General features: G+C 64.5%; 52 protein-coding genes and 1 other RNA gene (2 of these 53 running past the window's edge). 45 read left to right on the plus strand and 8 right to left on the minus strand.

Going from position 1 to position 57,671, the window contains the following annotated elements:
- The 3 genes from B5F89_RS01025 to B5F89_RS01035 all read left to right on the plus strand — a co-directional run.
- A protein-coding gene (locus tag B5F89_RS01025; RefSeq protein WP_087429943.1) for an acetate kinase crosses the window boundary here: on the plus strand, nucleotides 1-891 show its 3' portion. It extends 288 nt beyond the left edge of the window; 891 of the gene's 1,179 nt are visible here — the last part of the coding sequence; its start codon lies beyond the left edge, outside the window; it ends in the stop codon at nucleotides 889-891.
- A gap of 100 nt (nucleotides 892-991) precedes the next feature.
- Nucleotides 992-1,264 (plus strand): hypothetical protein, encoded by a 273-nt coding sequence (locus B5F89_RS01030; protein WP_239286611.1) that lies wholly within the window; start codon nucleotides 992-994, stop codon nucleotides 1,262-1,264.
- Nucleotides 1,257-1,526, plus strand: a complete 270-nt coding sequence (locus B5F89_RS01035; RefSeq protein ID WP_087429944.1) for a type II toxin-antitoxin system RelE/ParE family toxin — start codon at nucleotides 1,257-1,259, stop codon at nucleotides 1,524-1,526. The genes B5F89_RS01030 and B5F89_RS01035 overlap by 8 nt, the downstream gene beginning before the upstream one ends.
- A 226-nt stretch (nucleotides 1,527-1,752) precedes the next feature.
- Here the strand turns inward: B5F89_RS01035 and pta are convergent, their stop codons facing one another.
- Nucleotides 1,753-2,736, minus strand: a complete 984-nt coding sequence (gene pta, locus B5F89_RS01040) for a phosphate acetyltransferase (RefSeq protein ID WP_087429945.1) — start codon at nucleotides 2,734-2,736, stop codon at nucleotides 1,753-1,755.
- Nucleotides 2,737-2,955: 219 nt separating this feature from the next.
- Here pta and glf point away from each other — a divergent pair, with 219 nt between their 5' ends.
- The 10 genes from glf (at nucleotide 2,956) to B5F89_RS01085 (ending at nucleotide 12,426) form a co-directional block, all read left to right on the plus strand.
- Complete coding sequence (glf, locus tag B5F89_RS01045; protein WP_087429946.1) at nucleotides 2,956-4,158, plus strand: UDP-galactopyranose mutase; 1,203 nt, start codon at nucleotides 2,956-2,958, stop codon at nucleotides 4,156-4,158.
- A gap of 1 nt (nucleotide 4,159) precedes the next feature.
- Nucleotides 4,160-5,212: a glycosyltransferase family 2 protein gene (locus tag B5F89_RS01050; protein WP_087429947.1), complete on the plus strand. Its 1,053-nt coding sequence runs from the start codon at nucleotides 4,160-4,162 to the stop codon at nucleotides 5,210-5,212.
- 231 nt (nucleotides 5,213-5,443) lie between these two features.
- Nucleotides 5,444-7,375, plus strand: a complete 1,932-nt coding sequence (locus tag B5F89_RS01055; protein ID WP_239286612.1) for a BglG family transcription antiterminator — start codon at nucleotides 5,444-5,446, stop codon at nucleotides 7,373-7,375.
- Nucleotides 7,372-7,671, plus strand: coding sequence for a hypothetical protein (locus tag B5F89_RS01060; protein WP_087429949.1), 300 nt, complete (start codon nucleotides 7,372-7,374; stop codon nucleotides 7,669-7,671). The genes B5F89_RS01055 and B5F89_RS01060 overlap by 4 nt, the downstream gene beginning before the upstream one ends.
- Nucleotides 7,664-8,035, plus strand: a complete 372-nt coding sequence (locus tag B5F89_RS01065; RefSeq protein ID WP_087429950.1) for a PTS lactose/cellobiose transporter subunit IIA — start codon at nucleotides 7,664-7,666, stop codon at nucleotides 8,033-8,035. The genes B5F89_RS01060 and B5F89_RS01065 overlap by 8 nt, the downstream gene beginning before the upstream one ends.
- A 26-nt stretch (nucleotides 8,036-8,061) precedes the next feature.
- Nucleotides 8,062-9,345, plus strand: coding sequence for a PTS transporter subunit EIIC (locus B5F89_RS01070; protein ID WP_204230535.1), 1,284 nt, complete (start codon nucleotides 8,062-8,064; stop codon nucleotides 9,343-9,345).
- A gap of 62 nt (nucleotides 9,346-9,407) precedes the next feature.
- Entirely contained in the window at nucleotides 9,408-10,175 is a 768-nt protein-coding gene (locus tag B5F89_RS01075) for an HAD-IIB family hydrolase (RefSeq protein WP_087429951.1), read from the plus strand.
- Between the two features lie 78 nt (nucleotides 10,176-10,253).
- The gene (locus B5F89_RS01080) at nucleotides 10,254-11,759 is read left to right on the plus strand and encodes a DUF4127 family protein (protein ID WP_087429952.1); all 1,506 of its coding nucleotides are present in this window, start codon (nucleotides 10,254-10,256) and stop codon (nucleotides 11,757-11,759) included.
- Nucleotide 11,760: 1 nt separating this feature from the next.
- A complete protein-coding gene (locus tag B5F89_RS10070; RefSeq protein WP_204230536.1) occupies nucleotides 11,761-11,985 on the plus strand; it encodes a hypothetical protein in 225 nt (74 codons plus the stop codon).
- A gap of 3 nt (nucleotides 11,986-11,988) precedes the next feature.
- Entirely contained in the window at nucleotides 11,989-12,426 is a 438-nt protein-coding gene (locus tag B5F89_RS01085; RefSeq protein ID WP_204230537.1) for a GDSL-type esterase/lipase family protein, read from the plus strand.
- A gap of 99 nt (nucleotides 12,427-12,525) precedes the next feature.
- On the opposite strand, the gene B5F89_RS01090 is transcribed toward B5F89_RS01085, so the two are convergent.
- The 5 genes from B5F89_RS01090 to ppk1 form a co-directional block, all read right to left on the minus strand.
- Nucleotides 12,526-13,530 carry a P1 family peptidase gene (locus B5F89_RS01090; RefSeq protein WP_087429953.1) on the minus strand — a complete coding sequence of 335 codons (1,005 nt, stop codon included), beginning with the start codon at nucleotides 13,528-13,530 and terminating at the stop codon, nucleotides 12,526-12,528.
- 53 nt (nucleotides 13,531-13,583) lie between these two features.
- Nucleotides 13,584-14,201 (minus strand): Maf family protein, encoded by a 618-nt coding sequence (locus tag B5F89_RS01095; RefSeq protein WP_255375142.1) that lies wholly within the window; start codon nucleotides 14,199-14,201, stop codon nucleotides 13,584-13,586.
- 9 nt (nucleotides 14,202-14,210) lie between these two features.
- Nucleotides 14,211-14,756, minus strand: coding sequence for a DJ-1 family glyoxalase III (locus B5F89_RS01100; protein WP_087429954.1), 546 nt, complete (start codon nucleotides 14,754-14,756; stop codon nucleotides 14,211-14,213).
- A 199-nt stretch (nucleotides 14,757-14,955) separates the two neighbouring features.
- A complete protein-coding gene (gene rlmD / locus B5F89_RS01105; RefSeq protein ID WP_087429955.1) occupies nucleotides 14,956-16,275 on the minus strand; it encodes a 23S rRNA (uracil(1939)-C(5))-methyltransferase RlmD in 1,320 nt (439 codons plus the stop codon).
- A gap of 177 nt (nucleotides 16,276-16,452) precedes the next feature.
- Nucleotides 16,453-19,026: a polyphosphate kinase 1 gene (gene ppk1 / locus B5F89_RS01110; RefSeq protein WP_087429956.1), complete on the minus strand. Its 2,574-nt coding sequence runs from the start codon at nucleotides 19,024-19,026 to the stop codon at nucleotides 16,453-16,455.
- Between the two features lie 300 nt (nucleotides 19,027-19,326).
- On the opposite strand from ppk1, the gene arcA reads away from it, so the two are divergent.
- The 30 genes from arcA (at nucleotide 19,327) to B5F89_RS01260 (ending at nucleotide 52,194) form a co-directional block, all read left to right on the plus strand.
- A complete protein-coding gene (gene arcA / locus B5F89_RS01115; protein WP_087429957.1) occupies nucleotides 19,327-20,568 on the plus strand; it encodes an arginine deiminase in 1,242 nt (413 codons plus the stop codon).
- Between the two features lie 169 nt (nucleotides 20,569-20,737).
- On the plus strand, nucleotides 20,738-21,733 hold the full coding sequence (gene argF, locus B5F89_RS01120; RefSeq protein WP_087429958.1) for an ornithine carbamoyltransferase: 996 nt from the start codon (nucleotides 20,738-20,740) through the stop codon (nucleotides 21,731-21,733).
- Between the two features lie 174 nt (nucleotides 21,734-21,907).
- Nucleotides 21,908-23,389 (plus strand): DUF1846 domain-containing protein, encoded by a 1,482-nt coding sequence (locus B5F89_RS01125; protein ID WP_087429959.1) that lies wholly within the window; start codon nucleotides 21,908-21,910, stop codon nucleotides 23,387-23,389.
- A gap of 138 nt (nucleotides 23,390-23,527) precedes the next feature.
- Nucleotides 23,528-25,195 (plus strand): CTP synthase, encoded by a 1,668-nt coding sequence (locus tag B5F89_RS01130; protein ID WP_087429960.1) that lies wholly within the window; start codon nucleotides 23,528-23,530, stop codon nucleotides 25,193-25,195.
- A 1-nt stretch (nucleotide 25,196) separates the two neighbouring features.
- Nucleotides 25,197-26,144 (plus strand): site-specific tyrosine recombinase XerD, encoded by a 948-nt coding sequence (gene xerD / locus B5F89_RS01135; protein WP_087429961.1) that lies wholly within the window; start codon nucleotides 25,197-25,199, stop codon nucleotides 26,142-26,144.
- A 338-nt stretch (nucleotides 26,145-26,482) separates the two neighbouring features.
- On the plus strand, nucleotides 26,483-26,920 hold the full coding sequence (locus tag B5F89_RS01140) for a division/cell wall cluster transcriptional repressor MraZ (protein ID WP_087429962.1): 438 nt from the start codon (nucleotides 26,483-26,485) through the stop codon (nucleotides 26,918-26,920).
- A 27-nt stretch (nucleotides 26,921-26,947) separates the two neighbouring features.
- The gene (gene rsmH / locus B5F89_RS01145; RefSeq protein WP_087429963.1) at nucleotides 26,948-27,913 is read left to right on the plus strand and encodes a 16S rRNA (cytosine(1402)-N(4))-methyltransferase RsmH; all 966 of its coding nucleotides are present in this window, start codon (nucleotides 26,948-26,950) and stop codon (nucleotides 27,911-27,913) included.
- Between the two features lie 92 nt (nucleotides 27,914-28,005).
- Complete coding sequence (locus B5F89_RS01150; RefSeq protein WP_087429964.1) at nucleotides 28,006-28,467, plus strand: hypothetical protein; 462 nt, start codon at nucleotides 28,006-28,008, stop codon at nucleotides 28,465-28,467.
- Nucleotides 28,468-28,476: 9 nt separating this feature from the next.
- On the plus strand, nucleotides 28,477-30,357 hold the full coding sequence (locus B5F89_RS01155; RefSeq protein WP_343206315.1) for a penicillin-binding protein 2: 1,881 nt from the start codon (nucleotides 28,477-28,479) through the stop codon (nucleotides 30,355-30,357).
- A 91-nt stretch (nucleotides 30,358-30,448) separates the two neighbouring features.
- Nucleotides 30,449-31,897: a UDP-N-acetylmuramoyl-tripeptide--D-alanyl-D-alanine ligase gene (murF, locus tag B5F89_RS01160; RefSeq protein WP_087429965.1), complete on the plus strand. Its 1,449-nt coding sequence runs from the start codon at nucleotides 30,449-30,451 to the stop codon at nucleotides 31,895-31,897.
- The gene (gene mraY / locus B5F89_RS01165) at nucleotides 31,887-32,918 is read left to right on the plus strand and encodes a phospho-N-acetylmuramoyl-pentapeptide-transferase (RefSeq protein ID WP_087429966.1); all 1,032 of its coding nucleotides are present in this window, start codon (nucleotides 31,887-31,889) and stop codon (nucleotides 32,916-32,918) included. The genes murF and mraY overlap by 11 nt, the downstream gene beginning before the upstream one ends.
- Nucleotides 32,919-32,930: 12 nt before the next feature.
- A complete protein-coding gene (murD, locus tag B5F89_RS01170) occupies nucleotides 32,931-34,334 on the plus strand; it encodes a UDP-N-acetylmuramoyl-L-alanine--D-glutamate ligase (protein ID WP_087429967.1) in 1,404 nt (467 codons plus the stop codon).
- 9 nt (nucleotides 34,335-34,343) lie between these two features.
- The gene (locus B5F89_RS01175) at nucleotides 34,344-35,999 is read left to right on the plus strand and encodes a putative peptidoglycan glycosyltransferase FtsW (protein ID WP_087429968.1); all 1,656 of its coding nucleotides are present in this window, start codon (nucleotides 34,344-34,346) and stop codon (nucleotides 35,997-35,999) included.
- Nucleotides 35,989-37,116, plus strand: coding sequence for an undecaprenyldiphospho-muramoylpentapeptide beta-N-acetylglucosaminyltransferase (gene murG, locus B5F89_RS01180; protein ID WP_087429969.1), 1,128 nt, complete (start codon nucleotides 35,989-35,991; stop codon nucleotides 37,114-37,116). The genes B5F89_RS01175 and murG overlap by 11 nt, the downstream gene beginning before the upstream one ends.
- A 164-nt stretch (nucleotides 37,117-37,280) precedes the next feature.
- Complete coding sequence (gene murC / locus B5F89_RS01185; protein WP_087429970.1) at nucleotides 37,281-38,699, plus strand: UDP-N-acetylmuramate--L-alanine ligase; 1,419 nt, start codon at nucleotides 37,281-37,283, stop codon at nucleotides 38,697-38,699.
- A gap of 5 nt (nucleotides 38,700-38,704) precedes the next feature.
- Nucleotides 38,705-39,616, plus strand: coding sequence for a UDP-N-acetylmuramate dehydrogenase (murB, locus tag B5F89_RS01190; RefSeq protein ID WP_087429971.1), 912 nt, complete (start codon nucleotides 38,705-38,707; stop codon nucleotides 39,614-39,616).
- Nucleotides 39,552-40,805, plus strand: coding sequence for an FtsQ-type POTRA domain-containing protein (locus tag B5F89_RS01195; RefSeq protein ID WP_239286614.1), 1,254 nt, complete (start codon nucleotides 39,552-39,554; stop codon nucleotides 40,803-40,805). The genes murB and B5F89_RS01195 overlap by 65 nt, the downstream gene beginning before the upstream one ends.
- 197 nt (nucleotides 40,806-41,002) lie before the next feature.
- Entirely contained in the window at nucleotides 41,003-42,139 is a 1,137-nt protein-coding gene (gene ftsZ, locus B5F89_RS01200) for a cell division protein FtsZ (protein ID WP_087429973.1), read from the plus strand.
- A 71-nt stretch (nucleotides 42,140-42,210) separates the two neighbouring features.
- Nucleotides 42,211-43,008, plus strand: a complete 798-nt coding sequence (locus tag B5F89_RS01205) for a polyphenol oxidase family protein (protein ID WP_087429974.1) — start codon at nucleotides 42,211-42,213, stop codon at nucleotides 43,006-43,008.
- A gap of 293 nt (nucleotides 43,009-43,301) precedes the next feature.
- The gene (locus tag B5F89_RS01210; protein ID WP_087429975.1) at nucleotides 43,302-44,171 is read left to right on the plus strand and encodes a PhoU domain-containing protein; all 870 of its coding nucleotides are present in this window, start codon (nucleotides 43,302-43,304) and stop codon (nucleotides 44,169-44,171) included.
- Nucleotides 44,172-44,305: 134 nt separating this feature from the next.
- Nucleotides 44,306-45,061: a YggS family pyridoxal phosphate-dependent enzyme gene (locus tag B5F89_RS01215; protein WP_087429976.1), complete on the plus strand. Its 756-nt coding sequence runs from the start codon at nucleotides 44,306-44,308 to the stop codon at nucleotides 45,059-45,061.
- 74 nt (nucleotides 45,062-45,135) lie between these two features.
- Nucleotides 45,136-45,852, plus strand: coding sequence for a cell division protein SepF (locus tag B5F89_RS01220; RefSeq protein ID WP_087429977.1), 717 nt, complete (start codon nucleotides 45,136-45,138; stop codon nucleotides 45,850-45,852).
- A gap of 24 nt (nucleotides 45,853-45,876) precedes the next feature.
- Nucleotides 45,877-46,131 carry a YggT family protein gene (locus tag B5F89_RS01225; RefSeq protein ID WP_255375145.1) on the plus strand — a complete coding sequence of 85 codons (255 nt, stop codon included), beginning with the start codon at nucleotides 45,877-45,879 and terminating at the stop codon, nucleotides 46,129-46,131.
- Between the two features lie 55 nt (nucleotides 46,132-46,186).
- Nucleotides 46,187-46,831, plus strand: a complete 645-nt coding sequence (locus B5F89_RS01230; RefSeq protein ID WP_087429979.1) for a DivIVA domain-containing protein — start codon at nucleotides 46,187-46,189, stop codon at nucleotides 46,829-46,831.
- A 213-nt stretch (nucleotides 46,832-47,044) separates the two neighbouring features.
- Nucleotides 47,045-48,157, plus strand: coding sequence for a hypothetical protein (locus B5F89_RS01235; RefSeq protein ID WP_143758316.1), 1,113 nt, complete (start codon nucleotides 47,045-47,047; stop codon nucleotides 48,155-48,157).
- Nucleotides 48,158-48,261: 104 nt separating this feature from the next.
- Complete coding sequence (locus B5F89_RS01240) at nucleotides 48,262-48,942, plus strand: PspA/IM30 family protein (RefSeq protein WP_087429981.1); 681 nt, start codon at nucleotides 48,262-48,264, stop codon at nucleotides 48,940-48,942.
- A 91-nt stretch (nucleotides 48,943-49,033) separates the two neighbouring features.
- An RNA gene (gene rnpB, locus B5F89_RS01245) (RNase P RNA component class A) lies at nucleotides 49,034-49,389 on the plus strand.
- 248 nt (nucleotides 49,390-49,637) lie between these two features.
- On the plus strand, nucleotides 49,638-50,690 hold the full coding sequence (locus B5F89_RS01250; protein WP_087429982.1) for an inorganic phosphate transporter: 1,053 nt from the start codon (nucleotides 49,638-49,640) through the stop codon (nucleotides 50,688-50,690).
- Between the two features lie 77 nt (nucleotides 50,691-50,767).
- Entirely contained in the window at nucleotides 50,768-51,391 is a 624-nt protein-coding gene (locus B5F89_RS01255; RefSeq protein ID WP_087429983.1) for a DUF47 family protein, read from the plus strand.
- A gap of 167 nt (nucleotides 51,392-51,558) precedes the next feature.
- Nucleotides 51,559-52,194, plus strand: a complete 636-nt coding sequence (locus B5F89_RS01260) for a YigZ family protein (protein ID WP_087429984.1) — start codon at nucleotides 51,559-51,561, stop codon at nucleotides 52,192-52,194.
- Nucleotides 52,195-52,339: 145 nt separating this feature from the next.
- Here the strand turns inward: B5F89_RS01260 and B5F89_RS01265 are convergent, their stop codons facing one another.
- Both B5F89_RS01265 and adhE read right to left on the minus strand, forming a co-directional pair.
- Nucleotides 52,340-53,104 carry an aminoglycoside phosphotransferase family protein gene (locus tag B5F89_RS01265; protein ID WP_087429985.1) on the minus strand — a complete coding sequence of 255 codons (765 nt, stop codon included), beginning with the start codon at nucleotides 53,102-53,104 and terminating at the stop codon, nucleotides 52,340-52,342.
- An 86-nt stretch (nucleotides 53,105-53,190) separates the two neighbouring features.
- Entirely contained in the window at nucleotides 53,191-55,836 is a 2,646-nt protein-coding gene (gene adhE, locus B5F89_RS01270) for a bifunctional acetaldehyde-CoA/alcohol dehydrogenase (protein WP_087429986.1), read from the minus strand.
- Between the two features lie 201 nt (nucleotides 55,837-56,037).
- Here adhE and glp point away from each other — a divergent pair, with 201 nt between their 5' ends.
- Both glp and B5F89_RS01280 read left to right on the plus strand, forming a co-directional pair.
- Entirely contained in the window at nucleotides 56,038-57,300 is a 1,263-nt protein-coding gene (gene glp / locus B5F89_RS01275) for a gephyrin-like molybdotransferase Glp (protein WP_087429987.1), read from the plus strand.
- A 3-nt stretch (nucleotides 57,301-57,303) separates the two neighbouring features.
- On the plus strand, nucleotides 57,304-57,671 hold the 5' portion of the coding sequence (locus B5F89_RS01280) for a MogA/MoaB family molybdenum cofactor biosynthesis protein (protein ID WP_087429988.1). The gene runs 106 nt beyond the window's last position; only the first 368 of its 474 coding nucleotides appear in the window; its start codon is at nucleotides 57,304-57,306; the stop codon falls past the right edge of the window.

The following is a 57,671-nucleotide window of genomic DNA, read 5'->3' on the forward strand; positions in this document are numbered from 1 at the left end:
CTTGTGACCGACGACGTCATGGCAAAGATCTTGGAGGTCGCACCCCTCGCGCCCCTGCACAACTACGGCGAGGCCGCGGCCATCGACGCCTGCCGCGCGCGCTACCCCGAGATTCCCAACGTTGCCGTTTTCGATACGTCGTTCCACATGTCCATGCCCGAGGTCGCCTACACCTACGCCCTTCCCAAGGACGTGTGCGAGAAGTATCACATCCGCAAGTACGGCGCCCACGGCACGAGCCACCGCTACGAGTGGATGGTCGCCAAGGAGATGCTCGGCGATTTCTGCCACCGCCTGCTGTCGTGCCACCTCGGCAACGGCGCGTCGCTCTGCGCGATTGAGGACGGCGTGTGCCGCGACACCACGATGGGCCTCACGCCGCTCGACGGCCTCATGATGGGCACCCGCTGCGGCTCCATCGACCCGGCCACCGTCTGCTACCTCCAGCGCGAGGGCGGCTACACCTATGACGAGGTCGACGAGATGATGAACAAGCAGTCCGGCCTGCTCGCGGTATCGGGCATCTCGAGCGACGCGCGCGACATCCGCAACGGCGCCAACCACGGTGACGAGAACTGCCTGCTCGCCTTCGACATGTTTGCCTACAAGGCGATGCTCCAGGCGGCTTCCATGATCGCCTCCATGGCGGGCGTGGACACCATCACCTTCACGGCGGGCATCGGCGAGAACGACTGGACTATCCGCCAGGCGTTCTGCGAGTGCTTCGACTGGCTCGGCGTGCGCATCGACCGCGAGCGCAACCAGGCAGCCGTGGGCGCAGGTCCTCAGGTCATCAGCGCCGCCGGCTCGCCCGTGACCGTTATGGTCATCCCCACCGATGAGGAGTACATGATTGCGCTCGACGTGAAGCGTCTGGTTGAGGGCGCATAGGACACCTGTAATCATGGTGCAAAACATCTCATAATCATCTGCTAAAATGTCAGATGATTATGAGATGTTTGGAGGGACTGCCATGGAGCCCATTTTTTCTATGACCAGCTTGCAGCGAAATCCCTCTGAGGTGAAGGCTGCGGCACGTGATTCTGTGGTGCGCATTACCGAGCAGGGTGCGGGTGCATATGTGTTCTGCAGCGAGGATGCTTTTGAGGCCCGTATCGCGCGAGAGCGCGATGATGCGGCATACGAGGCTCGTCTTATTGAGGCGGTGGGGCGCGGGCTCGCCGATATCGATGCGGGGAGATACGTCACATCCGTTGACGAGGCGTTTGAGCGCGCCCGTTCTATGAGGAGAAAGAGTGCCTAGCGTCGAATTGCGTATCGCCGACGAGTTTGTGGAGGCACTGGCTGAGGTTTACTCTGAGCATGTACTCGCCGGCATTGAGATGGCGCTGAACAGCCTGAAATTGTTTCCAGAAAGCGGTTCTCCGCGGGTACGGCAGAGCTTAATTGCTCGATACGGCGAGGGATTGCGCCAGTTGGTCGTTTCGCACTTTGTGATCGTTTACCGCTATCGGAGCAATACTGTAGACGCCCTCGCACTCGTGTACGGACCTACGATTGTATAGCGCGTTCCTGAAGGAGCGTGCGCATGGGCACATTGCTAGAGAGTGGCTGGATTGCAATCGTCCTATGAGGGCGATAGCGAGGTTGGTCTGCCGCTCACAAGATAGAAAGCTGAAGGAGGCCCCGGAAGGATTCCTAAGCGAACATTCCGCAGCCGCGAAGCGGCGAGGACGTTAGCGTGGAACCTTCCGGGGCCTCCGATCGGTTCGCGCTAGGACACAGCGGCTATTACGCCATCTGTGCCTGGACGGCGGTGATGGCCACGACGCCCACGATGTCGTCTGCGGAGCAGCCACGGGAAAGGTCGTTCACCGGCTTGGCGATGCCCTGGAGAATCGGGCCGTAAGCCTCGGCGCGGCCGAAGCGCTGGACGAGCTTGTAGCCGATGTTGCCGGTCTCGAGGTTGGGGAAGACAAGGACGTTGGCGCTGCCGGCGACCGTGGACTCGGGGGCCTTGAGCTCGGCCACGGACGGCACGATGGCAGCGTCGAGCTGCAGGTCGCCATCGATGGCGAGCTCGGGCGCCTTCTCCTTGGCAAAGGCCGTGGCCTCCTGGACCTTCTTGGCGGTGTCGCCGCCGGCGGAGCCCATGGTGGAGTAGGAGAGCATGGCCACGCGTGGCTCCACGTCACCCATGAAGGTCTTGAAGGAGTTTGCGGAGGCGATGGCGATCTCAGAGAGCTCGTCGGAGGTCGGGTCGATGTTGAGGCCGCAGTCGGCAAAGACGAGCGTGCCGTCGGCGCCAAACTCGGGCGTCTGGGTGCACATGACCATGAAGGCGGAGACGAGCTTGGTGCCAGGCGCGGTCTTGAGGATCTGCAACGCCGGGCGCAGGGTGTTGGCGGTGGAGTGGCACGCGCCGGAGACAAGACCGTCAGCGTCGCCCATCTTGACCATCATGGTGCCGTAGTAGGTGGCGTCCATCATCTGGGCGCGCGCCTGCTCGATGGTGACGCCCTTCTTGGCGCGGAGCTCGGCGAACTTCTGCGAGTAGGCCTCGTGCTTGGGCGCGGTGGGGGAGGTCGGGTCGATGACGGTCACGCCCTCGACGTCGATGGTCGCCGGATCGCCCAGGATGACGAGGTTCGCCAGGCCCTCGGCCACGATCTTCTTCGCGGCCTCGATGGTGCGCGGGTCCTCGCCCTCGGGCAGGACGATCGTCTTCTTGTCCGCACGGGCAGCATCTTTCATACGGGTAAGGAAGTCGCTCATGTAAGCTCCTCGAAAACGCGCCCGACCGTGCGCATGCTGGCGTTTTGCCCGGTAGACACCGAATTTGCGGGACCAGCGCGCGCATGGTTGAGCTTTCCTTGTGTGACATTCCCTATTATAGGCACCTGAGCGCTATAATCGGTCTGATTATTCGGCCCTTGGCAGGGCTGGAACAGCGAATGAGGGGCCGGCGGTACCGGCGCCTCGTGAGGAGCATCGATGGATATCACATCTGGTCTGCCCGAGTCGTTCAACCCCGCTTCCTACGACATGATCGTCGTCGGCGCGGGATACGCCGGATCGGTCTGCGCTCGCCGCCTTGCCGAGAGCGCCGGCTTCCGTGTGGCGGTGCTTGAGAGGCGCGGCCACATCGCGGGCAACGCCTACGACTGCACCGACGAGGCGGGCATCCTCATCCACGAGTACGGCCCGCACATCTACCACACCTTCGATGAGCGCGTGCACAACTTCCTGTCGCGCTTCACCAAGTGGACCGACTACCAGCACAAGGTGCTCGCCAACATTCACGGCACGCTCATGCCTGTGCCCTTCAACCACACCTCGCTCAAACTCGCTTTTGGAGAGGTGCGCGGCGAGGAGCTCTACCAGAAGCTCGTGGAGGCCTTCGGCGAGAACAAGAAGGTCCCCATCATGGAGCTCCGCAAGAAGAACGACCCCGACCTGCAGGAGGTCGCGGACTACGTTTACGAGAACGTCTTCCTCTACTACACCATGAAGCAGTGGGGCCAGACGCCCGATGAGATCGACCCCTCCGTCACCGGGCGCGTGCCCATCTTCATCGGCGACGACGACCGCTACTTCCCCCAGGCACCCTTCCAGGGCATGCCGGCCGAGGGCTACACCAAGCTCTTCGAGCACATGCTCGACCATGACCTCATCGACGTCTACGTGAACGTCGACGCGCGCGACATCCTCGAGATCACGGACACCAACGTGCACGTCTGCGGGAAGTGCTACGGCGGCGAGATCATCTACACCGGTCCCCTCGACGAGCTCTTTAACCTCGACCTCGGTGCGCTTCCGTACCGTACGCTCGACATGGTGTTCGAGACGCTCGATGTTGACCAGTATCAGCCCGTGGGCACGGTCAACTACACCACGAGCGAGGACTTCACGCGCATCACCGAGTTCAAGAACATGACCGGGCAGGTGGTGCCGGGCAAGACCACCATCATGAAGGAGTACAGCCACGCCTTTGAGCCGGGTAGCGGCCAGACGCCGTACTACGCCATCATCGACCCCGAGAACCAGGCGCTTTACGAGCGCTATCTGGAGCGCGTGCAGAACCTCACGAACTTCCACCCGGTGGGACGCCTCGCTGAGTACCGCTACTACGATATGGACGCGGTGACCGCCTCTGCCCTCGACCTGTCCGACGAGATCATTGCGACCCATGCCTAATATGTCTGATACCAGCCACACTCTGTTCAAAATCTGCTCGTTCGGCATCCCCTGCTACAACTCCGCAGCGGATATGGACCGGTGCATCACCTCGATCCTCGAGGGCAGCGGTTACGCGCCGGACGTGGAGATCATCATCGTGGACGACGGCAGCGTGGACGAGACGCCGGCCAAGGCCGACGACTGGGCGCGCCGCTATCCCGGTATCATCCGCGCCGTGCACCAGGAGAATGGCGGCCACGGCACCGCGGTGCTGACGGGCCTCAAGAACGCCACGGGCGTCTACTACAAGGTCGTCGACTCCGATGACTGGCTCGACACCCAGGCGCTCGCCACGATGCTCTCGTGCCTGCGCGGCTTTGTGGAGCGCGATACGCGCGTGGACCTCTTTATCTCGAACTACGTTTACGAGAAGGTCCACGAGGGCACGCACACCACCATCGACTACCGCTTTGCCATTCCGCGCAAGAAGATCATCACCTGGAACGAGGTGGGCTACTTCCGCCCCGACCAGCACCTGCTCATGCACAGCCTGTGTTACCGCACCGACGTGCTGCGCGCCGGCGACCTGCCGCTGCCGCCGCATACGTTCTACGTGGACAACATCTACGCCTACGTGCCGCTGCCGCGCTGCAAGACGCTCTACTACGCCGACATCGACCTCTATCGCTACTTCATCGGCCGCGAGGGCCAGAGCGTGAACGAGTCCACCATGGTCAAGCGCATCGACCAGCAGTTCCGCATCACGCGCATCATGATGAAGGCCTACCACCTCTACGACGACATCGAGGAGAAGCCGCTCGCCTCGTGCATGATGGGCTACTTCACCATGATGATGGTCGTGTGCTCCATCTTCTCCAAGCTCGCGCACGACAAGAGCAAGGTGGACGAGGTCATCAAGATCTGGGCCGAGCTCAAGGCATTCGACAAGAAGATGTACAACCACGCCCGCTGGGGGCTCCTTGGCTTCTGGACGAACCTGCCCACGCCCGTGGGCGAGAAGGTGTCGGTGGGGCTCTACCGCGCCGCCCAGAAGATCTTTAAGTTCAACTAGGCGCTGATGGTTCCGCGCGGGGATGTGCCCGCGCCCCATATAAACCTGTATACGAAGGCCCTCCGGGGCCTTCTTTGCTATCCGGGTGAAACGCAAACGATTTGTTAGATATTGCCGCCGGTGCGCGGGGTATTGATTCGTAAACTTCCTTTCGCGCAAACCGTGCACCTATTGCATATGGAAACAATGTGGAGCGCGCCGTACAGTTGTAGTCAGAAGGAGGTGCATCCCGTGGCATCCAAGAACTACGAGCTCGTCAGCTTCATACGCGAGAGCGGCACGGCTTCCCCGGCAGAGATTGCCGAGCGTTTCTCCGTGGGTACGCGCACGGTGTACAACCGCATCAACCGCGCCAACGACGATCTCACCGGTATCGCGCAGATCGAGCGTCGGGGCGAGGGGTTTGCCCTTGCGGTCGCTGACGACGAGCGCTTTGCGGAGTGGTTGCGCCGCCGCGGCGACGCCCTGCGCACGGGGATGCCCACCACCTCGGCGGAGCGTGTTCGCTACCTGCTGAACGATCTCCTCTTCCGCACGGACTGGGTTACGCTCGATATGCTCTCGAGCATCCTCTATGTCTCGCGCGTCTCCATCTCCAAAGATCTCCCGCGGGTTGAGGAGCGCCTCGGCGCCTATGGCCTCACGCTGGTTCGTAAGCCCCACTACGGCATCCGCGTGGAGGGCCCCGAGATCGGTCGCAGACTCTGTCTAGCGTCGCTCGTTACCGACGGCGGGGGAGAGGCGGGCCTCGATGCTCGCACGGCGCCCATCGCCCGCGCGGACCTTGACGCTATCTCGCAGTGCATCGATACGGTTCTTGATGAGAACGATATGCACATCAACGCCGTTGCCTACCAGAACCTGCTCGTGCACATTGCTATCGCGCTTGTGCGCATCAAAGACGCCTGCTACCTGCCCGCGCAGGAGGACTACACCGAGCGCGTAAAGAAGTCCTCCGCCTATCCGGTGGCGGGCGCTATCGCGCGGGCTATTGAGGAGCGGATGGGTGTTGCCCTGCCGGAGGGCGAGGTCGCCTACATCGCGATCCACCTGGCGGGCAAGCGCACGCTGGACGTGTCTGTAGAGGACGCCGATGACGCAGCGCTCGTTATCTCCGACGAGGTGTGGGACGTGGTCTCGCGCATGCTCGAGAAGGTGTGGGAGGCGTTTCGCTTTGACTTCCGCGATGACCTTGAGCTGCGCATGAACCTCGCCAAGCACGTTGCCCCGCTCGCGGTGCGCCTCACCTACCACCTGAGCTACAAGAACCCGCTTCTGGCCGACGTGAAGGAGCGGTTCCCCCTCGCGTACTCCATGGCGCTCGAGAGCGCACCGGTGCTTGCCGATGCGTACGGTGCGCACCCCTCCGAGGACGAGATCGGCTACCTGGCGTTCTCCTTCGCGCTTGCCCTCGAGCGCAAGCAGTCGGGCGCCGTGAAGAGCAACATCCTCGTGGTATGCGCCTCGGGGCAGGGTAGCGCGCGCCTGCTCGAGTACCGCTACCGCAAGGAGTTCGGCGCGCACCTCGATCGCATCATCGTCTGCGATGTGTCAGAGATCGACGAGGTCGACTTCAGCGAGATTGATTACGTCTTCACCACGGTGCCGCTCAACCGGCAGCTTCCGGTGCCCGTGCGCCTGGTGAAGTACTTCTTGGACGATGCGGACATCTCGCTTTTGAACGAGCTCTTCTCCGCACCCGTTGACAAAGGCCTCTCCTGCTATGACAGGCGTCTGTTTGAGGCGCACCTCGCCGCCGCCACGCCGGACGAGGCGATTGAGGCGCTCTCGGCGCTCGCCGCGACGGTGGAGGACCTGCCCGGTGACTTTGCCGAGCTCGTGAAGGAGCGCGAGCGGATCGCACCCACAGCCTTTGGCAATCTTGTTGCGCTCCCGCACCCCATGCGAGCGGTAAGTGCCCGCACGTTCGTGGCGGTGGGCTTGCTCGACGAGCCTGTCACCTGGGCGGGGCACGAGGTCTGGGGTGTCTTCCTCATCTCGCTCGCCACCGAGCGCGACCTCGACCTCAACGCGTTTTACCACACGCTCCTGAGGGTTCTTATGGACACGGACGCGGTCCGGGAGCTTTTGGAAGATAGAAGGTTCGAAACGCTGCTTGCGCTCGTACGCAAACAGCAGAGACGGGAGGTGGGAACGGTATGAGAAAGATCGCGCTGCTCTGCATTGCGGGCATGTCCACAAGCATGCTCGAGCTGAAGATGGTGGACGCCGCCAAGAAGGAGGGCTACGCCTGCGAGATCCGCGCATACCCGCTGTCTGATCTGAAGAAGATTCCCGCTGACGTGGACATCGTGCTGCTCGGTCCCCAGGTGATGTACGAGCGGGACAACGTCGAGGCCAAGCTCGGCTGTCCCACGTACGCCATCACCATGGCCGAGTACGGCGCCATGGACGGGGCGGGTGTTCTCAAGAAGGCGAGGGAGGTGCTCCATGACTGATCGCGACGAGCTGAACAGCATCAGCTTCCAGATCATCGCCGCGGTGGGCAGCGCCCGCAGCCTCTATCTGGAGGCGGTGCGCGCGGCCAAGGAGGGCAACCTCGTCCGCTCACAGGAGCTGCTCGACGAGGGCGATGAATGCTTTAGCCAGGGGCATCACGCGCACGCCTCCATCATCCAGCGGGAGGCGGCGGGCGAGCCCACGAGCATGACGCTCATGCTCACCCATGCCGAGGACCAGCTGATGAGCGCCGAGAGCATCGGCCTTGTGGCGCGTGAGTTCATCGAGGTCTACCGCGAGCAGCAGGAACTGCGCGCGCTTATTGGGCGTTTCTCCGTCGGGGCCACACCGACGGCGGCTTAAAGGCCATACAAAGGAAAGGAAGGGTCATGAAAGCTAACGCTATGGAATCGTTCGCCGAGAAACTGATGCCCATCGCATCGAAGATCGGTGGCAACCGCTACCTGAGCGCCGTGCGCGACGGCTACATCGCGCTCATGCCGCTCATCATCACCGCGTCGCTCTTCACGCTCGTGAACAGCGTCATCTTGGGCGACGGAGGCATCCTGAACGCGCTTTTTGGCACGCCGTTCACCGAGGCGCAGCAGCTCGGTGCCGCCATCAGCTCCGCCTCGATGTCGGTGCTCGCGCTCCTGCTCTCCTTCACCGTGGCGCGCGTGCTTGCCGAGAACTACGGCCTCGATACCTCCATCGCCGGCACCTGCTCGGTCGTCTGCTTTTTGTGCCTCACGCCGTTTGTGACAAGCGATGACTGGGGCGAGGTCGTGGCCACGAGCTACCTCGGCTCGACGGGCATGTTCACCGCTATCATCACCTCGCTTCTCGCCGTCGAGGTCTACCGCTTCTTTATGGGCTTCAAGGCGCTCATCATCAAGATGCCCGACGAGGTTCCGCCCGCGATCGCCCGCTCGATCAACGCCATCATCCCCGTCACGCTCACCGTCATTGTCTTTGGCCTCGTGCGCGTTGTCACCAACCTCGCCGGCACCCCGGTGAACGACCTCATCACCACCTTCGTGCAGGCGCCGGTGCTCTCGCTCGTGTCCTCGCCCGTGGGCGTTGCGGTCATCTACTTCTTCTACATGCTGCTGTGGGGCTTCGGCATCCACTCCGCCGGCATCATGAACGGTGTGCTCGAGCCGCTCTACCTGATCTCCCTTAACGCTAACGCCGAGGCCATCGCCGCCGGCGAGGCCGCCACGAACGTGCTCACCAAGCCGTTCCTCGACTCCGTGGCCTTCATGGGCGGCGCGGGCAACATGCTCGCCCTCGTCGTCGCCATCCTCATCATCTCCCGTCGTCAGGACTACCGCACGATGGCCAAGATCGGCTTCGTCCCGGGTCTCTTCAACATCTCCGAGCCCATCATGTTCGGTCTGCCCGTCGTCATGAACCCGATTCTCATCGCCCCCATGATCATGGTCACGCTCGCCGGCCTCGGCATCGGTGCGCTCGCCACCGTCACCGGCTTCATGGGCTACACTTACGTCCTCACCCCCTGGATCACCCCGCCCCTGCTCGGCGGCCTGCTCTCGACCGGTCTCAACATTGGCGCCGTCATCACCTGCGCCGTGATCTTTGTGGTGTCCGTCCTCATCTACATGCCCTTCGTGAAGGCCATGGACGCCGCTGTCACCACCGAGGAGAAGTAGGAACGCATCCCGAGTCTTACGGTTTCATCCCTTACGTCTGACAGAAAGGTAGGTCGAAGAGCGTGAACAGGTCTGTTGTCGTCTTTGATATGGACGGCACTCTGCTTGACGCCGACAGCAACGTGATCGGGGGAGAGCGCACCGTCGAGCTCCTGGGGCGCCTGCAGGACGCCGGCTGTACGATGGCAATCTGCACGGGGCGACTCGATCACGATATCGTCCGCGCAGGGGCTCGTTTTGGGCTCGACTTCAAGAACCGCATCTCGCAGCACGGCGCCGTCATGATCAGCGGCTCCACGCTCCGTGCGGAGCTGATGGATAAGGACGAGGCCCGCGAGATCCTCACCTACATCGAGGCCTCGGGCGCGCCCATCCGCGTGGAGATGAACACGGTCGCCAATCGCTACTGGCATACCGATCGCGACCCGGATTTCCCCAAGGAGCTCTACGACTCGCATGTCATCAAGAGCGACTTCTTCGAGTTGATCGAGTGCCAGCCGGTGGTGCTGTTTTTGCTCATCGGCGAGGAGCGCGACCTCGCGCCCATAGCCGAGCACGTACGTGCCACTTGCGCGCGCACGCAGGCGGTCATGAGCTCTTCGACCTCGCTCGAGCTCATGTCGGTCGATGTCTCAAAGGGGCGGGCCATCGAGAACCTCTACCCGGGTTGCGACGTGTACGCCATCGGCGACGCCCCGAACGACTACGGTATGTTCGACGTCGCGCGTGTGGGCTACCTCGTCTCCGATGCCGAGTGCCCCTACGATGTCGTGCGCTGCCCGAGCATCGCCGAGGCGCTTGAGGATATTGCCTCCCGCGTGCTGGGGTAAGCTGGATGTAGTGGAACCGGTGCGGCCGCCCGCCCGTCCGAGCGTGGCGGTCGCACCCTATCGATAGGAAGTGTGACCATGAAGGTCCTGCTGCTGCCGCTCGATGAGCGGCCCTGCAACCGCGTGTTCCCGCAGATGATCGCCGAGTCGAACGACGAGATCGAGCTCGTTGTCCCGCCGCTCGAGCTGTTAGGCAACAAGAAAAAGCCTGCCGACGTTGCGGGCATCTCCGCATTCCTTACGGAGCAGGCTGCCGGCTGCGACGCCGCGGTGCTCTCGCTCGACATGCTGCTCTATGGCGGCCTCATCCCCTCGCGCCTGCATCACCTGGAGCGCGCGGAGCTCGATGAGCGCTTGGATGCGGTGCGCTCCCTCAAGCGGGCGAATCCGGCGATGCGCGTGTACGCCTTCCAGTGCATCATGCGCTGCCCGTCGTACGATTCCGCCGAGGAGGAGCCTGACTACTACGAGGACTACGGTTACGCGCTTTTCCGCCGGAAGTACCTTCTCGATGTGCGCGAGCGCACCGGCGAGCTCTCCGCCGACGAGGAACGCGAGCTTGCCGCCATCGAGGTGCCCGAGGAGATCCTTGCCGATTACGAGCACCGCCGCGACCTCAACTGCGATATGAACATCGCCGTTCTCGACCTCATCGGCGAGGGCGCTATCGATTTCCTTGTGATCCCGCAGGACGATTCGGCTCCCTTTGGCTACACCGCGATCGCGCAGAAGCGCGTCATCGCTGCGCTGAAGGAGTGGCGCCTCGACGACCGGGTGATGATCTACCCCGGCGCTGACGAGGTGGCCATGTCGCTTCTCACGCGTGCTTGGGTGGAGAATGAGGGTCTGTGCCCGAGCATCTGGCCCTTCTACGCCTCGGTGCTCGGCCCTACGATCGTGCCCAACTACGAGGACCGGCCTATGTTTGAGAGCCTGAAGTCCCATGTGCGCGTGGTGGGTGCACGCTTTGCGGACGTGCCCTCCGAGGCGGACGTGATACTTGCCATCAACGCTCCGGGCAAGGTCATGCAGGAGTCGTTCGTGGCACCCGAGGAGGTTGACCTCACCTACACGAGCTATCGCAATCTCGCCGACTTTACGCAGCGCATCGCCGAGCACCTGGCGCGTGGGCGCCGCGTGGCCCTTTGCGACAGCGCCTTTAGCAACGGCGGCGACCGCGCCTGCATCGAGCAGCTTGATCGTCTGGGGGTGCTGAGCTCGCTTGCGAGCTACGCCGGCTGGAACACCAACTGCAACACCCTCGGCACCACGCTCGCCCAGGCCATCGTCGGGCGCCCCGGGCAGGCGGCTACCCGCAACCTCTGCTACCGCGTCATCGAGGACGTCTTCTATCAGGCGGAGGTGCGGCCTGCGGTGGTCGACCGCGACCTGCCTGCGATGGGGCTCTCGTATTACGATTTTGGCGACCGCCAGGCGGATGTGGAGGAGCTCATTCGCGGTGAGCTCCAGCAGCGCTTTGACGCGCTCGGCCTGGCACAGGAGCACCCGGTGCGCATCGAGAGCGTCTATATGCCCTGGCGCCGCATGTTCGAGATCGGTATGGAGATAGAGCTGGAGGCGTGATATGCGCGAGGAAATGATCTACAACCCGCACTACTACCAGCTGCGCGAGGGACAGCTCGAGCGCATGCTCACCATCGTGCGTGGCAACCGCGGCGCCGAGCCGGGCGGGGTGGTGTTCTTTGGCGATTCGCTCACCGAGACCTACCCCATAGAGCGGTGCTTCCCCGAGCTGCCCGTGAAGTACAACTGCGGTCTTGGCGGCGCCACCGCGGAGGAGCTGCTCTGAATCGTGGACGAGGGCGTGATCAAGTACCGCCCCTCGCTTGTGGTCCTTATGGTGGGAATCAACGACCTCGGCAACACGGCGATGGCGAGCCCCAAGGAGATCGCCTGCCACGTGAAGGAGCTCATCGACGTCATCTGCGGCAACCTGCCCGATGTGCGCGTGCTCCTCTGGTCGACGCTGCCCTGCGTGGAGGCGCTGCGTAGCTACCACCAGGTGCCAGGCATCCGGAACAACGACTTGGTACGGATGATCTTTGACCAGGAGCGCGAGCTCGTGCGCGATCGCAACGTTACGTTTGTGGACGTGTTCCCGGAGTTTGTGGACGAGCAGAACGAAGCGCGCACGGAGTACTACCGCGACGGTCTGCACCTGAACGATGCGGGGTTTGACCGTCTGACGGAGCTTCTGGCGCCGGAGATCCATAAGCTGCTCGAGGCGTAGCATCCGTGCCAAGGCGAAGCACAAGCTAATAGCGTAAGGAGGGTCCTGCGGGGCCCTCCTTCTTGTATGAGAAGTCTCTTGTATGGAATGGCCGCGCGCCTACGCGAAGTCGCGCGCTGCAGGGATGCCGTGGGAGCCGGTCGCTTCGGAGACGCCGGCCACGAGCGCGGCCTCGAGGGCGCGCGTAGCGGCGAGGCCGATGACGTCGAGCGGGGGTTGGTCGCCCTCGAGCTCTCCGGTTGCCATCACGTAGACGGTGTCGCCGTCGTTGGTGGTGTGTGTGGGGCGAATGACGTGTGCATAGGCGTCTGCCGCCATCTGGGCGACCTTGGTGGCTTCTGCCTTGGTGAGGCGGGCGTTGGTGACAATACAGCTGATGGTGGTGTTCGTACGGTCGAGTGGCATCTGGGCATGGGCGCCAGCAGCGAACAGGGCGTCCTCCATGTCGGCGATCTCGCGCGCGTCGGGCGCGGTGCGCATGCCGGCAATCGTAGCGCCCGTTGCCGGGTCGCAGGCGTTGCCGCAGGCGTTGACCACGGCTATGGCGCCCACGCGGAGGTTGCCGAGGGAAAAGGCGCGCGCACCGAGGCCGCCCTTCATGGCGCAGGCGGGTCCGTTGAGTTTGCCCACGGTCGCACCCGCACCGGCGCCGACGGAACCTTCTGCAAGCGGAGCAGTTTGGTCGCCGTCGAGCGCCGCGACAGTTGCCGCGCTGCCCGCCGCCACGTCGGGGCGGACAGCGGCATCGCCAAAGGCAAGGTCGAAGATGCAGCTCGAGCAGACGATGGGGACGAGCGCCGCGCCCGTATCGAGCCCGATACCGCGCTCCTCGAGCTCGCGCGCCACGCCGGAGGCGGCCTCAAGCCCAAAGGCGGAGCCGCCGGAGAGGCATACGGCGTGGATCTGCTGGACGGTGTTCTCCGGGCGCAAAAGGTCGGTCTCGCGCGAGGCGGGGGCGCCGCCGCGCACATCGACACCACCGGTCGCCCCGTCGGGTGCCACGATTACGGTGCAGCCCGTGCCGGCTGCGGCGTCGGTCCAATGACCGAAGCGAAGCGATGCCACGTCGGTGAGCGGGATGGGGAAGAGCGCGCTTGCGGTCATGGGAACTCCAATCTGCGAGGGAAGGGCGGCGTCCGGTTAGACGCGGCGTCAGGTTACGCGGTGAGGGCGCGGATGTGCCGTACGACCTCGGCGATGGGAAGGCCCACCACGTTGTAGAAGTCGCCGTCGATGCCGCGCACGAGCATGCGGCCGCCCCCGCCCTGGATGCCGTAGGCGCCAGCCTTGTCGGCCGGTTCCCCTGAGGCAACGTACGCATCGATTTCGTCCTCGGTAAGGTCGTAGAACGTGACATCGGTTACCACCGAGAACACGTCTTGCACTGCGGGCACGCCGCCGCTAGCACGCAGGAGGCATACGCCGGTCGCGACCTGGTGGGTTCTACCCGAGAGGCGACGGAGCATGGCGTGCGCGTCGGCGTCGTCGGCGGGCTTGCCGAGTGCCTCGCCGTCCACGGTCACGATGGTGTCCGCTGCGAGCACGATCTCGCCCGCCTGCGCATGCGCCGCTGTCACAGCTTGCGCCTTGGATGCGGCGAGGCGTTCCACGAGTGCGAAGGGCGACTCGCCGGGCATGGGGGTCTCGTCGATATCGGCGGGGATGACATCCACGTCAAAGCCCGCCTCGCGCATGAGCTCGATGCGGCGCGGCGACTGCGAGGCAAGAATGAGGTGCGCGCGGGGCGAGGGCGCGCTGGTAGAGGTCTCGCTCACGGGCACCGCCTAGAGCTGGATACTGTCGCGCACCTTGGCGACGGCTTGCTCGCCCGCGATGTCGCCCAGAACGGCGAGGGCGAAGGGCAGCGCCTGCCCCATGCCCGACGCGGTGATGATGTTGCCGTCCACCACGACAGTCCGGCGCCCCGCGAGGGTGCCGGCGGGAAGATGGCTCTCAAAATCGGGGAAGCACGTCGCCTGGCGGCCGACAAGAAGGCCCAGATCGCCCAAGATCGACGGCGCGGCGCAGATGGCTGCCACATGGCGCGTTGCAGCGAACTCGCAGACGAGGTCGCACACGCGCTCGTCCTGGCGCAGGTGCAGGGTGCCGGGCATGCCACCGGGGAGCACGAGGTAGTCGTAGTCGTCGAAGTCAACCTCTGCCATGGTGTAGTCGCAGGTGATGTCGATCTGCTGCGAGCTCACGGCGTCGCGCGTGGTCATAATGGAGATGAGGTCGACGCGCACGCCGCCTCTCCGCAAGACGTCGACGATGGTTAGGCACTCGATCGTCTCAAATCCATCGGCAACTAGCACGGCGACAGCAGACATGGGCCATCCTTTCGACACGGCTCCTAGCGGGCCTTTCCCCAAAACTTCTGGTTTTGTACCCCGTTTTATGCGCATTCGTCACGGCATCTGCGCAAGAAACCGAGTTGACCCAGCAGGCGCCCGCGACGCGCATAGGCCCAACAGGCGTCCGCGCCGCGGACGGGCGCGGAACAGATGGCCGCCAATTATCGGTGCGCGATTAACTGCGGGTGAGGTGCACGACCGTCTCGCAGTGGAAGGTCTGGGGGAAGAGGTCCACCGGCGTTGCCGACACGAGCGAAAAGACGCCCTGCTCGCGGAAGCGCTTGAGGTCGCGCGCGAGCGTGGCGGGGTCGCACGAGACGTAGGCGACGTCGCGGGCCGAGGTCTCGGCAATAAGGTCGATGGCCTCGGGCGCGAGACCTGCGCGCGGCGGATCGACCACGAGCACGTCGGCGTCGGCGTCGGGGAACTCGCGCACCGCGTCGCCTCCGATGACGTCCACGTTGTCCAGGCGTGCACGTTCGAGGTTGCGGCGCAGGTCGCGGACGGCGGGACCGTAGGACTCCACGGCCGAGACGTAGTCGCAGCGGCGGGCGAGCGGCAGCGTGAAGGTGCCCGCGCCGCAGTAGAGGTCCATGGCCATCTCGTGGGGTTTGGGGTCGAGCGCCTCGAGCACGAGCTTGATCAGAATCTCCGCGGCGGCGGTGTTCACCTGGAAGAACGACGGTGCCGAGATGAGCATCTCCTCGTCGCCGATCTTCTCGTTCCAGCAGCTCTTGCCGGCGAGCACCTCGGTGGCGCTCACGCGGCGGGCCTTCTTCTCGCCCTTGCTCATCACGCGGATGACGCCGGCGCGGTCGGAGACGGCGTCTGCCAGCACGCGTGCGACCTGCGCGCGCGGGAAGCCGCCCGTAGGCGTCCAGAGGGCGATCTCGATGGCGCCGGTGCGGCGGCTCGCGCGGATACCCACGCGCTCGAGCGCAAGATCGCGCGAGTTGGAGAGGTAGGAGAGCGCGCCTGTCACGGATTTAACGAGCTTGGGGTACTTCTTCTCAAAGAGCGGGCAACGGTCGACCGTGATTACCTGTGCGGCATCGCGCCCGTGCATGCCGAGGCGGATCTTGCCGTCCTGCCCGCGCGTGGGGGCGAGCTCGATCTTGTTGCGGTAGCCCCAGGCGTCCTTGGCATGTCGAATGGGGCGCACGACGCGCGCGACCTCGTCGGCATCTATGCCGCCGATGCGCGTGAGCGCACTTTTGAGGTTCTCCTCCTTGGCGGCGCGCTGCGCTTCGATGGAAAGGCCGCCCCAGGGGCAGCCCCCGCAGACGCCTGCGAAGGGGCAGGGGGAGTCGACGCGGTCGGGCGAGGGGGAGATGATCTCGTCGGCGACGGCACGCACGAGCGACTTCTCCTCGGCGACCACATGGGCGCGGACCGTGTCGCCGGCGACGGCCCCTGCAACAAAGACCGTCTTGCCCTCGGGCGTGTGCGCGAGGGCGTCGGGGCCGTATACCATTCGTTCACAGGTGAGCTGCATCGGGTGCCGTGCCTTTCATCAAGCGGGATTGCGGCCTATCAGTGTAGGGGATGCACGGGCGCCGCTGTGCTCGCCTGCGCACTGCGCACCAAAAAAGCGCCGAGGGCACGTTTGGGGACGGGGTCGTTTCGTGCGTCGCGCGGCGCACGAAACGACCCCGTCCCCAAATAGACATTGCTACTTTGTTTTGGTTCCGCGCACGAGCGTGCGGATGCCCAGGCCAATGAGCGCAAGGCCCGTGCGCAGGCGGCCGGCAGGGCGTTTGGCAAGCGTTGTGCGCGCGGTGCCTTCTGCGGGTGCCTCAGCCGGCTGCTTTGCCTCGGCGGCTGCGGGCGCCTCCTCGGGGGCCGCGTTTCCCGCTGCGGGCTCGATGAGCTCGGCGGCGACGGCGGTCTCAGCGGTGACGGCAGCTTCGGCGGCGTGGGCTCGCGCCTCGGTTTCGGCAAGAGCGGTCTCAAAGGCGGTGCGGGCGTTCTCGTCCGCCGCGGTCTCGTCTACGGTGGGCTCGGCGGGGGCGGCAGCTTGGTCGCCGTCGGCCTTGGGTGCGGGTGCCCCTGCCTCAGCGCGAACCTCCGCCATGGCGCGCTTGGGGTGCGCGGCACGGCGGTACGCCTCGGCAAGCAGGAACTCCTGCGCGTTGAAGTCTGCCTCGCCCCCGGCGCGCGGCACACTCTCCCAGGCGCCCTCGGTCGAAAGCGTGCGGGCCTTCACGTTGTCGCGCAGCTGGGCCTGCATGTAGCTCTCCACAAGTGCGCGGCACGTGGGGTCGAGCACGGGGTAGGCGATCTCCACGCGGTGCTCGGTGTTTCTCGTCATCATGTCGGCGGACGAGAGGTAGACGATATCGTTCTCCACGCCAAAGGCGTAGACGCGGGCGTGCTCCAAAAAGCGCCCCACGATGGAGCGGATGTGCACGTTCTCGGTCTTGCCGGGGATGCCGGGCACCAGGCAGCTGATGCCGCGGATGATCATGTCGACCACAACGCCTGCCTGCGAGGCCTCGGCAATCTTGTCGATGATCTCGCGGTCGGTGAGCGAGTTCATCTTAAAGAACACGCGTGCGGGCTCGCCGGCAAGGGCGCGCTCGATCTCGCGGTTCAAACCATTCATGATGAGCGGCTTGAGGCCGGCGGGCGCCACGCCCAGGTAGCGGTAATCGCCCCGGAGGTTGCCGAGGGCGAGGTTGCGGAAAAACGCGTTCGCGTCCTCGCCGATGCCGGGGTGGGCCGTCATGAGCATGAAGTCGGAGTAGAGGCGCGCCGTCTTCTCGTTGAAGTTGCCCGTGCCGAGCAGCGTGATGCGCGTGAGCGCCATGCCCTCGCGGTAGGTGATCTGGCAGATCTTGGAGTGCACCTTGAAGCCCTCCGCGCCGTAGATGACGGTGCAGCCCGCCTCCTCGAGGCGCTCGGCCCACTCGATGTTGTTCTGCTCGTCAAAGCGCGCACGGAGCTCCATGAGCACCGTGACCTCTTTGCCGTTCTCGGCCGCGTCGATGAGCGCCTCGCAAAGACGGCTCTGCTTTGCCACACGGTAGAGCGTGATCTTCATTGAGATGCAGTCGTCGTCAAAGGCCGCCTCGTGCATGAGGTCGAGCAGCGGGTTCATGGACTCGTAGGGGTAGAAGAGCAGCTTGTCGCCCTCGATGACCTGTTCGCGCAGGGGGCGTCCCGCGGTGAACATGGGGCTTGCCTGCGGGCGGAACGGGTTGAACACGAGCGCCGCCTTGCTGTGCTCGGGCAGGTGTCCCTCGATGCCGTAGACGTAGTCGAGGTCGAGCGGGGTCGTGTAGGTGAGCACGGCGCGCCCCGCAAGGCCGAGTGACTTGCGGATGCTCTTTAACGTGGCGGGCTCGAGCGCGCCCTCGACCTGAAGGGCCACCGGCTGCAGGCGCAGGCGCTTCTTCAGGATCTTCTTCATGTGCTGACGGTAGTCCTCGTCCTCCTCGACGCCCTCGCCGTCGGGGTCGATGTCGGCGTTGCGCGTCACGCGCACCACGGCGCGGTCGAGCGGCTCATAGGAGCCAAAGCAGCTGCCAAGGCAGGTGAGGATAACGTCCTCCAGGAGCATGTAGCGGTACGTGCCCTCGTCTGCAGGAAGCGCCACCACGCGGTTCATGGAGGAGGGGACTTCGATGAGGCCGAGGAGGTTCTCCTCGTCGGCGCTCTCGAGCGCGCAGACGATGTAGAGCGCGCCGTTGCGAAGGTTGGGGAAGGGATGGCGCGGGTCGATCACGAGCGGCGAGATGACAGGCGACACGTAGCTTTGGAAGTAGCGCTCCGTGAAGGTGCGGTCCGCGCCGGCGAGCTCGTCTGCCGTCAGGCGGAAAACCCCATGGTGCTCGAGCTCGGATTCGATGGTGTGCACGATGTCGTTCTGGCGCTTGACGAGCGGCGGCAGCGCCTGGAAGACGCGGTCGATCTGCTCGCTCGGCGTAAGGTTGCTCTTGTTGTCGACCGGCTGGTGCTTGAGCGTGGCGAGGTCCGAGAGACCGCCGATGCGGATCATAAAGAACTCGTCGAGGTTCGATTGGAAGATGGCGGCGAATTTCAGGCGCTCAAAAAGCGGCACCGACTCGTCGTAGGCCTCGGAGAGCACGCGGTCGTCAAAGCGCAGCCAGCTGAGCTCTCGGTTCTGGGTGTAGGTGAAGTCGTAGCGCTCGGAGCGGGCGAGCTCGCCCAAGGGGGCCTTGCCGCCCTTCTTGGCCTTTGTTTGCTTCTTGTCCTTAAGGTCCTTGTCCTGCTTGGCAGCCATGGTCTCACAACCTCTATTCTCTCGCCGTCAAGGCGGTATCGACATACACCTCCATCTTAATCGCTGCCCGCGCCGCGGTCGCCGGCTTGCAAGGGGCTTTATGAACTCCTTACGTTGTGCATGCAAAATATCCCCAGATGCTCGTTGTTGATGGCAACGGGCGGCACACTGCGCGACGAGGTGCGCCGGAAGTGCGCCCACCCGGTAGAGCGCGTATACTAACGTAGATTTACACAGCATCGAGGCGCAGCGCTTGCGGCGTGCGGCGGCTGCGGGGTGTCAGATGGGGAGGCGGGTTCCGTGGCAAACGGGCTCAATGTGAGAAGCGAGATCGGGCAGCTCAAGAAGGTCATGCTCCACCGCCCGGGCGAGGAGCTCACCAACCTGCCCCCGCGCGACCTTACGCGCCTGCTCTTTGACGACGTTCCCTTCTTGCCCGAGGCGCAGCGCGAGCACGACGCCTTTGCCGACACGCTGCGCGCCGCCGGTGTGGAGGTGCTCTATCTGGAGCAGCTCGTCGCCGAGGCGCTCGACGCGGTCGAGGGCGCGCGCGAGGAGTTCCTCTCCCAGTGGATCTGCGAGGCGGGCATCAAAGGCGACGTTGCCACCACGGCCGTGCGCGAGCTTCTGGACGCCATCACCGACACCCGTGAGCTCGTGAAAAAGACCATGGCGGGCATCGCGCGCCGCGAGGTGGATCTTCCCTTGGGCAGCAGCGCCACCTTGAACGCGCTCGTGGCCTCAGAGTCGGAGTCCCACCTGCTGGTGGACCCCATGCCCAACCTCTACTTCTGCCGCGATCCCTTTGCCGTGGTGGGCGACGGCGTGCTCCTCAACCGCATGTACTCGCCTGTCCGCAATCGCGAGAGCATCTACGGCAAGTACCTGTTCAAGTACCATCCCGCCCACCGGGACGCTTCGCTCTACTACCGGCGCGGCGCGTCATTTCATATCGAGGGCGGAGACGTGCTCGTGCTCTCGCGCGACACCATCGCCGTCGGCATCTCCGAGCGCACCGAGGCCGCTGCGATCGACGTCCTCGCCCAGAGCATGTTTTGGGATACCGATAGCCCCGTCGAGCGGATCTTGGCCTTCAACATCCCGGTCTCGCGCGCGTTCATGCATCTGGACACCGTCTTCACCCAAGTGGATGTGGACGCCTTCACCATCCATCCCGCCATTGTGGGGACGCTCCAGGTCTTTACGCTCACGCCCGGTGCCGTGCCGGGTGAGGTGCGTATCCGCGAGGAGGTCGACACCCTCGAGCACATCCTCGCCCGTACCCTTAGGCTCGACGCGGTGCGGCTTATCCCCTGCGGTGGGGGAGACGCCATCGCCGCCGATCGCGAGCAGTGGAGCGACGGCTCCAACACGCTTGCCGTGGCGCCGGGGCGCATCTGCGTCTACGACCGCAACGTGGCCACCAACGAAGCGCTTGCGCAGGCGGGCATGGAGCTTTTGGTGGTGGAATCGGCCGAGCTCTCGCGCGGGCGGGGCGGCCCGCGCTGCATGAGCATGCCCTTTGAACGGGCGGACGTGTAAACACTTGGCGTCGCGCCCGCGCGGTCAGCGTGCCCTCGCGCGCGCATCCGCTACGATGGGGCGACCGACCACCCGGCCCCGGCACAATGCTGCATTTGGGTGCATTTGGGGACGGGGTCAAAACGTGCATCTGGTACCTGCGGCAGCGCCGCGGCGAGAAAGGACTTCCATGGGCGTCAACATCTCCGGTAGGAGCTTCCTCAAGCTACTCGACTTCTCCACGCAAGAGATCGAGTACCTGCTCGCCCTCTCCCGCAACTTCAAGGATATGAAGCGCGCCGGCGTGCCGCACCGCTACCTCGAGGGCAAAAACATCGTGCTGCTCTTCCAAAAGACCTCCACGCGCACGCGCTGCGCCTTTGAGGTCGCCGGGCACGACCTTGGCATGGGCGTGACCTATCTTGACCCGAGCGGCTCACAGATGGGGCACAAGGAGTCCATCGCCGACACGGCGCGCGTGCTCGGGCGCATGTTCGACGGCATCGAGTTCCGCGGTTTTGCGCAGGACGATGTGGAGGAGCTCGCCAAGTTTGCCGGCGTGCCCGTATGGAACGGCCTGACCGACCTGTGGCACCCCACGCAGATGCTCGCCGACGTCCTGACCATTCAGGAGAACTTCAACTACGACATCAAGGGCAAGACCGTCGTCTTTATGGGCGACGCCAAGAACAACGTGGCGCGCTCGCTCATGGTGGTGTGCGCCAAGCTCGGCATGAACTTTGTGGCGTGCGGGCCCAAGACGTGCATGCCCGCACGCGACGTCATCGACGCCTGCGAGCCCATCGCCGCTGCAAGCGGCGCGACCATCACGCTCACGACCGATCCGGTTGCCGCCTGCACCGGGGCCGATGTGGTCTACACCGACGTGTGGGTCTCGCTCGGCGAGCCGGCAGAGATCTGGGGCGAGCGCATCCGCGAGCTTTCGCCCTACCGCGTGACCGAGGAGCTCATGGCCATGACCGCGCCGGGCGGCATCTTCATGCACTGCCTGCCGGCGTTCCACGACACCAAGACTTCCACGGGCGCCAAGATCGCCGACGAGTTTGGCCTTACCGAGATGGAGGTCTCAGACGCGGTCTTTGAGGGGCCGCGCTCGCGCGTGTTCGACGAGGCGGAGAACCGCATGCACACCATCAAGGCGGTCATGTACGCAACGCTCAAGTAACCGAGGCACGTGCTTCTAAGCAAGCCGAGGTTCGCAACCCCGCAGCATCCGTGCAGCGATATGAGATTGTGCGCAGATGGGGATGTGCGGGCATTCCGCCGCGCCGCTCCGCTATACTGGCTAGGTTGAAACGGGGCGGCACCGCTCCGAGGACAGAGCCGGAAGGAGCGCCGCATGCGCGAGGGGTTTAGCAACGATCGGTACATCGAGCTGCAGGCGGCGCGCATCAAGGAGCGTATCGCGCAGTTTGGTGGCAAGCTCTACCTCGAGTTTGGCGGCAAGCTCTTTGACGACTACCACGCGAGCCGCGTGCTGCCGGGCTTTGCGCCGGACAGCAAGTTCCGCATGCTGCAGAGTATCGCGGACGATGTCGAGGTCATCATCGCCATCAACGCGAACGACATCGAGAAGAACAAGGCCCGCGGCGACCTCGGCATCACCTACGATGAGGACGTCCTGCGCCTGGCGGACATCTTCCGCTCCAACGGCTTTGCCGTCGCTGCGGTGGTGCTCACCCAGTACGCCGGCCAGCCTGCGGCAGACGCGTTCCGCCGTCGCCTCTCCATGCTCGGCATCACCTGCAAGCTGCACTATCCCATCGAGGGGTACCCGCACGACATCGACCTTATCGTGTCGGAGGAGGGCTACGGCAAAAACGAGTTCGTGGAGACCGAGCGCCCGCTCGTGGTGGTGACGGCCCCCGGCCCCGGCTCGGGCAAGCTTGCAACGTGCCTCAGCCAGATCTACCGCGAGCATCAGCGCGGCGTCAAGGCGGGTTACGCCAAGTTCGAGACCTTCCCGGTGTGGAACCTGCCGCTCAAGCACCCCGTGAACATCGCGTACGAGGCGGCGACCGTCGACCTCGACGACTCCAACATCATCGACTCCTTCCACCTCGAGGCCTACGGCGAGACCACGGTCAACTACAACCGCGACGTCGAGGCGTTCCCCGTGGTGAAGGCCCTTATGGAGAAGATCATGGGGGAGAGCCCCTATCAGAGCCCCACGGATATGGGCGTCAACATGGTGGGCTTTGCCATCACGGACGACGAGGCCTGCCGCGAGGCGGCCCAGATGGAGATTGTGCGCCGCTACTTCACCGCGGCGGTGAACGTCAAGCGCACGGGCACGGGCCAGGAGTTCGTCGACAAGCTGAAGCTCATCATGAAGAAGGCCGGGGTGGGGAAGGACTTCTCGCCCGCGCGCTCGGCGGCGCTGCTCAAGGAGGAGACGACGGGGGCGCCCGTGGGGGCCATGGTGCTGCCCGACGGCTCTGTGGTGGCCGGTAAGACCTCCGAGCGGCTCGGCGCGGCGAGTTCGCTCATGATGAACGCGCTCAAGAGCGTGACGGGCGTGGACATGGAGCTCGAGGTCATCAGCAACGAGGCCATCGAGCCCATCAGCCGCCTCAAGACCCAGCAGCTCGGCAGCAAGAACCCGCGCCTGCATCCGGACGAGACGCTCATCGCGCTCTCCATCACCTCGGCCACAAGCGACGTGGCCGCGCAGGTGCTCGCCGGCCTGCCGAAGCTCCGCGGCTGCGACGCGTTCTTCTCGGTCATCATCTCCGCGACCGACGAGTCGCTCCTAAAGCGCCTTGGCATCAACGTGTGCTGCGAGCCCAAGTTCGAGCGCAGCGGCTACTACCACAAGTAACCGTTTTAGGCTGTTGTTACCGTTCACGGGTTTCGCTTCCGTGAACGGTAAATCTTCAGCGTTTGCCTGCGCGTTGAGTGCTACGATTAAGTCCCGTAAGGACAGTAGGTTCCAAGCGGGAAAGCGCAGGTACAACATATGACAAAGCACATTTTTGTGACCGGTGGCGTCGTATCGTCTCTGGGTAAGGGCATCACGGCGGCGTCTTTGGGGCGCCTTCTCAAGAGCCGCGGTTACAAGGTGACCATGCAGAAGGCCGACCCGTACCTAAACGTCGACCCCGGCACCATGAGCCCGTTCCAGCACGGTGAGGTCTTTGTCACCGAGGACGGCTATGAGTCCGACCTCGACCTCGGCCACTACGAGCGCTTTATTGACGAGAACCTCACCCGTGACTCCAACTTCACCACCGGTGCCATCTACAAGAGCCTCATCGCGCGCGAGCGTCGCGGCGACTTCTTGGGCGGCACCGTGCAGGTCATCCCGCATGTGACAAACGCCATCAAGGACAAGTTCCGCCGCATCGAGGAGCAGACCGGCTCCGACGTGGTCATCACCGAGCTCGGCGGCACCATCGGCGACATCGAGAGCCAGGCCTTTCTCGAGGCCATCCGCCAGTATAAGAAGGACGCCGGCCCCGAGAACGTTCTCTACATCCATGTGTCGCTCGTGCCTTACATCTCCGCCGCGCACGAGGTCAAGACCAAGCCGACGCAGCACAGCGTGAAGGAGCTCCGCTCGCTCGGCATCCAGCCCGACATCATTGTGCTGAGAAGCGACCACGAGATCGACGACGGTATCCGCGCCAAGATCGCGAGCTTCTGCGACGTCGACGTGGATTGTGTCTTTACCAACGAGGACTGCTCCTCGATCTACGACGTGCCGCGCATGCTCGCCGACCAGGACTTTGACCTGCGCGTATGCGAGCGCCTCGGCCTGGAGCCGCGCGAGCGCCACATGGAGGACTGGTACCGCTTCCTCGAGAAGCAGGACCACGCCAACCGCCACGCCGACACGGTCAAGATCGCCGTGGTGGGCAAGTACACGCAGCTTCCCGACGCCTACCTCTCGGTGATCGAGGCGCTCCGCCACTCGGGGATTTTCTTCGACCGCCATGTGGACGTGCAGCTCGTGGACGGCGAGGAGCTCAGCTGGGAGACGGCCCCCGAGGTGCTCGGCGACGCGTCGGGCATCGTGGTTCCGGGCGGCTTTGGCGTCCGAGGGCTCGAGGGCAAGATCGCCGCAGCCCGCTTTGCGCGCGAGAACAAGATTCCCTACCTGGGCCTCTGCCTTGGTATGCAGGTGGCGGTGTGCGAGTTCGCGCGGCATGTTGCAGGGCTCGCGAACGCCAACTCGACCGAGTTTGTGCCCGATTGCACCTATCCCGTGATCGACCTCATGAGCTCGCAGGAGGACGTGACCGAGAAGGGCGGCACCATGCGCCTGGGCGCCTACCCCGCCCGCCTTGTTGAGGGCACGCTCACGCGCGAGGCCTACGGCGAGGAGCTCGTCTACGAGCGCCATCGCCACCGCTACGAGTTCAACAACGCCTACCGCGAGACGCTTGAGGCGGCCGGTCTGGTGATTGCGGGCGTGAGCCCGGACGAGCGCCTGGTGGAGATGGTCGAGCTTCCCGAGGACGTGCACCCGTGGTTTGTCGCCACGCAGGCCCATCCCGAGTTCAAGAGCCGCCCGACCAAGCCGCAGCCGCTCTTCCGCGAGTTCATGCGCGCCTCCGTTGCGCGCCACGAGGGTACGGACCGCCATGAGGTCACCCCGCTGAACGCCCCCGCGGACGCCGAGTAGCATGGGCGCGCCGCACCGCGCGTCGGACAATCCCCCCGCCACACCGCTCTCGCGCGCGGCGGGGGAGTACCTGGCCTATCTCGCCGTCGAGCGGGGCCTCTCCGACAATACCGTTGCGGCCTATCGGCGCGACCTGTCCGCCTATCTCGACTTTCTTTCTGAGCGAGGCATCGCAGACCCCGACCGCGTGAGCCGCCGCGACGTGGACGACTTTGTTGCGGCGCGGCGCGACGGCGGCTATGCGGACGCCTCCATCGAGCGGGCGCTCTCCGCCGTCAAGGGCTTTCACGCCTTTATGGTGCGCGAGAATATGGCGACCGAGCATCCCACCTCGGCGGTGAAGCTCCCCAAGAAAGAGGAGCGCCTGCCCGACTTCATCTCAATCGACGCCGCCGCGCGCCTGGTGGAGCAGCCCTTTGCGCCCACGGCTACCGGCGCGCGCGACCGTGCGGTGCTGGAGGTCCTCTACGGCTGCGGCCTGCGCGTGAGCGAGCTCGTCTCTCTCGATGTGCGTGATCTCTATCTTGACGAGGGTTTTGTGCGGGTCTTTGGCAAGGGGTTCAAGGAGCGGCTCGTCCCTCTGGTGGGGTCGGCGCGCCGCGCGCTCACGGCCTACCTCGACGGGCCCCGCGCCGAGCTCGCCGCCCACGCCCGCCGCTCCGCCACGCCCTCGGCGGTCTTTCTCAACAAGAACGGCGGGCGCCTCTCGCGCCAGACGGTCCATGCGCTCTGCGAGCGGTACGGGCGCGCCGTAGGTATAGAGGGACTGCACCCGCATACACTCCGCCACTCGTTTGCGACCCACATGCTCGCCGGTGGGGCGGACCTGCGCGTGCTCCAGGAGATACTGGGGCATGCGAACATCGCCACCACGCAGATCTACACCCACGTCGACCGCACGCAGCTCACCGAGGTCTATCTGGCGGCGCATCCGCGCGCCCGCGCCTAGCGCACCCACAGTGACCCCCTGAGCGCCACCTGCGCCTTCTTTGTTTCGACACAAATCGGCAGGTACGAACAGAAATTCGATTCAATCCTAGCTTGAAGGTTTGCCCCCACCGGCTCCTAACGACCGGTGGGGGCCTTTTGTGTGCTCTACCCCCATATCTTGTGTTTCGTGGGGTGGGGCATGGTGGTTGGTGGGACCGCTGAGACACCGATTTGGGGCGTTGGGGGAGAAAATGGGAAAAAGTGGGGTGCGAGGGGGAGAAAAGCCTATAGAATGGATGGCGTCGACAGCGGGGTGGCTCCCGCATTCGCCCACGAATTGCCTAAGGGGGTGCAGCGGTGTATCTGACCGGTTCTTACAATCGAAACCTCGATGCAAAGGGCCGTCTTTCTCTTCCGCCTGCATTCCGCAAGGAACTCGATGAGCGAGTGAAGGTCATCTACGCTCCTGAAAAGGAGGTCGACGCCGTGTACGTGTTCACCGAGGACACGTTCAAGGTCTGGCTCGACTCGGTGTTCGAAGCAAAGGGCGGGTACGACCCGACGAGCGAAGAGCACCGCTCCGTCAGAGAATGGCTGAACGGTGAGGCAACCACACTTGAAATAGACTCCGCCTCCCGCATCAGTCTTCCTGAGGAGTGTCGCGCCGATGCACGCCTCGACCGCGAGGTCACCGTCGTCGGTAACGGCGACCGCCTGGTGGTTTGGGATCGTGCGACGCACGACGCGCGCAAGGCGAACGTCCGCAAGGTTGTCGCGAACTTCTTCGACAACTAGTCCGGGCACCTTGGAGAGGACACGTACATGGGTGAGGGAACGTTGACACCTGAATATCGGCACGAACCCGTAATGCTTCCGGAAGTGCTCGACGCGCTTTCGCTCGCACCCGGTGACACGGTGTGCGACTGCACGCTCGGCGGCGCCGGCCACTCGGTGAAGTTGGCCGCTGCCGTGGGAGCCGAGGGGCTTCTCATTGGGATCGATCAGGACGACATGGCTCTCGAGGCGGCATCCAAGCGCCTTGAGCGCGAGGCGCCCGGCACCCCCCAAAAACTCCTCAAGGGCAACTTCGGCGACCTTGACGAGCTTCTGTGCTCGGCCGAGATTCCCGGTGTGGACGGTTTTCTCTTCGACCTGGGCGTCTCGAGCCCGCAGCTCGATATCCCGGAGCGGGGGTTCTCGTACAACGAGGACGCCCCCCTAGACATGCGGATGGACCCGAGTAACAACACTCTAACCGCAGCTGATGTCATCAACACCTTTGACGAAGCAGACATCGCTCGGGCCCTGCGCCGCTATGGCGACGAGAAGTACGCGCGTGAGATCGCGCGCGAGATCTGCCGCCGCCGGGAGGAGAAGCCCATCGAGACCACGGTGGGGCTCGTCGATGCGATCAAGGCGGCCATACCCGCCGCGGCGCGCCGACACGGGCATCATCCGGCGCGGAAGTCCTTCCAGGCGATCCGCATCGTGGTGAACCGGGAGCTCGATGTTCTCGAGAGGGGACTTGAGGCGGCGATCCGCTGGCTCAACCCGGGAGGGCGCGTCTGCGTCATCTCGTACCACTCGCTCGAGGACCGCATCGTGAAGCACATCTTCCAGGAGATGAGCCGGGGCTGCACCTGCCCACCGGAGCTTCCGGTGTGCGTCTGCGGCAACGTGCCGACGCTCAGAGTCATAACCCGAAAACCGCTGGTGGCGAGCGCCGATGAGGTGAAGCGCAACCCGCGGGCGAGATCGGCGAAGATCCGCGTCGCCGAGCGCCTCTGACGGCGCCCGACAACGTCTGACCCGGCCTCGCAGATCCGTAAACGAACGATAAACGAACTACCCATACGTGAGGGACGGAAGGCCGGCATATCATGGGTTACCACACCACAAACGCAGCTTACGCCTATGATATGCAGGCTGTTCCCGCATACGCTCCCGCAGCTCCCGCTCCGCGCACCCAGGAGCGCCCGCGCTTTGACGTGTACACCGGCCAGGGCCGTGAGGCAAACCAGCTCGTAAGCCCTGCCTTCACGCACGTCCTCAAGGTGTTTGCCGTTCTTGTGGCGCTCGTGTTCACCATCGGCATGGCGCGCGTGGGTATCGCGAGCCTGACGGCGGCGGAGCTCAACGCCAACGCGACGGTCTCGAACGAGCTCACCGCCGCGCGCGACCAGTCGGGCGACCTCGAGGTCATGCGCTCGGTCTACGGCGCCGATGCGCGCATTCGCGACCTTGCGGAGGACACCCTCGGCATGGTCGAGCCTGCCTCGCGCATCACGCTCGATATGAGCGACGCGGCGGCCGGCGCGGCTGCGGCATCGACGGCAGAGTAAGGAGCCCTCGTGGCGCGTGACAGATATTCCGGCGACGGCGCAGGGCGTCGGCGCTACGGTTCAGATGACCAGATGAGAGGCGGTCGCCCCAACGGACGGGGCGACCGCTCACGCTCTTACGACCGCGCTGGCGCCCCCCGCGGGGGAGGCCGCGGCGGTTCCGGCGGCTATCGCGGCGGCTCGGGTCGCGGGCGCGGCGGCGTGCAGACAGACCTCCTCCATAGCGATCTTGCGCACGAGAACATCCCGCGCCGCACGGTGGCGCTCGGGGTGCTCGGCGCCGGCATGCTCGCGGGCATAGCCCAGCTCATGGACTACCAGGTGGTGAACGCGGGTACCTACCGCGACCGCGCGGACGAGCGCCGCGTGTCGAGCCAGACGCTCTTTGCCAAGCGCGGCGCCATCTACGACCGCAACGGCAACGTGATTGCCCAGAGCGTCGAGTGCGAGAACGTCTACGCCAACCCCAAGCTCGTGGAGGATGTGGACAAGACCGTGAAGGTTCTGGTCGATGTCCTTGGAATGGACGCGGAGGACGCGGAGGAGAAGCTCACGCGCGATAAAACCTTCGTGTACCTTCAACGCCAGGTTGATGAGGTACTTGCCGCCGAGCTCGGCGAGCACGACCTCCCGGGTATCGAATTCGAACCCTCCATCATGCGCGTGTACCCCTATGGCCGTTTGGCATCGCAGGTCATCGGCGTGGTGAACATCGACAACGACGGCCTCTCGGGCCTCGAGAAACAGTACAACGACGTGCTCACGGGCACCAACGGCTGGATCGTGCGCGAGCGCGCCCGTGACGGCTCGTTCATTGCCGGCGGCGCGTACGAGAAGGTCGAGGCCGAGGACGGCGCCGACCTAGTCCTCACGCTCGATATGGACATCCAGCAGGCCGCGGAGGAGGCCCTCGCCCAGGCGGTGGAGGGCTCGCACGCCCAGAGCGGCTCGGTCATCGTCACCGACCCGCGCTCCGGCGACATCCTCGCCTGCTGCTCCAACCCCACCTACGACCAGACGGACCTCGCCAACGCCTCGTCTGCCGACATGAACCTGCGCATCGTGACCGACTCCTACGAGCCGGGCTCGGTCTTCAAGGCGATCGTGTCGGGCATGGCCATCGACATGGGCATCGTCACGCCCGATACCGAGTTTGCCGTTCCCGCCGAGATCAAGGTGGGCGACGACTGGGTGGGTGACGCCGACAACCGCAACTACGGCCTCACGATGACCCTGCGCGAGATCATGCGTCGCTCGTCCAACACGGGCATGGTCATGGTGGGCGAGAAGATCGGCGCCGATGACTTTGCCGCCTACCTCGACGAATTCGAGATCACCTCGCCCTCGGGAATCGATTTTCCCGGCGAGAGCGCCGGTACCATCCGCAAGCGCGAGGAGTACGACGGCGCGAGCCTCGGCGCCATGTCGTTTGGCCAGGGTATCGCCATCGCACCTGTGCGCGTGGCGCGCGCTATCGGCGGTATCGCCAACGGCGGCGTCATGACCACGCCCCATTTTGTCCAGGCGTGCGCCGGAGAGCGCGTTGACTGGACCGAGGGGGAGAAGCGCGCCATCGGTACCGAGGCGGCAAGCCAGGTGACCTCCATGATGGTGACCGTTGTGGACGAGGGAACGGGTACCGACGCCCAGATCCCGGGCTATGACGTTGCAGGTAAGACCGGTACCGCGCAGCGCGCCACCGAGGGCGGCGGCTACGCCGAGGACATCTACATGTCGTCCTTCTTGGGCTTTGCGCCCGCGAGCGACCCCGAAGTCCTCGTCTACATCACGCTCGACGGCACTCCGCGCGGCTCGAACGCGGCGTGCGAGCCGTTTGTGCCCATCATGAGCAAGGCGCTCTCCGTTCTGGGCGTGGACCGCACGCGCTAAGCCCTGCGCTTCACACCGCGTGCACCACCGAGGGCGGCGCCTCGGTTAGAATGATGGGTTGCAAGGAAGGGCCTTCGGTCAAGGAGAGCTCATGGTAGAGATTGCCGTGAAGTATATCGAGAGCGTCACCGGCGCCCGCGGCGTTGTGGGCGACGGCGAGCGCCTGTGCCGCGGCTGTGTGATCGACTCGCGTCTGGTTCAAGAGGACAGCATCTTTGTAGCGTTTCCCGGCGAGCGCGTCGATGGCAATGACTTTGCCTGCCGCGCGCTCGAGGCGGGTGCGGCCGCGGTCGTGCTCACGCGCGAGCCGCTCGACGAGGAGCGTGCCCTCGCGCGCGAGAAGGGCTCGGCGATCTTTGTTGCCGACGACCCTGAAGAGTTTCTGCTGCGCCTGGCCCAGGGCTACCGTTCGCGCCTGCGCTGCACGGTGATCGCCGTGACGGGGTCCATCGGCAAGACCACCACCAAGGACATCCTCGCCACCACGCTCGCGAAGCGCTATCGCGTGCACGCTACGGCGGGAAATTACAACAACCTCATCGGCATGCCGCTCACCATTCTTGCGGCGCCCAAGGACACGCAGGTCATGGTGCTCGAGATGGGCATGGACGGCCCGGGGCAGATCGAGCGTATGAGCCGCTGCGCCCAGCCGACCTACGCCGTCATCACCAAGATCGGTACGAGCCACGTCGGTATGCTCGGCAGCCGCAAGAACATCGCGCGCGCCAAGGCCGAGGTCCTCGCCGGCATGCCCGCCTCGAACGTGAACTTTGAGGGCGACCACAGCCTGCTCGTGCTCTCGGGGGAGGACGACTTCACCCCATTTATCATCGAGAACTTCGCGCGTCCCGCCGGCGTCGACGTCCTGCTTGCCGGCATGAGCGCCGACGACGACGTTTCGGCGCGCGCTGTCGAGCTTGACGAGGAGGGCTGCGCGAGCTTTGACATCATGCTCGAGAACGGCTCGCAGTACCGCACGGGGCTCTCCATCCCGGGGCTTCCGGCGGTGCAGAACGCGCTGTTTGCCGCGGCCATCGCCAAGCGCATGGGTATCCCGCAGTATGAGATCGACGAGGCCTTCCACGAGCTCGCCATCACGGGGCATCGCCAGCAGGTGCGTGACGCCGCCTCGGGCGCGCGCATCATCGACGACTGCTATAACGCGAGCCCCGAGTCCATGGCGGCCGGCCTCGACTTGCTCGGCAAGCTCGACGCCACGGGTTCGCGCATCGCGGTTTTAGGCGAGATGGGCGAGCTCGGTGAGGAGAGCGACCGCCTGCACGGTCTTGTGGGCTCCTACGCTGCCGCCAAGAAGCTCGATCTGCTCATCTGCGTGGGCGGCCCGCATGCGGAGGCTATCGCCGCCGCCGCGCGCCTCATGGGCATGCCCGCCGAATCCATCTTCTGCGTCCCGACCCCCGAGGCGGCGCTCGCGCGCTGGGGGAGCGCCCTTGCTGCGGGCGACCTCGTCCTCGTGAAGGGCTCGCACGCCGTCGGTCTCGAGCGCTTCGTGGAGGGAGTGGTCGCTCGTGCTCGGTAATCCCGCCTATCCGACCTATCAGACGTTTATCGCCTTTGGTATCGCTGCGCTCGTGGCGCTCGTGCTCATGCCCCTGTGGATCCGCATCCTCAAGTACGAGCACATCGGCCAGCAGGTGCGCGCCGACGGCCCCAAGCGCCATCTTGTCAAGCAGGGCACGCCCACCATGGGCGGCGTGGTGATCCTGCTCGCCATCACCGTCTCCTGCCTGCTTATGGGCAAGCTCACCGCAGAGCTCGTGCTCACGCTTCTGGCGACGCTCGCCACGGGGCTCCTCGGCTTCATAGACGACGTCACCTCGGTCACGCACGGCCGCTCGCTCGGCCTCACGCCGCATGCCAAGATGATCGGCCTCACGCTCATCTGCGTCACCTTCTGCCTGTTTGCCGTGAACTGGTGCGACGTGGCACCCGAGGTGCGCTTCCCGGGCGGCTTTGCCATCGATTTGGGCGTGCTCACCACCACTATCGCCATCGGCGGCGCGCCTTTTGAGATTCCGTGGCTCTACGTCATCTTCACCTGGCTGCTCATCGCGGGCCTCTCCAACGCCGTCAACCTCACCGACGGCCTCGACGGCCTCGCGGGCGGCACCTCCATGATTGCGATGCTCATCATGGCGGCCATCGCGTTTCTGCACAACGACGTCAACCTCGCCATCTTCTCCGCTTCCTGCGGTGGCGCGTGTCTCGGTTTTCTCTGGTTCAACTGCTATCCTGCGAGCATCTTCATGGGCGATACGGGCTCGCTCGCGCTGGGCTCTGCCTTTGCGTGCATGGCCATCATGACCAACACCGAGGTGGTCTCGCTCGTCATCGGCGGCCTTTTCATCGCCGAGACGCTCTCGGTCATGATTCAGGTCGTGAGCTTCAAGGCCACGGGCAAGCGCGTCTTTCTCATGGCGCCCATCCATCATCATTTCGAGCGACTCGGCTGGGCCGAGACCAAGGTCGTGATCCGGTTCTGGATCGTGTCCGCCGCCTTTGGCGCCCTCGGTCTTGCGCTCTTCTTCCAGCTCGGCTAACGGGGGTTTTATATGCCGCTTCCAAATACCATGAATCTTCTTGTGCTCGGTCAGGGCACCTCGGGCCAGGACGTGGTCCGCTGGGCGCTCGCGCACCCCGAGCGCGTGTCCCAGGTGACGCTCTACGGCGGCGCCAAGAGCTCGCCCACGCCCGAGACGCTTGAGTTCGAGGCCGCCGGCGTAACGTGCGTCTACGCGACCGAGGAGGTCGCGGGCTCTTATGACGTCTGCGTCGCGAGCCCGGGCATCTCCGAGTTCTCGCCGTTTTTTGCGAGCGCGAGCGCGCACGCGACCCAGATCATGGGCGAGCCCGAGTTCTCCTTCCGCCTCTCGCCCGAGCGCTGGATCGGCATCACGGGCACCAACGGCAAGACCACCACGACTGCGCTCACCGCGCACCTGCTGGAGTCCGCCGGCATGGACGCCGACGCGGTGGGCAACATCGGTGACGCACCGGTGAGCCGCATCGACCATCGCGCGCCCGGCTCCTGGTTTGTGGCCGAGCTCTCGAGCTACCAGCTCGCCACCTCCTCCGAGCTCCATCCGCATGCCGCGGTGCTGCTCAACATCACGCCCGACCATCTCTCCTGGCACCGCAGCCACGAGGCGTACGCCCGTGCCAAGTGCCGCATGTTCCGCAACATGGGTATGGACGACCTCGCCGTCGTCAACGTCGAGGACGAGGGCGTGTGCGACGTGCGCGCCATCATCGACGACGGCAGCCGCCGCGTGCTTGAGCTCGGCCTTGCGGACTCGGGCGCGCGTGACGCCGCCTTCGTGCGCGACGGGATGCTCACCGTGCGCCTGGCGGGTACCGAGACTGCGCTTGTCACCATCGACGAGCTCAAGATCGCCGGCGCCCACAACGTGCAAAACGCCCTCGCCGCCGCGTCGCTCGCCCTCTTCTGCGGGGCGGACGCCGCCTCGATCGCCTCGGGGCTGCGCGACTTCGGCGCGCTCCCGCACCGTATCGAGCCGGTGGGCGAGGTCCGCGGCGTGCGCTTCTACAACGACTCCAAGGCCACCAACACCGATGCGGTCGAGAAGGCGCTCACGGCGTTTCCCTCGGACCGCGTGGTGCTGCTTGCCGGCGGGCGCGACAAGGGGACGCCCCTTGAGGAGTTCGCGCGCACGGTCATGTCCTCCACGGTGCACGCCATCGTGTGCTTCGGCGAGGCACGCGAGCGCTTCCTCGAGGCCTTCCGCGATGCCGAGGGCTCCTCTGAGGTCGATCTTGCCGAGGCAGACGGCCTCATCGATGCCGTCGACGTGGCGCGCACGCTCGCCGATGCGGGCGATGTGGTGCTGCTGTCGCCCGCCTGCGCCTCGTTTGACGAGTTCTCGGGCTTTGAGGAGCGCGGCGACCGCTTCCGCTCCTACGTGGCCGAGCTCGCCGCGGCAGAAGACGCTCGCTAAGGGGAAACCATGCCCGATACACGCAGAGCCGGCGCGGACACCGCCTCCGCGCCCCAAACGAACCAGCAGGGCTCCGTTTCCTCCCGTATCCGCGAGAAGGTCCGCGCCCGTCGCCGCAAGCGCGACGAGTCGGAGCACTCCGCGCTCGGCGAGAAGCTCATCGCCGGCGTGCCGGCGCGCATCATGCGCCCGCGCCTCGTCTTTTTGGCCTGTCTCTTCGCCATCCTCGCGTTCGGCCTGCTCATGGTGTACTCAGCCTCTGCCGTGGAGGCCCTCAAGGAGTACGAGAGCGCCACGTACTTCCTCTTCCGCCAGGGTATCTTCATTGGCCTCGGCCTTGCGCTCATGGCGGTGATCAGCCTCACCGTGCCGTTGCAGTTCATGCGCTCCGGCGTCATGTGGATCGTCTGGATCGGTGCACTCGTGCTCTTGCTTGCCGTGCTTTTGGTAGGCGAGGAGCGCGGCGGCGCCACCCGCTGGATCGTCATAGCAGGCCAGCAGTTCCAGCCCTCGGAGTTTGTCAAGCCGGTCGTCATCGTCACGGCGGCAAAGATCTTCCACGAGTATTACGAGATGGAGGCTCTCGACACGGCCACCTTCCTCCTCTTGCTCGGCGCTTGCGTGGCGGGGCCGCTTCTGCTCATCATCCTCGAGCCCGACCTCGGCAGCTGCCTTATCATCGCCGGCACGGTGTTTGCGATGTGCTACTTCGCCGGCTTCTCCTACAAGGTAATCGGCGCCGTGCTCGTGGTGGGCGTGCTCGCGACCATCATCTTCATCGTGTCTGCCGACTACCGTATGGCGCGCATGGCGAGCGACCCGTGGGAGGACCCCTACGACACCGGCTATCAGGCCGTGCTCGCTATCATGGCGTTTGCTTCGGGCGGGCTTTTTGGCCGCGGTATCGGTAACTCGACCATGAAGTACAACTACCTCCCCGAGGCGCACAACGACTACATCCTCGCCATCATCGGCGAGGAGCTCGGCTTCTTTGGCATGCTCATCTTCTTTGCGGTCTACGCGCTCATGGTCGTCGCCATCTTCAAGATCGCCGAGCAGTCGCCCACGGTGCAGGGACGCCTTATCGCCTACGGCTGCGGCGTCATCATCTTCCTGCAGTTCCTCGTGAACGCCCTCGGCATCCTCGGCGTCACGCCCATGACGGGCAAGACCATGCCCTTTATCTCCTACGGCGGCTCGTCCATGATCGCCATGCTCGCGGTGGCGGGCCTTGTCATGCGGGTCTCGCTCGAGAGCAACCCCGTGACCGTGCACGACGTGCGCCGCTCGCACATGAGCGTGGTGGGGGAGGGCCGCTCTGCCGCCGAGGGGTATCCCGCCGATGCGTATGCTGCGCCCGCGGGGCGCATCGAGGGCAGCACCGCCGGCCCCGCGCGCCGCCGCTCGGAGCGAAGCTCTGCGTTTACGGTGGTGGACGGCAGTGCCGGCGCGTCCTACCCTGCGGGCCGTGCCGAGCGCCCGGCGCCGAGCACGCGCTTTGGCTCGACCGCTCGCGGCTTTGGCCGCTCTCAGGCGCCTGCGGGCGGCTACGAACGGATAAACTTGGACTACGATCCGGCCGAGCGCCTGCGTACGCGCGACCGGGACCGCAACCCGGGCCCGCGCGGAGGCGGGCAGCGCGGAAGGAGTCGATATGACAGATAAGCTGCGCGTAGCGATTGCTGCCGGCGGCACTGCAGGCCATGTGAATCCCGCTCTCGCCCTTGCCGAGTGCCTACGTGAACGCGGGCACGAGGTCCGCTTCTTTGGCGAGGAGCGCCGGCTCGAGGGCAGGCTCGTCCCGGAGGCTGGTTTTGACTTCTTCCCGGTCCATGTGACGGGCTTTGACCGCCAGCGGCCCTGGACGCTCGCCACGGCGCTTGCGCACCTCGCACACGAGGAGCGTCGCCTGGCCAAGGCGTTTCGCGACGACCCTGCCCTTAAGCCCGACGTTGCCATAGGCTTTGGTGCCTACGTGGAGCTCCCGCTCATGCGCGCGGCCAAGCGCCTGCATATCCCCATTGCCCTGCACGAGCAGAACTCGGTGCCCGGCCTTGCCAACAAACAGACGGCCCGCGACGCGGTGCTCATCGCCATCGCGCAACCGAGCGTGGCGGACGTCTTTTGCCGTGCGGGTGCCCACGAGGATGCCATCCGCTTCACGGGCAATCCGGTGCGCCGTCAGGTGCTCGATGGTGACCGTGCCCGCGGTCGTGCCGCCCTGGGCGTACCCGAGGACGCGACGCTTCTGGTGGTCTTTGGCGGTTCGCTCGGGGCACACCACCTGAACGAGCGCATGGCATCGCTCAAGCACGAGCTCCTCGCAATCCCTAACCTTCACATCCTGCACTCCACGGGCGCAGACGACTTCGAGGCAACGCGCGACGCACTTGCCCTCACGCCCGAGGAGGCAGGGCGCTACCGCGTCCAGAGCTACATCGAGGGCATGGGAGATGTGCTCGCTGCGGCAGACCTTGTCCTCTCCCGCGCCGGCGCGTCCTCGATCGCCGAGATTGCGGCGCTCGCCGTACCATCGGTGCTGGTGCCCTATCCCTTTGCCACGGCGGACCATCAGACCACCAATGCGCATCTGCTTACCGACGCCGGCGCCGCCGTTATGTTCAAGGACGCTGACATCGACGGGCGTCCCTTTGCAGACGAGCTTTTGGGCCTCATCGCTGACCCTGCCCGCCGCGCGCAGATGCATGAGGCGGCCCGCGGTCTCAACCAAGCCGAGGCAGCCGAGCATCTGGCGGACGAGTTGGAGCGCATCGCCCGCTGACGAGAAGGCATCGTGTGTACCTAGGCAACTCAATGCGACATATGGTCTTGAGCTGCGCCGTGCCACACAACCCGCGTTGAACCTCCATGACCCTCCTCGCCAACCCTTTACAATTGCGCTAAAGTAACAAGCTGATACAACCAGCCTCTTTAGGGAGCATACGCATGGCAGACACCCCGACCTCGTCCGCAGCGCCCTCGTTCAAGCGCGCCCATTTCATTGGTATTGGCGGTGCGGGCATGAGCGGTATCGCGCTCGTCCTGCACGAGCGCGGTTTTGCGGTCTCTGGTTCTGATCTCAAGACCTCGCGCTACATTCGCCAGCTCACGCGCGCCGGCGTCGATATCCACATCGGTCACACCGCCTCCACCATCGACGAGGTGAGCCCCGACGTGGTGGTCGTCTCCACCGCTATCCCCGAGACCAACCCCGAGCTCGCCCGTGCGCGCGAGCTCGGCATTCCCGTGTGGCCCCGCGCCAAGATGCTCTCTGCACTCGGCCAGGGCTACACCACCGTCGCCGTGGCGGGCACGCACGGCAAGACCACGACCTCGTCCATGGTTGCCACCATGCTCGATCGCATGGGGGAGGACCCGAGCTTCCTCATCGGCGGTATCGTCGAGGGCTTTGACACCAACGGCAAGAACGGCCACGGTCGCTACTTTGTTGCGGAGGCGGACGAGTCCGACAGCTCCTTCCTCTACCTCAACCCCAACGTTGCGGTCGTTACCAACGTCGAGGCGGACCATCTTGACCACTACAATTCCCTTGAGGAGATTGAGCGCACCTTTGCCGATTTCATGAGCCTCGTGGGCGAGGACGGTACCGTGATCGTCTGCGGCGATTCCCCGCATCTGGCCGAGCTTGCGCGCAGCACAGGCCGCCGCGTTGTCACCTACGGCTTTGAGGAGGGCAACGACGTCGTCTGCACGCCGCACGCCCATGCACAGAACATTGCCAACGCCGCCGCAGTCCGTCTTCCCGGCGACCGCTCGGTCGATATCGAGATCCGCAACAACCCCGGTCGCCACAACCTGCTGAACGCGACCGCCTCGATTATCGTGGCGGACGTACTCGGCCTCGACATCGCCTCCGCCGCCCGCGCCCTCTCGAGCTTTGAGGGCGTCCGCCGCCGCTTCACCCATGTGGGCGAGGTCGCCGGCGTGACCGTGGTGGACGACTACGGTCACCATCCCACCGAGATCCGTGCAACTCTTACTGCCGCCAAGTCTCTTGGCTACAACCATGTCGACGTTGTGTTCCAGCCGCACCGCTACTCGCGTCTTCAGGCGTTTGCCGACGATTTTGCCGATGCCTTTGCCGACGCGGACCGCCTGGTGCTCATCGACGTGTTCTCCGCCGGAGAGATGCCCATCCCCGGTGTGACGAGCAAGATGCTCGCCGACCTCGTGGAGAAGCGCCATCCGGGCAAGGAGGTCCACTACATCGCCGACCGCCTGGCGGTGTCCGAGGAGCTCGCGCGCATCGTCGACGAGGGCGATCTGCTGCTCACCATGGGCGCGGGCGACGTGACCACGGTCGGACCCGAGTTCATCTCCTATCTCTCGTCTAAGGAAGCCTAAGCACGATGGGCCTCTTCAACGCCGTCATGGCGCTCTCGGGTGCCGCTGACACCGACCTTATCGAGCAAGAGAGCCTGGCGCGCCATACGAGCTACCGTATCGGCGGCAAGGCCGACCTGTTCCTCGTGTGCCACAGCTACCACGCGCTGCGCCGCGCGCTCGATGTGCTCACCGAGGAGGATGTCCCCTGGGTCATCATCGGCAAGGGGTCCAACCTGCTCGTTGCAGACGAGGGGTACCGTGGCGCGGTCGTGACCCTCGGCCGTGAGTTCTCGCGCATGATCTGCGCAGACGACGGCGTCACGCTCACGGTGGGCGCGGGCGTTATCCTGGCGCGCCTGGTGAACGAGGCGCTATCCCGCGGTCTCACCGGCCTTGAGTTTGCCGTGGGCATCCCCGGCACGGTGGGCGGTGCCGTCTCCATGAACGCGGGCACCCGCACCGAGTGGATGGGGTCGGTCATCGAGGACGTGCTCACCCTGAAGCCGGGCGTGGGCCTGCGTCATTACAGCCACGACGATGTCTTCTGGGGGTATAGGTCCTGCACGCTCCCGCGCGACGAGATCGTCCTCGAGGCAACGGTCAAGCTCGCCCCCGGCGACAAGGCGCAGATTCGCTCCCGCATGGAGCGCTCGCTCGACCGCCGTCGCAAATCGCAGCCGCTCGGCAGTGCCTGCTGCGGCTCGGTCTTCAAGAATCCGCCCGACATGAGTGTGGGAAAGATGATTGAGGACTGTGGATTGAAGGGTTTTTCCGTGGGCGGGGCCGAGGTGTCGCCGATTCACGGTAATTTTATCGTCAATACGGGAACCGCCCGCGCCGAGGATGTCGCGGCGGTCATAAAGAAGGTGCATGAGGAGGTACGAAAGGCGTATGGCGTCGAGCTCCAACCGGAAGTCAAATTCCTCGGTTTCTAAGGCCTCGAAGCCCACCTTCCGTCGTGCCGGTTCCAAGGCGAGCGCCCCGCGCCCGCAGGCAGCTCCCGCGCCTGTGCCGCGCCAGGCAAAAAAGCCCATTTCCTCCTATACGGCCCGCACGCGCGTGGGCAAGCCGGTTATGCGCAAGCGGGCGAGTGCTCCTGCGGCCAAGCCCCTCAAGCAGAAGCCCGCTGCTCAAAAGCCCATCGGCTCCAAGCTCTCCACTCCCGCCGTTGCGGCACTCAAGAAGCCCCAGCGCCGCATGAAGCCGCTTACCACGGTCGCCGCTCCTGCCAAGCCGGCGCCCGCCGGCAAGGCCGCCTCCTTACTCGGGCGCATCGGGGCGGTGTTCGCGGGAATCGCTCATGCGATAGGCAGCTTTGCCTCCGGCAAGGTCATCGCCATCGTCGTCGCCTGCGCGCTCGTGCTCGGCGTCGGCGGCGTGGTGCTCGTCAACTCGCCTGTCTTTGCCGCAACCGACGTGGTGATCGAGGGGAGCGAGCACGTCTCCACCGAGGCGGCTCAGCGCTTGGTCACCATCCCCAGCGGCACAACGCTTTTCAACGTTAACGCCGATGCCATCACCGAGGCGCTTTCCGAGAACCCGTGGGTGACGGGTGTCTCCATCGAGCGCGAGTTCCCGCATACCCTGCGTATCAAGCCCGAGGAGCGCACGGTCGCCGCCATCGTCTACATCCCCGCCGACGATATCGCCTGGGCCATCGGCAGCGACGGAAACTGGATCGCGCCGGTATCGCTCTCCGTCTCGACCGATGCCGAGGGTAACGTGGTCGAAGGCACCGTGGAGGGCGGACAGACGCTCACGGGGGCAGACGCGGCGCACGCTCTTGCCCGCAAAGACGGTGCGATTCTCTTCACGGATGTTCCCACCGACGTGGAGCCCTCTACGGGACGTGAAGTGTCCTCTGAGGTCGTGCTCGCCGGTCTTGCCTATGCGAACGGCTTCTCGCCCGAGTTCATCGCCCAGATCCAGAGCCTGTCTCTGCCCTCGGTTGATGCGATCACCGCCTATCTCGACTCCGGCATCGAGGTCTCGCTTGGCGCACCCGACGACATCGAGACCAAGGAGCGGGTCGTCACGCGCCTGCTAGAGCAGCAGCAGGGCGTCACCTACATCAACGTTCGTGTGCCCGACAACTATACGTTTAGGAGCGCACCGACCGACTAGGGTGGGTGATTCGGCGAACGGTTGCCGCAACTACCTGCGCTTCTTCTGGTAACTCCACAATTTAGGCCTCTTCATTTGACGGTGACCTGCAATTTGTGCAAAGATAAGCGGGTTTACCTCGCCCTTTAATGTAAACTTGAGCTTTAAGGTTATCTACGTCAGCCAAGATGGCTCAACCCGTCGCATCGGAGGACCACATGCACGAGAACGAGATCAACAACTATCTTGCCGTCATCAAGGTGGTCGGCGTGGGCGGTGGCGGCACCAACGCGGTCAACCGCATGATCGAGGAGGGCATCCGCGGCGTCGAGTTCGTTGCCATCAACACCGATGCCCAGGCTCTCGCCATCTCCGATGCCGACATCAAGGTGCACATCGGCACCGACATCACGCGTGGCCTTGGCGCTGGCGCCAACCCCGAGATCGGCCGTAAGGCGGCAGACGAGAGCCGTGACGACATCAAGGAGGCGCTCGCTGGTGCCGACATGGTGTTCATCACCGCGGGCGAGGGCGGCGGCACCGGTACGGGCGCTGCCCCCATTGTGGCCGACATCGCCATGAACGACATCGGCGCGCTCACCGTCGCCGTTGTCACCAAGCCCTTCACCTTTGAGGGCCGCAAGCGCAAGAAGTCCGCTGAGGAGGGCATCGACACCCTCGCTCAGAGCGTGGACACCATGATCGTCATCCCTAACGACAAGCTGCTCGACATCGCCGAGAAGAAGACCACTATGCTCGAGGCCTTCTCCATGGCAGACGCCGTCCTCTCGCAGGGCACCCAGGGCATCACCGACCTCATCACCGTCCCCGGCGTCATCAACCTCGACTTCGCTGACGTCAAGACGATCATGAAGCAGGCCGGTACCGCCATGATGGGCATCGGCACCGCCTCCGGTGACACCCGCGCGGTCGACGCCGCACAGCAGGCCATCTCGAGCCCGCTTCTCGAGAGCTCCATCGACGGCGCCACCCGCGTGCTGCTCTCCATCGCCGGCTCCAAGGACCTCGGCATCCAGGAGATCAACGACGCCGCCGACCTCGTTGCCAGCGCCGTCGACCCCGAGGCCAACATCATCTTCGGTACCGTCGTGGACGAGTCGCTGGGCGATCAGGTGCGCATCACCGTTATCGCTACCGGCTTCTCCGATGCCAACGTTAGCCGTCAGGACGAGCTCTTCTCCGCATCGTCCAAGGCCTCTGACGCGGCTCCCGCGCGCACGGCCGCTCCCGCTGCCCCTGCCGCGAGCAGCCGCACCATCGGTGGCGAGCAGGTCCACAACTTTGGCAACGACCAGTTCGAGCTGCCCGACTTCCTGAAGCGCGGCAACTTCTAAGGCAACGGCCAACACAGCGGTTTTGAGGCGCCCCGGCTTGTTCCGGGGCGCTTTTGATAAGGAGGTACAACGTGAGTTCACTTGAACGCAAAGATCATGAGGGCGTCGTCTTGAACGAGGCGCGCGTGGGCGCGGTGCATCTGGCGTTCACCGAGCGGACAGGCGGCGTCTCCATGCCGCCCTTTACCTCCCTTAACCTGGGTGCGCATGTGGGCGATGACCCGGACGCGGTGGCTGAGAACCGGCGCCGGGCGCTTGAGGCGCTCGGGTGCGGGGCGTGCGCTGAGCGCCTGCTCGTGCCCAGCCAGGTGCACGGCGACCATATCGCCGTCGTGCGGTCGGCCGATGAGGCGGAGCTCGCCCGCGTGAGAGAAGAGATCGCTGCCGGCGCCGACGGCATCGTCTGCTGCGTGCCCGGTGTACCGGTGTTGCTCAACTTTGCCGACTGCGTTCCAGTCATCCTTGCGTGCGAAGGCGGCTTTGCCGTGGTCCACTCCGGCTGGAAGGGAACGATCGCGGCCATCGCCGGCAAGGCTGCGCGCATGCTTTCCGATACCACGGGATGTGCGCCCGGGCAGATCTTTGCCTTCATAGGCCCGCATATCACCGGGGTGGAGTACGAGGTCTCCGAGGAGCTCATCGAGCGCTTTGCCGCGCGGTTCCCGCAGGCGGTGCATGCGGGGTCCTCGCGCCTGCTCGACCTCGCCGCGTGCATCCGTGTAGCACTCGCCGAGGCGGGTGTGCCCGAAGATAGCGTTTGCGACCCGGGTCTCTCCACCGTGGGCAACAACGACCGGTTCTTCTCCTATCGTGCCGAGAAGGGTACCTGCGGGCGTCACGGTGCCCTGGCGGTGATGGGGGAGGTGTAGGCGCCTCTCCGCCGTGCATTTGGCGCGTATGAGGGCGTGAACATTTGTGAAAGTGCAAATTATTTCACATTCCGAAAAAGTTCCCCTCGCCTTCACGTTGCTTCACTTGGAGCTCACTTGGGGACGGAGTCAAATCGTGCAGCCAGTGGCACGGGTGGCCATGACCAAGCCCTTTGCGGCGCTACCGTGACCGTGCGCTTACAAAACCCTGACACCCGACCTCTAGACTGGCAACCGTATGCCATCCACGCTCGGGGCGGCATCCCGCCCGGCATCCGATTGGAGTCTAGAACATGCGCAAACTCTTCTCCCGTCAGCTCGTCGAGGCGCGTCACGAGATGCTCTCCATCTACGAGGTCATCGACCTTACGCTCCACGACGCGGTTCGCTCCTTTGTGACCGATGACAAGAAGCTCGCGAGCAAGGCCAAAAAGCAGGCGCTCCGCATCGATGCGCGCTGCGCCAACCTCGAGGCGGTCTGCTACAACCTCATCGCCACCCAGGGTCCCGTGGCCTCCGACTTCCGCCTGCTCCAGACCATCATCTACACCAACTTCTGCCTGCAGCGCATGTGCGACAAGGTGCGCCGCATCGCTCGCGCCGCCCAGCATAAGGTCGTCTCCGGCATCGAGCTGCCCGCTGAGCTCGTCGAGCTCGTCGAGGCGGAGGCCGGCAGCGTCTACAAGGTGCTCGGCACCTCGGCCTCTGTGCTTGTCACCAACGACCTCGCACTGCTGCGCACCCTGAACGCGCAGGAGGAGGACACGCACGGCATCTACGAGGAGTTCTTCCGCGCCTACAACCGCATGGCCGCCATGCAGATCGATGACGACCGCTCGCTTGACGACCTCCGCCGCGTCATCATGGTCTCGCGCTACCTCGACCGCTGCGCCCAGTACGCCATCGACGCCGCTGGTCGCATCACCTTCCTGCTCACCGGTCAGCGCTGGAGCGCCGCGGACATCGCTGGCATCGACGAGGAGGAGCTCGAGGGCATGCGCGTCCCCTCCGGCGAGGGCGTCATCCTGCGTCCCGCGGCCGACGCCGCCTGCATCGCGCGCATTCCCGCCTCCGAGCTCACCCAGGCGGTCGTCACGCTCATCGAGAATCCCGAGGACGAGGACGATGATGAGGATGAGGACGAGGAGGACGACCTCGCCTAGTCCCGCCGGGGGCTGCCTTGTGCCGTCTTCGTAAACCTTTTGCTCTTGAGGGCGCACCTCCCACAAGGGGGTGCGCCCCTTTGCTAGTATGGTCGAGGGCGCACCCGCGCCCGCTAGCGCAAAGAGGGTAATCCATGGGTGATACGGCATCAGGCCAGGCATATCTCGATTGCATCCGCCGTCGGCGCGAGGAGATTCTCGCGCGCGTCGATGCGGCCCTTGCACGCTCGGGCCGCGCGGTGGACGCCGCGCGCGTCATGGCGGTCTCCAAGACGGTAGGGGTGGACGAGGTCGCCGCCGCCATAGAGGCTGGCTACCGCTTCTTTGGCGAGAACCGCCCTCAGGAGCTCATCCGCAAGCTGGAGGGGCTCGCGGCGCGCGAGGGCTTGGCGCCCGTTCGCTTCGATATGATCGGCAACCTCCAGAAGAACAAGATCAACGCCGTGCTCGGCCGCGTGGACCTCATCCATTCGGTGAGCTCGCTCCATCTTGCCCAGGCCATCTCCGACCGCGCGAAGCGCCGCCTGGCGGAAGGCGCACTCGCCCGTCCCCAGGACGTGCTGCTCGAGGTGAACATCTCGGGTGAGCAGTCTAAATCGGGATTTGAGCCCGATGAGCTCCGTCGCACCATCGAGGAGTTGCAGGGACTTCGTGGAATCCGTATACGCGGCCTTATGACGATGGCCCCAAGAGGGGATAACGTGATGGCGCACCGCACGTTCGCGGGCCTGCGCGACCTGCGCGACGAGCTGGCCGGCCGCTATCCGGAGCTTACGCTTGAGGAGCTTTCCTGCGGCATGAGCGAGGACTTTGAGGCGGCGCTCGAGGAGGGCTCGACTCTGGTGCGTTTGGGCAGAGTGGTCTTTGACCCCGCCTTTGAGCTAGAATAGCAGGTACGCGGTTTCTTTTGGCATAGCCGGAAGCCGATTCTGTAGATACACTCCGTTTGGGGGAGTTGAGAAACGTGGGATTCTTAGACGAGATCAAGAGCCGCCTTCCGTTCGGCCAGCAGTTGCCCTTCGGTCAGGATGACTACGCTGCCGACGGCTACGAGGACGACTATTACGACGGCGAGGGCTACGACGCCGAATACGGCACGCAGGACGCCTCCTACGGCCAGGGCTATGCCGCTCAGGACACCCCGTCCAACGGCGTTCTCGGCCAGACGCGCCGCGGTGAGGCCGAGTCGGTAGCGGTCTATACGCGCTCCGGCCAGCTGGTCGGCGATGCGGACCGTCATGCGACCACGTACAACCCGCCTGCGCGCTCCCATGAGGACTATCGTCCCGGCGCCTATGACACGCCGTCGAGCTATGCCGCGCAGACCCGTGCCCGCGCCGCTGCAACCCCGACTCCCGCCTCTTCGATGACCGAGAGCCACGCCGCATCGATTCTGAACGCGACGCCCCAGCTCCCGATTTATGAGCTTCGCCCTGAGAGCTATGACGACGTCGAGACGGTGGTGCGTCGCGTGCGCACCAAGCAGCCGGTGGCGCTCATCTTCGTTGGTGTTCGCACCGAGGTCGCCAAGCGCGTGCTCGACTTTAGCTACGGCTTTGCCTGCGGTCTTGGCGCCACGGTCCGCGAGGTGGGCGACCGTGTCTTTGTCGTTCTGCCGCAGGGCTGCGAGGTCACTGATTCCGACCTTGCCAAGCTCCGCGCTGACGGATACCTCAAGTAGCAGGGGCTGATTACCATTTATCAAATCGCACAGCTTGTCAGCACACTCGTAAACTTCTACGAGACGCTCATCCTCGTGTACATCATCCTCATGTGGTTCCCGCTGCGCGAGGGTGGCATCGCCTATGACGTGGCGATGGTGCTCCGCTCCCTCTGCGAGCCGTTCCTGTCGATCTTCCGGCGCATCATCCCGCCCATGGGCGGCATTGACTTCTCGCCGGTTATTGCAGTTCTTGCGTTGAACGTCATCGCTCGTTTGGTAATAGGTATACTGGTTTAGACGCAAATCCCGGGCGCGGTAGGCCCGGGCCTCGCGATGAGAAGGAGATTATCCTATGGCTATCACACCTGCAGACATCCAGGCCCAGACGTTCTCCGAGGCCAAGCGCGGTTACGATCCCGCTGAGGTCGACGTTTTCCTTGAGCAGCTCGCCTCCGAGGTCGACGCCATGCTCTCCAAGATCGTCGATCTTAAGAACCGCCTGACCGCTACCGAGCACGAGCTCGCCGACGCTCAGGCTCAACTTGCGGCTCAGCCCGCGGCCGCTCCGGTTGTCGCCGCCGCGCCGCAGCACGATTTCTCCGCCACCGAGCGCCAGATCTCTGCTGCCCTCATCTCCGCCCAGCAGACCGCTGACACCATCGTTGCCGACGCCCAGCAGAACGCCCAGCGCATCTGCGACGAGGCCGACGCCAAGGCGCGTGACGTCATCCGTCAGGCGCTTCAGGAGAAGCAGAACGAGCTCGCCGAGATCGACCGCCTGAAGGCCTCCCGCGAGGAGTTCAAGAACGAGTACCTGAAGCTCATCCAGCACTTCATGGACGACGCTCAGAACTCCTTCCCGTCCGACCTGCTCTCCTCTGCTCCGGTCGGTTCCTCCGCGGCTCCTGCTCCGGCGCCCGCTCCCGCGCCTGAGCCCGCCCCGGTTGCCGATCCCTTCGCTCCGATCGACAACTTCGTCGCGGACGACCTCGACTAGTTGGGTCCGTTATCCGTCTGTTGAAGCGCCCTGCCCCGTGCAGGGCGCTTTTTCATGACGCTCCACCTTACAGGGGGACGTTTCTTCTGTCCGTCTGGGCCGTCTACCGAGCCAGCGCGCACGGGACGTGCGCATAAGGGCATAATGTTCGAAAGAAATCTTAGGCATCGAGGGCTTTGCGCCGTCGGTGTATGCGTGTGAGAGGGGATGCCCATGGGCAGATCGTTTGGGGGCGGCAGGTCCGGTGGAGGCGGTGGCTTCCGTGGCGGCGGTCGCAGCTTTGGAGGGTTTTCCGGCGGCAGACGAAGCGGTGGACGGAGCTTTGGCTCCGGCTTTGGCGGCGGTTCTCGTCCCGGTGGCTTTGGGTCGCCCCGTCCCGGGGTCTTTGGTGGGGGATTTGCCCCACGTCCCACCCGCAGCTTCTTTGGCGGCGGGGGAGGGAGCGGCATCTGGCCGTTTCTCGCCGGTATGGGTATCGGTCGCAGTATGAACAACAACGTGTCGCCCGCAGGGCCTGCGGGCCCCGGTCCGCAGGGGCCGGCGCCGGCGTCCGGGGGCTGCGGCTGCGGCTGCATCGTCGTGGTTATCGTCGCGCTCGTCTGCGCTTTGATATCGACCGCGCTCACCTCGGTTACGTCCTGCAGTACCTCGACGGTGGAGATTACGGCGTCTACGCACGAGCGCGAGGCGCTTCCTGCGGGCGCGGCGGAGAAGACGGTGCTCTATGACGACGCGGATGGCGATTGGATTCACAGCCCGGCTGTGGTCGAGCAGGGCCTTGAGGAGTTCTACGACCTGACGGGCGTCCGCCCCTTCCTCTATATCCTTCCCAACGGCACCTCGACCTCTGCTACCGAGCTCGGTCAAGTGGCGCTTCAGCTCTATGACGAGCTCTTTGACGACGAGGCGCACTTTGTGCTGGTGTTCTGCGACGACGGACAGGGCTCGTTCACCTGCGGATACGCTGCTGGCTCCCAAGCGAAGTCGGTGATGGATGACGAGGCGATAGGTATCCTCTCCGACTACCTCGACCGCTATTACCAGGACCTCTCCATCGACCAGGAGGAGATCTTCTCGCGCGCCTTCGCCGATACCGCCGAGCGCATCATGACCGTTACCACATCGCCTATCGTCTACGTTGCAGGTGCGGTTGCGGTGGTCGCCGTTGTGGGCGGCATCGTCTTCGTCGTGCGCAAGCGCGCCGAGGCACGCCAGAGCGAGCAGGAGCACCTCGAGGAGGTTCTCAACACGCCGCTTGAGACCTTCGGCGATGCAAAGCTCGACGACCTTGAGGAGAAGTACCGTTCGCCGTCAAACGACGATTGAGGCGCTTGCGCAAGTTCTCGCAAGGGTACAAGGTAGGCTAACCGCGCGCTCGGGGGTTGAGCGCGCCTGAAGCGGATGGGTCCGCCTAGAGGAGGAGTTCCACCATGGGAATGCTCGACCGTTTTGCCGACATCATCAAGGCAAATGTTAACGATCTGCTCGACCGCGCGGAGGATCCCGCCAAGATGGTCGATCAGTACCTGCGCGACCTCACCGAGTCGCTCGCCGAGGTGAAGGAGGAGACCGCCGGCGTCATGGCCGAGGAGGCCCGTACCGCCCGCATGGTCTCCGAGAACAACAAGGAAGTCGAGAAGTACGACGGCCTTGCCCGCCGCGCCCTCCAGGCCGGCAACGAGGGCGATGCCCGCACCTTCCTTGCCAAGAAGCAGCAGCTCGAGGCCCAGGGCGAGAGCCTTGCCGCCGCGGCGGAGGCTGCGCGCGACAACGCCGAGAAGATGCGCGCCATCCACGACAAGCTCGTGAATGACATCGAGACCCTGCGCGGCCGCCGTGAGGCCATCAAGGCCAAGGTCGCCGTCGCCAAGACGCAAGATCAGGTCAACAAGGTCTCTTCTGCCGGTGACAGCGCTGCCGCCGCTATGAGCGCCTTCGACCGTATGGAGGCCAAGGCCGACGAGATGCTCGACCGCTCCAACGCTATGACCGAGCTCAACGCCGACCCCACCGACCCGGCTGCCGACCTCGAGCGCAAGTACGCCGAGGCTGGCTCCACCGCCGCGGTGGACGAGGAGCTCGCCAAGCTCAAGGAGGAGATGGGCCTCTAGGTCCCTCTACCAATAGGGTTCGCGTAGATTCGGCGCCCGTCGGCTTCGGTCGGCGGGCGCCGTGCTATATCGTGCTACAATCGTGAGCCGCGAAGCGGGCCAGACGGTCGCGCGCCGGTGCATGCCGGCGTGAGGAAAGTCCGGGCTCCACAGGGCAGAATGCTGGCTAACGGCCAGGCGGGGCGACCCGACGGAAAGTGCCGCAGAAAAGAAGACTCCCACCTGCGCGCGAGCGTAAAGGGAAAAGCTGAAACGGTGGTGTAAGAGACCACCAGCGTCGCGGCGACGCGGCGGCTGGGTAAACCCCATTCGGAGCAAGCGCGAATAGGAGCGCCATGGGCCGGCCCGGTCCGCGCTCGGGTAGCGTGCGAAGAGCCGCACGGTAACGTGCGTGCCAAGATAAATGACCGTCCGCGACAGAACCCGGCTTATCGGCCCGCTTCGCATCCTCTTTGTATGGCTGATTTCGTCTCCATGAGGTCTTCTCTCGGTAAGCGCAATGTAAGGGAATCGTAAGCTGCCGTTGCCGTTCACGGAATATCTGCAGCTAGGAGAACCGCTCGGCGCGCTATAGGTCACGTTTGCCCATCTAAAATGTCAGCTCTGCGTTAGTAGACGGTCAAGAACCGCTAAAATGGTGCAGGTTGTTCCAACGATGCGCCACGTGGCGCATGTCCTGAGGGAAAAGAGCATACGTGGATTTCTCACTAGCGCTGTTTTTGCAGGAGGTTGTGGCAAATCCCATTCTTGCCATCACCGTCCTGCTCACGCTCGGCGTCATCTTCGTCAACGGTTGGACCGACGCCCCTAACTCCATTGCAACCTGTGTCACCACGCGCTGCATGAATGCGCGCCCCGCAATCATCATGAGCGCCATCTTCAACTTCCTCGGCGTCCTCATCATGACGCACCTGAATGCCTCGGTTGCCTCCACCATCTCTAATATGGTTGACTTTGGCACCAATACGCAGATGGCCCTCGTGGCGCTTTGCGCCGCTCTTTTCTCCATCGTTGTCTACAGCGTGGGCGCCTCCATCTTTGGCATCCCCACGAGCGAGAGCCACTCGCTTATCGCCGGCCTTACGGGCGCGGCACTCGCCACGCAGGGCGGCCTTGACGGCGTGAATATGGACGAATGGGTCAAGGTTCTCTACGGCCTCGTGCTGAGCCTCGCCATCGGCTTTGCGCTCGGCTGGGGCATCTGCAAGGGCCTCACCGTCATCTGCCACAACATCGACCGTCGTCGAGCCAACGGCTTCTTCACTGGCGCCCAGATTTTTGGCGCTGCGGCCATGAGCTTCATGCACGGCGCTCAGGACGGACAGAAGTTCATCGGCGTCCTTCTGCTCGGCGTGGCCTTCTGCAATGGCGAGCCCAACGTCTCCGGCGCCGTCATCCCGGTTTGGCTCATGATCCTCTGCTCCACGGTCATGGGCGTGGGTACGTCCGTAGGCGGCGAGAAGATCATCAAGTCCGTCGGTATGGACATGGTCAAGCTCGAGAAGTATCAGGGCTTCTCGGCCGACCTCGCCGGCGCCATCTGCATCCTGCTCTCCACCGTCTTTGGTATCCCGGTTTCCACCACGCACACCAAGACGAGCGCCATCATGGGTGTGGGCGCGGTGAAGCGCCTCTCGGCCATTAACTTTACTGTCGTGCGCGACATGGTGCTCACCTGGATCTTCACCTTCCCGGGTTGCGGTCTTATCAGCTTCTTGATGGCGAAGATCTTCCTCATGGTCTTCTAGGTTTCTCTGTTACGGCTCGCGCGGCGCGCCCGCGCTCGATATTGCACGGAAACGTTCATTTGGGAGGATGTATCCACATGGCTAGGAAAAACGACGCGTTCTACTTCGACTCGTTCCGCAAGCACGCGGAGCTCTCTTGCCAGGCGGCGGCGCTGCTCGGCGAGGTCATGCGCTCCTATAACATCGAGGAGTTCAAGGGCGCGGTCGACAAGATGCACGAGATCGAGCAGGCTGCGGACGAGATCAAGCACGAGATCAACGACGCACTCGTGACCGCGTTTGTCACTCCCATCGAGCGCGAGGACATCGCGATGCTCTCCGAGAACCTCGACACCGTTACCGACCGTATCGAGGGCGTGATGCACCGTCTGTACTTCGATAACATCACCGAGATTCGCCCCGACGCGCTCGAGCTCGTCGAGATGATCGAGCGCGCATGCACCGAGATGTGCGCGCTGCTCGAGGACCTGCCTCAGTTCAAGCGCTCTAAGACGCTGCGCAAGCACGTCATTGCCATCAACGATACCGAGGAGGAGGCGGACCACGCCTACATCCGCGCCATGCGTACCCTCCACACGACCGAGACCGACGCCCTCAAGGTCTTTGGCTGGCACGAGGTCTACACGTTCCTCGAGTACTGCGTCGACAGCTGCGAGCATGTTGCCGATACGGTCAGCAGCATCGTGATGAAGAACTCGTAGCGGATCGCTTCATACGCACGCGGGAGGCCCCGTTTTCTCCTGTGAGGTACGCTTCCAAAACCTCACAGGAGAAATCGGGGCCTCCTGACGTTGCGACAAGCGTTCCGCTACAATGGCAGCGATACGAGCGGAGGTGCCCGTGCATTGTGGGGCATGTAGGAGGGGCTGTGGAGAGCTATAGGACGTTGCGCGCGGGAGCTTGTGCGCAAGGGGAGTTCGAGGACCGTCGCAGTCGGTTTATCGCCCAGCTCGTGCATGTGGAGAGCCCGGCGGAGGCCGATGCCCATCAGGCTGCCGTGCGCGCCCGTCACTACGATGCCCGTCACAACGTCCCCGCATGGATCCTCGCCGACGGCACGGAGCGTGCAAGCGACGACGGTGAGCCCCAGCGTACGAGCGGCATGCCCACGCTCGAGGTGCTCCGCGGGGCCGGCTTGCGCGACGTGTGCTGCGTCACCACCCGTTACTTTGGCGGCACCCTTTTGGGTCCTGGCGGTCTCGTGCGTGCCTATACAGCGGCGGCTCAGGCAGCGGTGGCATCCGCTGAGGACGAGGGTCTTATCGTCGAGATGACGAGCGTCGTCCCGGTTTCCCTTGCCGTCTCCTACGCTCAGTATGACCAGGTGCGCGATATGGTGGAACGCACGGGCGGAAAGATCGGCGAGACCACGTATACCGATGCCGTGGCACTTGAGCTCACCTACCGAGCAGGGGAGCAGGAGGCGTTTCTTGCCGCGGTGCGTGAGCGCTTCAACGCGACACTTGCGCCCGAGGTGGGGGCTCAGCATTTTGCCGAGTTCTAGGGGGCGTTCTCGCGCTTTCTATCATTTACCGGTACCGTCTATCGACACTAGCCATCGGCACTAAAAAGGGCTCCTTCCCGGAGGAAGGAGCCCGTAAGACGCATAGCTTGCTGGCGAATAGACGTCAACTAACCTTTAGCAGTCCTTAGCCCTGGTAATCGACGACGTCGACCCAGCTCATGAGGAACTCCTCGTCAACCTTGCGCTTGCGCGCGAGCTCGGAGGCGGCTACGATGCTCATCCACTGGCGGACGACCTGCATCGGCATGTCGGCGCGCTCGCAGTAGAGCTCGAGGTAGGCGTCGGCCTGCTCCTTGGAGTGGAGGGCAAACAGCAGGTAGGTCATAGCGGCGTCGGCGGCAGGGGAGCCCTGGGTGGCGTGAGCCCAGTCGCAGACGTAGAGCTGACCGTCCTCACCGACGATGACGTTGGTGGGGTTGAAGTCGCCGTGGCAGACATAGCCCTTGCTCTTAAGGCCGTTCAGGCGCTCGAGCAGGTTGTAGCGGGTGGTCGCATTGATCTGGTCGAGGGAGTTGATCATGCGGGTGTACTTGTCGAACTGACGGTTCAGCTGCGTACAGGTGTAACCGTTGATCTCGATCTGAAGATCGACAAACTGCTCGAGGTACTCACCAAAGCGCTGGGGCTCGGCGTCCATCTTCTCGGCGAGGGTGACACCCGGGATCTTGCTGGTGATGAGGGCCCAGCCGCCGTTGTCGAGCTGAGTGACCTCAAGAGCCTTGGGGCTGCGGATGCCGGTCTCGTTGATGCGCGCGAGGTTGAGGGCCTCGTTGAAGATGTCGGAGACGGGCTTGTTCTCGTTGAACACCTTGGCGATCTTGTCGCCCAGATCGTAGACGGTCTTGTTGCCGCGATGGACGATCTCGGTCTTGGAGTCGGGAAGGATCATGGTGTGTCCTTTCTAGAAGGGGAGAACAGGACGAGAGGTCGGGGCGGACGTTGCCGCCCCGATACCATTATAGGCGCATCTGGGCCTTAGTCCTCGTAGGACTGCGGCTCGCGACCATAGTACGCATCAAGGAAGAGCTCCTTGATCTCGCTCATGAGCGGGTAGCGCGGGTTGGCGCCGGTGCACTGGTCGTTGAAGGCGTTCTCGGTCATCTCGTCGAGAGTCTCGAGGAAGTACTTCTCGTCCACACCGTACTCGGCGATGGTCTTCTTGATGCCGATGGTCTCCATGAGCTGCTCGAGCTTGGCGATGAAGTTCTCAAAGACCTCACGGTCGTCAGCACCGGTGCAGCCGGCGTAGCGGCCGAGCTCGGCGTAGTCATGCAGCGCGTGCGGATACTGGTACTGCGAGAAGGTGCCCATCTTGACGGGCTTCTCGGCAGCGTTGTAGCGCATGACGCGGGTGAGCAGCACCGCGTTGGCCAGGCCGTGCGGCAGGTGATGGTAGGCACCGAGCTTGTGGGCCATGGAGTGGTTGAGGCCGAGGAAGGCGTTGGCGAAGGCCATGCCGGCGAGGCAGGAGGCGTTGTGCATCTCCTCGCGGGCGTGCGGGTCGGCAGCACCCTTCTCGTAAGCCGCGGGCAGGTTCTCGAAGACGAGCTTGACGGCGCGCATGGACAGACCGCGCGTGTAGTCGGAGCTCATGATCGAGACGTAGGACTCGATGGCGTGGGTCATAACGTCGATACCAGAGGCGCAGGTGAGGCCCTTGGGAGCGGTCATGGCGTTGTCAACGTCGACGATGGCCATGTTCGGCAGGAGCTGGTAGTCGGTGATGGGCCACTTGAGGCCGGTCTCGGCGTCGGTGATGATGGCGAACGGCGTCACCTCGGAGCCGGTGCCCGAAGAGGTCGGGACGGCGACGAAGTAGGCCTTGTTACCCATCTCGGGGAAGGTGTAGACGCGCTTGCGGATGTCCATGAAGTCCATGGCCATGTCCTCGAAGTTCGCCTCGGGGTGCTCGTAGAGCAGCCACATGATCTTGCCGGCGTCCATAGCGGAGCCGCCGCCGATAGCGATGATGAGGTCGGGCTCAAAGAGCTTCATGCGCTCGACGCCCTTCATGGCGTCCTGCAGGCGCGGGTCGGGCTGGATGTCGTAGAACGCGTCGTGCGCGATGCCCAGCTCGTCGAGCTTCTCCTCGATGGCACGGCAGTTGCCGTTCTTGTACAGGAACTGGTCGGTCACGATGAAGGCGCGCTTCTTGCCCATGACGCGGCCGAGCTCCTCGATGGCGACGGGCGTGCAGCCCTTCTTGAAGTAAATCTTCTCGGGAGCGCGGAACCAGAGCATGTTCTCGCGGCGCTCCGCCACGGTCTTGATGTTCAGCAAGTGCTTCACCCCAACGTTCTCGGAGACGGAGTTACCACCCCAGGAGCCGCAGCCCAGCGTGAGGGACGGCTTCATGGCGAAGTTGTAGAGGTCGCCGATGCCACCCTGGCTGGAGGGCGTGTTGATGACGATACGGCAGGCGGCCATGGTCTCCTCAAAGAGGGAGATCTTCTCCTTCTCGGCCGGGTGGACGTAGAGCGAGGCGGTGTGGCCCGGGCCACCGGCGAGCACGAGGTGCTCGGCCTTGTCGACGGCCTCCTGGAAGTCCTTCGCGTGGTACATAGCGAGCACCGGCGAGAGCTTCTCGTGGGAGAACTCCTCCTTGAGCGGATCGGTGGAGGTGCACTCGACAATCAGGATCTTGGTCTTGGCCGGGACCTTGATGCCGGCGAGCTCGGCGATCTGGGGAGCAGGCATACCGGGGATGCGGTGATCGAGGGCGCCGTTCTTGAACATGGCGGCACGCAGGGCCTCGACCTCCTTGCCCTTCTTGACAAAGTAGCAGCCGCGGTACTGGAACTCGGCCTTGACCTCATCGTAGATGGAGTCAAGAGCGGTCACGGACTGCTCGGAGGCGCAGATCATGCCGTTGTCGAAGGTCTTGGAGTGGATGATGGAGTTGACGGCGAGCTTGATGTCGGCCGTGTCGTCGATGACGACGGGGGTGTTGCCGGCGCCGACGCCGAGGGCGGGCTTGCCGGAGGAGTAAGCGGCCTTCACCATGCCGGGGCCACCGGTGGCGAGGATGATGTCAACATCGCTCATGAGCTTGTTGGTGAGCTCGAGGGAGGGCTGGTCGATCCAGCCGATGATGCCCTCGGGAGCGCCGGCCTTGACGGCGGCCTCGAGCACGACCTTAGCGGCGGCGATGGTGCACTTGGCCGCTGCGGGGTGCGGGGAGATGATGATGGCGTTGCGGGTCTTCAGGCAGATGAGGCACTTGAAGATCGCGGTCGAGGTGGGGTTGGTGGTCGGGATGACCGCGCCCACGATGCCGATGGGCTCGGCAACCTTGGTGATGCCGTACGCATCGTCACGCTCGATGACACCGCAGGTCTTGGTGTTCTTGTACGCGTTGTAGATGTACTCGGCGGCGTAGTGGTTCTTGATGACCTTGTCCTCGACGATGCCGCGGCCGGTGTCCTCGACCGCGAGCTTGGCCAGTGGGATACGCTGCTTGTTGGCAGCCATGGCGGCCTCGTAGAAGATCTTGTCGACCTGCTCCTGCGTGTAGGTGGCGAAGACCTTTTGGGCCTCGCGCATGTGCGCGAGCTTTGCCTCGAGGGCATCAACGGAGTCGATGACCTCCGGTGCGGCGGCTACCGCGTTTTTTTTCACCATGTGTCTCTCCTGTCGACTGGTGACTTACCCTACAGTCCAAATTTTAGCAAGTATGTGTTCGGTAAGCGGCTGATTTCCGGTAAACGGCAGATTAAAACGTTTCATTTATTTGGAACGCTTCAATTGTCGAGAGAAGATGGGCTTCGCGTCTCTTTATAGTTATGCGAGAATAAAGAAACGGTATGTACCAAGGAGGTTCTGATGGCAGAGCAGATGATTTCTGTTGAAGAGGCGCGCGCCATCGTGCTCGCGCACATTACACCGACCGATGCTATTGAGGTTGAGACATGGCGCGCGGTGGGGTTGCCGCTTGCGGAGGATATTACGACCGATATTGACCTCTCTCCCTTTGCTAACAGCGCCATGGACGGTTACGCCGTGCACAGCGAGGACCTGGCCGCCGCCACGTCTGACGCGCCCGTCATCCTCGACGTTGTGGGTCATGAGGCGGCGGGTCATGTATATACCGGCTCGGTGGGGGCCGGTCAGGCCGTGCGCATCATGACGGGCGCGCCCGTGCCCGAAGGGCTTGACGCCGTTGTGAAGTACGAGATCGTCGACGTGTTGGATGGCGACGGCAACGAGGGCTCGCGCATCGCGTTCACGCGCCCCGCCAAAGTGGGGGAGAACATTCGCGAGGCCGGTCTCGAGGCGCATGCGGGCGAGCGCGTCCTCGCGGCGGGCGAGGTGCTCACGTCCGCAGGTGCGGGGCTCGCCGCGTCGGCGGGCCATGAGAAGGTGCGCGTGCACCGTGCCCCTGTGGTAGGCGTGCTCTCCGTCGGCACCGAGCTTGTCGGCGTGACGGACGTTCCTGCGCGCGGGCAGATCCGCGACGCCAACGCGACCGCGCTGCTCGCCGCGGCACTGGAGGCGGGGGCCGAGCCCCGTTTCTTCGGCATCGCCTGCGACGACGAGGCGGCAATCGCCGCGAGCGTCCACGAGATGGTCGCGTCGTGCGACTTCGTCATCACGAGCGGCGGGGCGTCCGCGGGAGACTATGACTTTATCGAAGAGCTCGTGCGCCGCGAGGGAGAGGTGCTCTTCGACCGCATCTCGATGCGCCCGGGTAAGGCCATCACCTTCGGCATCCTGGGCGGAAAGCCGTTTCTTGGACTCTCCGGGAATCCGGCGGCGGCGTGTGTTGGCTTCGAGATGCTCGCTCGCCCGGCCATCCGCGCTATGCGCGGCCACACCGCGCTCGACCGCCCCGTTCAGAGCGCGCGCGTAGACGCACCCATCACCAAGCGCCAGGCGCGACGCTTCTACGATCGCGCGCGCGTAGTGCGCGACCCTGTGACCGGCGCGCTTGCCGTCGATCACTCCTTCTCGCAGAACTCTGCTCTTCTGGGGACGCTCCACCGCGCGAACTGCCTGCTCGTCGTTCCCGAGGGCATGCAGGGGCTTGAGGCCGGCGACATGGCGGATGTGGTGCGCATCGACCTTCCGGAAGGGGTTGAGCTCTAGATTATGGATATCAGAATCGCCATCATCACCTGCTCGGACACGCGCGATCTTGCTGCCGATGAGGCGGGAGCTGCCCTCGAGTCGCTTATCGCCGAGGCCGGCTGGACCTGTGCCTGCCATACCGTGGTGCGAGACGACGAGGACGAGATCTCGCGCGCCATTGTGGATGCAACCGACGTTGCCGCCGCAGACATCGTCATCACGTGCGGCGGGACGGGACTGTCGTTGCGTGACGTCACGCCCGAGGCGACCGCGCGGGTCTGCGAGCGCGACGTGCCCGGTATTGCCGAGGCTGTGCGTGCCTACTCTATGACCAAGACGCGGCGTGCCATGCTCTCGCGCGCTCGCTGCATGCAGCGCGGGCGTGCCCT

Source organism: Collinsella sp. An307, from assembly GCF_002161805.1.
Taxonomy (GTDB): Bacteria; Actinomycetota; Coriobacteriia; order Coriobacteriales; family Coriobacteriaceae; genus Coprousia.

Excerpts from the sequence above, each read along its gene's own strand:
- B5F89_RS01030 (WP_239286611.1), top strand. The coding sequence starts at position 992 with ATGACCAGCTTGCAGCGAAATCCCTCTGAGGTGAAGGCTGCGGCACGT.
- pta (WP_087429945.1), bottom strand. The coding sequence starts at position 2,736 with ATGAGCGACTTCCTTACCCGTATGAAAGATGCTGCCCGTGCGGACAAG.
- glf (WP_087429946.1), top strand. The coding sequence starts at position 2,956 with ATGGATATCACATCTGGTCTGCCCGAGTCGTTCAACCCCGCTTCCTAC.
- B5F89_RS01050 (WP_087429947.1), top strand. The coding sequence starts at position 4,160 with ATGTCTGATACCAGCCACACTCTGTTCAAAATCTGCTCGTTCGGCATC.
- B5F89_RS01060 (WP_087429949.1), top strand. The coding sequence starts at position 7,372 with ATGAGAAAGATCGCGCTGCTCTGCATTGCGGGCATGTCCACAAGCATG.
- B5F89_RS01065 (WP_087429950.1), top strand. The coding sequence starts at position 7,664 with ATGACTGATCGCGACGAGCTGAACAGCATCAGCTTCCAGATCATCGCC.
- B5F89_RS01070 (WP_204230535.1), top strand. The coding sequence starts at position 8,062 with ATGAAAGCTAACGCTATGGAATCGTTCGCCGAGAAACTGATGCCCATC.
- B5F89_RS01080 (WP_087429952.1), top strand. The coding sequence starts at position 10,254 with ATGAAGGTCCTGCTGCTGCCGCTCGATGAGCGGCCCTGCAACCGCGTG.
- B5F89_RS10070 (WP_204230536.1), top strand. The coding sequence starts at position 11,761 with ATGCGCGAGGAAATGATCTACAACCCGCACTACTACCAGCTGCGCGAG.
- B5F89_RS01090 (WP_087429953.1), bottom strand. The coding sequence starts at position 13,530 with ATGACCGCAAGCGCGCTCTTCCCCATCCCGCTCACCGACGTGGCATCG.
- B5F89_RS01100 (WP_087429954.1), bottom strand. The coding sequence starts at position 14,756 with ATGTCTGCTGTCGCCGTGCTAGTTGCCGATGGATTTGAGACGATCGAG.
- rlmD (WP_087429955.1), bottom strand. The coding sequence starts at position 16,275 with ATGCAGCTCACCTGTGAACGAATGGTATACGGCCCCGACGCCCTCGCG.
- ppk1 (WP_087429956.1), bottom strand. The coding sequence starts at position 19,026 with ATGGCTGCCAAGCAGGACAAGGACCTTAAGGACAAGAAGCAAACAAAG.
- argF (WP_087429958.1), top strand. The coding sequence starts at position 20,738 with ATGGGCGTCAACATCTCCGGTAGGAGCTTCCTCAAGCTACTCGACTTC.
- B5F89_RS01125 (WP_087429959.1), top strand. The coding sequence starts at position 21,908 with ATGCGCGAGGGGTTTAGCAACGATCGGTACATCGAGCTGCAGGCGGCG.
- B5F89_RS01130 (WP_087429960.1), top strand. The coding sequence starts at position 23,528 with ATGACAAAGCACATTTTTGTGACCGGTGGCGTCGTATCGTCTCTGGGT.
- xerD (WP_087429961.1), top strand. The coding sequence starts at position 25,197 with ATGGGCGCGCCGCACCGCGCGTCGGACAATCCCCCCGCCACACCGCTC.
- rsmH (WP_087429963.1), top strand. The coding sequence starts at position 26,948 with ATGGGTGAGGGAACGTTGACACCTGAATATCGGCACGAACCCGTAATG.
- B5F89_RS01150 (WP_087429964.1), top strand. The coding sequence starts at position 28,006 with ATGGGTTACCACACCACAAACGCAGCTTACGCCTATGATATGCAGGCT.
- murF (WP_087429965.1), top strand. The coding sequence starts at position 30,449 with ATGGTAGAGATTGCCGTGAAGTATATCGAGAGCGTCACCGGCGCCCGC.
- murD (WP_087429967.1), top strand. The coding sequence starts at position 32,931 with ATGCCGCTTCCAAATACCATGAATCTTCTTGTGCTCGGTCAGGGCACC.
- B5F89_RS01175 (WP_087429968.1), top strand. The coding sequence starts at position 34,344 with ATGCCCGATACACGCAGAGCCGGCGCGGACACCGCCTCCGCGCCCCAA.
- murG (WP_087429969.1), top strand. The coding sequence starts at position 35,989 with ATGACAGATAAGCTGCGCGTAGCGATTGCTGCCGGCGGCACTGCAGGC.
- murC (WP_087429970.1), top strand. The coding sequence starts at position 37,281 with ATGGCAGACACCCCGACCTCGTCCGCAGCGCCCTCGTTCAAGCGCGCC.
- murB (WP_087429971.1), top strand. The coding sequence starts at position 38,705 with ATGGGCCTCTTCAACGCCGTCATGGCGCTCTCGGGTGCCGCTGACACC.
- B5F89_RS01195 (WP_239286614.1), top strand. The coding sequence starts at position 39,552 with ATGAGGAGGTACGAAAGGCGTATGGCGTCGAGCTCCAACCGGAAGTCA.
- ftsZ (WP_087429973.1), top strand. The coding sequence starts at position 41,003 with ATGCACGAGAACGAGATCAACAACTATCTTGCCGTCATCAAGGTGGTC.
- B5F89_RS01210 (WP_087429975.1), top strand. The coding sequence starts at position 43,302 with ATGCGCAAACTCTTCTCCCGTCAGCTCGTCGAGGCGCGTCACGAGATG.
- B5F89_RS01215 (WP_087429976.1), top strand. The coding sequence starts at position 44,306 with ATGGGTGATACGGCATCAGGCCAGGCATATCTCGATTGCATCCGCCGT.
- B5F89_RS01230 (WP_087429979.1), top strand. The coding sequence starts at position 46,187 with ATGGCTATCACACCTGCAGACATCCAGGCCCAGACGTTCTCCGAGGCC.
- B5F89_RS01235 (WP_143758316.1), top strand. The coding sequence starts at position 47,045 with ATGGGCAGATCGTTTGGGGGCGGCAGGTCCGGTGGAGGCGGTGGCTTC.
- B5F89_RS01240 (WP_087429981.1), top strand. The coding sequence starts at position 48,262 with ATGGGAATGCTCGACCGTTTTGCCGACATCATCAAGGCAAATGTTAAC.
- B5F89_RS01255 (WP_087429983.1), top strand. The coding sequence starts at position 50,768 with ATGGCTAGGAAAAACGACGCGTTCTACTTCGACTCGTTCCGCAAGCAC.
- B5F89_RS01265 (WP_087429985.1), bottom strand. The coding sequence starts at position 53,104 with ATGATCCTTCCCGACTCCAAGACCGAGATCGTCCATCGCGGCAACAAG.
- adhE (WP_087429986.1), bottom strand. The coding sequence starts at position 55,836 with ATGGTGAAAAAAAACGCGGTAGCCGCCGCACCGGAGGTCATCGACTCC.
- glp (WP_087429987.1), top strand. The coding sequence starts at position 56,038 with ATGGCAGAGCAGATGATTTCTGTTGAAGAGGCGCGCGCCATCGTGCTC.